Genomic DNA, 56,651 nt, shown 5'->3' on the forward strand with positions numbered 1-56,651 from the left:
CCTCGGCGGTAACCCACCGACCAGCCGAGTACGACCAACCTCCTGACCGGGTACAGCTAGAACCGCTCCGCGAGCAGCGTCGCGAGGTGCTTGCCCTCGCGCCCGGCGAGCTGATCGGCCTGCGTGCGGCAGGAGAACCCGTCCGCGAGGAAGATCGAGTCCTCCCCCGCCTGCCGCAGCGCCGGCAGCAGCGAGTTCTCGGCCACGGCGACCGAGGTCTCGTAGTGCCCCTTCTCGAGGCCGAAGTTGCCCGCGAGCCCGCAGCAGCCCGAGAGCTGCGTGAGCTGGGCGCCGAGGCGCTGCAGCAGCGCCCGGTCGGGGCCGAAGCCGATGACCGAGTGCTGGTGGCAGTGCGGCTGCACGACGATCTCGAGCCCGTCGAGCCGCGGCAGTTCGACGGAGCCCTCGGGCTTCACCGGCGCGAGGCCGCTCAGCACCTCCGAGAGCGTGAACGTCGAATCCGCGATGAGGCGGGCGCGCGGGTCGTCCGGGAAGAGCTCGAGCAGGTCGCTGCGCAGCACGGCCGTGCAGCTCGGCTCGACGCCGACGATCGGGATGCCCGCCTCGACGGCCGGCGCGAACTCGTCCATGAGCTTCGACAGGCGCGCGCGGGCGCCGTCGAGCTGTCCGGTGGAGATCCAGGTGAGGCCGCAGCAGACCGGGCTGCCCGGGGTCACGACTTCGAGGCCGACGTGCTCGAGCACGCGCACCACGTCGTGATCGATCTCCGGGGTGAAGCCGTTGCTGAACGAGTCCGCCCAGACCATGACGCGGCCCTTTCCGGTGCGGGGCGCGGACGCGGCGAGCGCCGAGCCCGATCGCTCCGCCCTCGCGCGCTCCTTGGCGAAGGTGCGCCCCGAGATCGGGGGGATCGTCCGGCGCTTGTCGACGCCCGCGAGCGGCAGCATGAGCCTGCGCAGCCAGCCGATGCGGAACATGCCGTTCACGATCGGCGCGAACGCCGACATGAGCTTCTCCCAGCGGGGCAGCTGCCCGAGCACGTAGTGGTTCATCGGCCGCAGCCGGCCCTTGTACTTGCGGTAGAGTGTCTCCGACTTGTAGGCGGCCACGTCGACTCCGGCCGGGCAGTCGCTCGCGCACGCCTTGCACGAGAGACAGAGGTCGAGCGATTCCGCCACCTCCGCCGACTTCCAGCCGTCCTTGACGAGCCCGCCGTTCGTCATCTCCTGCAGCACGCGCGCGCGGCCGCGGGTCGAGTGGGTCTCGTCCTTCGTGGCCATGTAGCTGGGGCACATGAAGCCGCCCGCGCCGCGGTTGTCGGCACGGCATTTGCCCATGCCCACGCAGCGGTGCACGGCCTTCGTGAAGTCCCCCGCGTCCTCGGCCCACGCGAACCCGCCGCGCACGCGCGGAGTCGGCAGCGCCTGGGGCCGGCGCAGGTCCGCGTCGAGCGGCGCCGGGTCGACGAGGATCTCCGGATTGAGGAGGTTGCGGGGGTCGAAGAGCTCCTTGAGCCGGCGGAACGCTCCCAGCGCCTCCTCGGAGTACATGAGCGGCAGGAGTTCGCCGCGGGCCCGGCCGTCGCCGTGCTCCCCCGACATCGAGCCGCCGTATTCGGCGACGAGCCGGCCCGCGTCGAGCATGAAGGCGCGCATGGCGGCGCCGTCGCGCTCGAGCGGGATCGAGAGCCGCACGTGGATGCAGCCGTCGCCGAAGTGCCCGTAGGGCATGCCCTCGATGCCGTGCTGCTCCGTGAGCCTGTCGAAATCGCGGAGGTACTCGCCGAGCCGCTCGGGCGGCACCGCGGCGTCCTCGAAGCCGGGCCAGCACTGCTCGTCCGACTGCGTGCGGCTCGCGAGGCCCACGCCGTCCTCGCGCACGCGCCAGAGCGGCCGCGCCGCCGCGGCGTCGGGGATGATGGTGCTCGAGATCGCTGCGGAGGCGGCCACGAGCCTGTGGGCGCGATCGAGCGCATCCACCTCGTCCTCGCCGGGCATCTCGATGAGCAGCCAGCCGGCGCCCTCGGGCAGGGCCGCGACGGCCTCCGCGCCGTGGTGGCGGCGGACCGCGTCGACGAGGCGCGCGTCCAGCCCCTCGATCGCGCCCGGGCGCTGGTCGAGCAGCGCCGGCACGTCGTCGGCCGCGGCGACCATGGAGGGGTAGCCGAGCGCGATCGTCACGGGCGAGGAGGGGATGTCCACGAGGTCGACCGTGGCGCCGAGCACGATGCCGAGGGTGCCCTCCGAGCCGACGATCGTCTTGGCGAGCGAGTGGCCGTTCTCCGGCAGCAGCGCCTCGAGCGCGTACCCCGACACCTGCCGGCCGAAGCGGCCGAACTCGAGGCGGATGGTCGCGAGCTGCTCCATCGTGAACTCCTGCAGCCCCGGCACCACCGAGAGGTCGTCGGATGCCGTGTACCGCCGCCCGAGGCCGTCGATCACGTCGAGGTCGACGATGTTGTCCGCCGTGCGCCCGAAGCGCAGCGAGTGGGAGCCGCACGCGTTGTTGCCGATCATGCCGCCGATCGTGCACCGGGTCCACGTCGAGGGGTCGGGGCCGAAGCGGAGCCCGTGGGGTCTGGCGGCGTTCTGGAGCTGCGCGACGATGACGCCCGGGTCGACCTTGGCGGTCTTCGCCTCGGGATCGATCGAGTGGATGCGGTTGAGGTGGCGGGAGGTGTCGACGACGATGCCGCGGCCGATGGCGTTGCCGGCGATCGAGGTGCCCGCGCCGCGCATGTGCAGGGGCGTGCCGGTGGCCCTGGAGACGTCCGCGATCGCGATGAGGTCCTCGGCGGACTTGGGGAAGGCCACGACCTCCGGCACGATCCGGTAGTTCGACGCGTCGGAGGCGTACTCCGCCCGGCGCAGCGAGGAGGTGGCGACCTCGCCGTCGATGCGCTCGCGGATCATGGAGGCGATCTCGCGCTCGTCCTTCGACAGCGGTCCGCCCGGTCTCGTCTGCGCCTCGCTGATCGTCATGCCCGAGACGTCCTTTCCCAGCTTCTGGATACGGTGGTCGAGTAGGCGTGGAGCCCACCGGACAACTGTACGCGGATCGGCCGGACGGGGGACGCGGCGCGTCCGCGGGCCGGCTCACCCGGACGGCGGCGCGGGGATCTCGACGACGCTCCGCCCGCCGGTGAGATCGATGAGCTCCAGCGTCGTCGCCGAGGCCACCGGGCCCGCCGCGGTCGCCTCCGTGCCGAGCCCGCCGCGCGCGTCCCGCCAGGCGCCGAGCAGGCGCCGCCCTCCCAGCCACAGGTGCCAGCCCGCGAGCGTCCCGAGCCCGGAGCCCTCCCGGATGCTCGCCGCCGCCGCGGCGTCCTCGCCCCGGGCCGGGCCGAGGGGTGCGCGGTCGGGCAGCGCGACCCCGACGCCGCGGAGCGAGAACCGCCGCCCGTCCCAGTCGTAGTCGGCGGCGCCCTCCGCGGCCGGCCCCTGCGCGAGGCAGCGGTACTCCGCGCCGGCGGCGTCGAGCCGCGAGCGCGCGACCGCCTGGGCGCGATCGCCCACATCCACGCTCGCCCAGCGGCGGCGCAGCCGGTCCGCTACGACCGCGGTGGTGCCCGACCCGCCGAAGGGGTCGACCACGAGGTCGCCGGCCGCGGTGGTCCAGCGCAGGACGACCTCGAGCAGCCCCTCGGGCTTCTGCGTGGCGTAGCCGGTGCGCTCGGCGGAGAGGTTGAGCACGGGGCGCACGCCGAGCTCCCGCACCGCGTCGCCGTCGACGAGCGTGAGCCCGCCCTCGAGCACGTCGCGGAGGATCGTGTCGACGACGTGCCGGCCCTGGCCGTCCGTCCTCGACCCCATGAACGGCTTGTCGAGGTACTGCCGCTCGTAGAGCGGATTGACGCGGAACCGCTCGGACCGCCGGTAGAGCAGCAGGTCGTCGTGCTTGCGGGGCACCGAGGTCGTGCGCGAGGCCCCGCCGCTGCGATAGCTCCAGACCAGGCAGTTCACGAAGTGCTCGCGGCCGAAGACCTCGTCGAGCACGACGCGCACCCAGTGCGAGCTGTGCCAGTCGACGTGCACGCAGATGGCGCCGTCGGCCGCGAGCAGCTCGCGCGCGAGCACCAGCCGGGGCACTAGCATCCGCAGGTATCGCGCCGTGCCGCCCGCCCAGCGGTCGCTGTACGCGTGCAGCTCGAGGGCTCGGCGCCGCCCCGCGTCGTCCTGCGTGAGGATGCGGCTGCGGTAGTCGGCCTTCGAGTCGAAGGGCGGGTCGAGGTACACGAGCTTCGCGCGGCCCCGCCCATCCCCCGCCTCCGCCTCCGCCTCGACCACGAGGCGCGCGAGGGCCTCGAAGTTGTCGCCGTGGATGAGGCGGCCCCGCGGCGCCTCCTCGAGCGGGGCGGCCGCTGCCCGCGCACCGTCGAGGGCTGCCCGCGCCTGCAGCCTCCCCTCGGCGAGGATGCCCGGCAGCTCGTGCAGCAGGGTCCCGCTCACGCGGCCCGTCGGTTCTGCTCGCTCATGCGACCAATGTATCCGACCCCGCGGCGCGCCGTGGCGGCGGGCCGGAGCGGCGCCGCCCGACGCGAGGATGGAGGGGATCCGATCGGCGACGAGGACGGAGGAGGCCATGCGAATCGAGGTCGAGCTCTCGGCCTGGCAGTTCGACTGCTGCGGCACGATCCCCGAGATCGGCGAGGAGGTGCGCTGGACGATCTACGCGAACGACCCCGCCGCGCGGAGCGCGAGCCGCCTCCCCTCCTACTCGGAGGACCACCACGACACCCCGCCCGCGGGCGCCCCGACCCGGGCCGTCGAGGGTCTCGTCGTCGGCAGGCGCGCCGTGCGCTTCCCCGTGGTGCCCGTCATCGGCAACCCGATCGGCTCCACCGTCGACCACGCGCATCCGCGCTTCGGCGAGATCGAGGAGTTCGAGCGGGAGGGGCTCGGGTACGAGTACGTCATCGAGCTCGAGGTGCCGGACGATGCGGAGCTGCCGCCCTACGAGCGGCCGCCGAGGCGCGAGGACCGGACGGATGCCGATTCGGTGGACATGACGGACGCCGTGGGCACGGCGCTGGTCGGGCTCCTCGCCCGCCTCCGGACCGCGTACGGCGAATGCGCTCGCATCGACGTCGCCGATGGCGGCCGCGCCGTCTCGGTGCGGCCGTACGAGGAGGAGGCCACGGGCGTGCACTGGGGCCGCTTCGGCGGCGATGACCCGCGGCTGATGGCCTATGCGGGCAGGGGCCGGTGGCGGCTCCCCGACGCCGTGGAATCGGTGCGCACCATAGAGCGCCTCGCCGCCGCGGCCGCGCGGGGCGACGTCGCCGAGGTCGCCGGGCCCGATGAACCCGCGAGCATGGCGACGCTCACCCGGGCCGATCTGCACGGCGAGGAGCCGATGGTCTTCCGCCATCCCGACACGCGGCGCCGGCTCGGGACCTCGAAGGAGAACGGCGCCGTGGTGATGATGGGAAGGATGCTGCCGGCCCGCCGGTACTCCGCCTGGTCCTGAACGGCGACTGCGGCGCCCCCCGGTCGTCGCCTAGGACGAGGACACGTTGACGATCTTCGGCGCGCCCTCCTCCATCACGATGTCGCCGCGCACCTGGAAGGTCTGCGAGTGCTTCGAGGAGCTCGAGTTGCCGACCACCGTGATCTTCGCGTCGGAGGAGGTGAAGGAGGTCGCCGAGACCGAATCGAGCCCGCTCGCCTGGCTCGAGACCGTGAGCGACTTGAGATCGGTGTCCCTCGTGATGGACGGGCACTCGCCGTCCATGTTGTCCGGCACCTGCACGCAGCGGTCGATGCGGTCTCGCACCTGCGAGAGCACGGCGTCCTCGAACTTGCTGTTCGGCTTGGCGTCGAAGGAGACCGAGGCGGCGCTCCCCGAGGGGCTCGCGACCTCGACCGTCTCGGGATCGCCCTCCACGGTGAAGTACTCCCCCGCCTCCGCGCCGATGGTGTAGATGCCGGGGTACAGGTAGAGCCGCGAGGCCGAGTCGGGCAGCGCCACGGTCTGGCCGCCGATCGACAGCCCGGGGAGCCCCTTCGCGTCGATGTCCACCGCGGTGACGAGCGGCCGATCGATGGTCCACGTCTTCTCGGATCCGTCGCCCTCCGCGGTGAGCGAGAGCGTGTGCTCGAACTCCTCGCCCTCGAGCGAGAGCGTCACGAGCACGCTCGCCGTCTCGGCGGTCTGCTCGACGCGCTCGACCCCGATCACCTCGACGCGCGAGTCGGCGTGCGCGAGCGCCTCCGCGGCGACGACGTCGTCCTCGCCGAGCCCGGTCGCGGGGTCGACGAGGTCGTTCGCGGCCGAGAACTCGCCCTCGGCGATGTGCCCGACGTACTGGTCGACCGTCTCGACGGGCGCGTCGAAGCCGAAGACGTCGAGGCCGCCGCCCGTCTCGGTGGCCTTCGGGCCGCGCTCGCCGTCGGCGGTGGCCTCCTCGAGCGAGGCGTTGTCCGAGTTGAGCCACCAGAAGCCCACGGCCACGATGAGCACGAGGACGACCACCATCGCCGTGACGAGCCACGCGGCGCCGCGCCGACGCGGCGCCGAGGGCTCCTCCTCCGCCTGCGGCTCCGGCTCGGCCCCCGGGGCGAGCAGCCCGTCGAAGAGATCGGGACCGGTCTCCGTCGGAACGGGTTCCGCCTGCGGCGGCGTCCCGAGCGGCGGCAGCTCGGGCCACTCCTGCCCGTACGCCTGCGTCGGCTCCTGGTCCGGGGAGCCCGCGCCCTGCGGGAGCCGGTTCGGGGACTGGTCGGGATCGTCGTGGCCGGGATGGTTCATGGAGGTCCAGTTTCTGGGTCGTCTCGCTGCGGGAACCCATCGATCCTAGCCAAGGGGCCCGAGGGAGGGGAATGCCGCGGGCCTACTCCGCCTTCGTGCGCCGACGTTCGAGCTCGAAGATGCCCCATCCGGCCAGCACGAGCACGACGGCGAGGCCGAAGACCGCGAAGGGGAGGTCGCCGCCGGTCACGGCGATGTCGCCGCCCGCGTCGGCCGGCTCGGCATCCTGGCCGGGAGTCCGTTCCGGCACGGCGGCCTCCTGCGTGGCGGACGTCTCCTCCGGTCCGGCACCGCCCTCGGATTCCTCGGCGGGCGACGCGCCGGGAGCGGTCTCGGCCGTCTCGCCGGGCTCGTCGGCGGGCGCGTTCGACGACGCCGTCGGCGAGGGGTCGCCGACGAATTCGAAGGTCCAGAACGACGCCTCGGGGTCGCCCTCGCTCCAGTCGAAGCGGATGCGCTCCTGCGCCGGGTCGGTCACCACGATCTGCAGCCCCTCGGCCGGGATCTCGACGGCGCCGGAGACCTCGCCCAGCGAGTGCTCGATCGGCGTGCCGTTGTCGAGGTAGAAGCCGACGAAGGTGCTCGACTGCCAGCGCGGCTCGACCGCGGTCCCGTTCTCCGTCAGCGGGGCCGCGAAGTAGAGCAGCCCCTCGTCGTCGGGCACCTCGACCGTGTTCGCCTCGGCGCCCTCCGCGGGAGCCTGCGGAGCGGTCTGGCACCGGGCCGCGAGCGCGCCGTCGTTGAATCCGTCGCCGACGACGCCGACGCTCAGCCCGCGCTCGTCGATCGGGATCTCCAGCGCGGTCCAGGTGCCGGGCTCGAGCGACGCGTCGCCCTCCCAGAGCACCGCCCCGCCCGATTCGCCGACGGCCGTCGCGGCGACCTCGATCTCGCCGTCGCCCTCATAGCCTTCCGACACGCTCAGGATGAGCTCGGCGGTGCCGGAATCGCCGGTGCCGCAGTCGACGTGCGGCGGCATCCCCGCCCAGGCGTCGTCGCCGTAGGCGTGCGGATCGAAGGGCAGGTCTAGCGGACCGGCCTGCTCGGCGAGCGCGATCGCCCCGCCGCCGGCTGTGAGCACCGCGCCTGCCGAGGCTGCCAGCATCCATCGTGTGAATCGACGCACCCGTCCCCTTTCGAACAAGGGCCACAGCATACCCGCCGAGGCTCCCCGTCTCCGCACAGCGATTCCCCAGGACCGGAGGACGAGGCGCGGCCGGGCCTCGACGGACCCGGCCGCGCCTGCGACGCCCCCGCTACTTCGCGAAGCGGAAGAGCTTCTTGTTCGCGAACTCGAGCATGCCGACGCGGCCGAGCTCGCGCCCGTAGCCGGAGCGCTTCACGCCGCCGAAGGGCACATCCGCGCCCTCGAGACCCGCGCCGCCGATGAAGACCATGCCCACGTCGAGCTGCGAGCCCACCCGCTCCGCCCGCTCGAGGTCGTCGCAGATGACGATGGACCCGAGGCCGTAGGGCGAGGAGTTCGCGAGCGCGATGGCCTCCTCGTCGTTCGAGACGCGGTAGAGCTGCGCGACCGGGCCGAAGAGCTCTTCGCCGTACACGTCCATGTCGGGCGTGATGCCCCCGATGACCGTCGGCGGGTAGACGTTCCCCTCGGCCTCGGTGCCGCCCACGAGCACCTCCGCGCCCTGGTCCACGGCGCCCCGCACCTGCTCGACGAGCCGCTCGGTGGCCGCCGCGGAGGAGAGCGGGCCGAAGTCGCCCTGCTCGTAGGACTGCCCGCCGATGGCCGCCTTGAACTTCTCGGCGAACTCGTCGAAGTACTCGTCCGCGACGACGATGCGCTTCGAGCCGTTGCACGCCTGGCCGCTGTTCTCCATGCGGCCCGCCACGGCGTGCTGGACCGCCTCGTCCAGATCGTCGGTGTCGAGCACCAGGAAGACATCGGAGCCGCCGAGCTCGAGCACGCACTTCTTCAGCGCGCGCCCGGCCTGCTCGGCGACGATGGCGCCCGCGCGCTCCGAACCGGTGAGGGAGACGCCCTGCACGCGGTCGTCCGCGATGATGTCGGAGATCTGCTCGTGCGTGGCGAACACGTTGACGTACGCGCCCTCGGGGAAGCCGGCGTCGCGGAACAGCTGTGCGAGCGCGAGCGCGGACTCGGGGCACTGCTCGGCGTGCTTGAGCACGACCGTGTTGCCCAGGAGGAGGTTCGGCACCGCGAAGCGGGCGACCTGGTAGTAGGGGAAGTTCCAGGGCATGATGCCGAGGATCACGCCGATGCCCTGGTAGCGGAAGAACGTTCGCAGGCCGTCCTCGACCTCGATGGGCTCGTCGGCGAGCCACTCTTCCGCCTTCTCGGCGAACTTCCCGGTGATCTGGCCGGAGAACTCCGCCTCGCCGATCGACTGGTCGAGCGGCTTGCCCATCTCTCGCTGGATGATGGCGCCGAGCTCGTCCTTGCGCTCCTCGAACAGCTCGGCTGCCCGCTTCGCGAGGGCGGCGCGCTCCGCCACCGTGGTGGTGCGCGACCACTCCCGATAGGTGCGGTGCGCCGAGTCGAGGGCCGCCTCGATCTCCTCGGCGGTGGCGACGGGGTACTCGGCGACGGTCTCGCCATTGGCGGGATTGATGACGGCGAAATTAGCCATGGGTATCGAACTCCAGCTCTTGGTTCTTCGTTGAATGTGGTGAGGGTGGTCGATGGGCCGGACGCGCGCTTCGGCGCCCGCGTCTCGTTCATCGGGATCGAGACGCCCGAACGCATTCGAGCATACCCGGTAAATTACTCTCATTCATTTATTTTTCCTGAGCCCTCGCCCCCGATCGTCTCCGGCCCGAACGCGAAGTAGAGGGGGTAGTGCAGGCTGCAGCGCTCGTTGAAGCGGGCCCCGCAGCCGGGGCACGCGGAGACCGCCATGTACTCGAGCACCGGCAGCTCCCGCCGGCATCGGCCGCACAGCACCGCGGGCTCGAGCGCCTCCCGCTCGGGCCACTGCCGCGCCGGATGACCGGCGGCCTCCTCGTGGCAGCGGTGGCACGGGTAGTACTCGTCGCAGCACTTGAACTTGATCGCGATGACATCGGTGGGCCCGTGGTAGTGGACGCACCGGGTCTCGTCGTCGATCGTCGGCCCCAGGACGCGGGGCGGCCTCCGTGCTCGCTCGTTCATCGCCCCCATTGTGCCCGCGCGGGTTCCGCTTCATCTCGGAGGCCTCCAAAACGCGAGGCCTGCCACGCGAGGGTTCGCCCAATTGTCAGCACAACGGCGGCGCTCTGGAACACTGGTGTGGTTGGCCGCGGCCGGAATCGCTCGTCCGCCGCGGCCCGTCGTCCGTACACATGCAAGGAGCCTCGATGCCCAACCCCACCGCACCGCACAAGCCGAACGTCCCGGCCGAGATCTCGCGCTCGTGGCTGCTGCTCTCGGCGCGCGCCGAGGACCGATTCGACTCGGCGCTCGCCTCGAGGGCGGATCAGCTCATCCTCGACAACGAGGACGGCGTGGACCCCGCCCACAAGGACGAGGCCCGGCAGAGCATCCTCGACTGGTTCTCCGGCGGCGGCCGCGGGTGGGTGCGCATCAACGTGCACGGCACCTCGTTCTGGGAGGAGGACATCGACGCGCTCAAGGGGAACCCCCAGCTGCGCGGCGTGATGCTGCCCAAGGCCGAGACCCCCGAGCAGGTCGCGGAGACCTACGAGCGGTTCGGCGGCGACACCCCCGTCATCGCGCTGATCGAGACGGCCCTCGGCATCGAGAACGCCGTGGCCACCGCGCAGGCGCCGGGCGTCTTCCGCCTGGGCTTCGGCAGCGGCGACTACCGCCGCGACACCGGCACCGCGGCGGACGACCTGGCGATGGCCTACCCCCGCTCCCGCCTCGTCATCGCGAGCACGATCGCCGGGCTCACCGGACCGATCGACGGGCCGACCGTGAGCAAGAGCCATCCTGTGCTCCGCAGCCAGTCCGAGACCGCGGTGAGCCTCGGCCTCACGGGCAAGCTCTGCCTCGACGTCGAGCAGCTGCCCGTGATCAACGAGTGCTTCAGCCCGCCCGCCTCGGACGTCGGCTGGGCCCGCGACTTCCTCGACGACTTCAACGCCCGGGGTCGCGTGATCCGCGACGGCAGCGATCTGCCCCGCCTGCATCGCGCCGAGCGGATCGACTCGCTCGCGCGGGCGTTCGGCGTCGGACCCATCGCTTAGGGCCGAGCCCGTGCTTCGCGAGGCCCCCGACTCGATCCGGCTGGAGCCGGATCCTGCTCGGGGCGCCTCGATGAACGGCGTCGTCCGCATCGCCGGCATCGTCGCGGCCGTGATCTCGATCTGGGGGCTGCTCTGGTTCACCGGCACGATCGTCTTCGCGGATCGGTTCGCGGCGTTCCTCGGCGAGGACGCCGACCGCGGCGGCGTGATCCTCATCGGGATCGTGGGCATCGTCGCGTGCCTGCTCGCCGGCGCCTTCGCCATCCTCTGCCGCAGGAGCCTTCGCGCCTCGCGGCGGATCGCCGCGCAGCCGCTGCTCATGGAGGTGCGCCACGACGGCGTGCGCACCGCGGACCGGAGCCTCGCGCTCGCCGAGCTGCGCGCGATCCGCGTTCGCTGGCACGGACCCCGGTCCGCGCCCGTCATGAGCGCGGGCGATCATCTGGGACGGGCCGCGGTCGACGCGTACGAGGGGCGCACCGGCGCCGGCAGCACCAGGACGCTGCACTTCGACCTGCGCGACGGCGGGGTCGAATCGGTGTTCGTGGCGAACTACGCCGACGACCGGGAGTTCGGCCGCATCGTCTGGGCCCTCGAGCGGACCTTCCCGCCGCAGGGCGTCCCGGTCTCGGTCGAGGGTCAGGCGCGCTTCGACGGCCGGGCGCGCTTCGACGGATAGGATGCGCGCATGTATTTCATCGTCGTCAAGTACCGGGTGAAGCCCGAGTTCGCCGAGTCCTTCATCGAGCGCACCGCCGAGTTCACCGCCGCCACCCGGGCCGAGCCGGGCAACCTGTGGTTCGACTGGTCGCGGAGCGTGGAGGATCCGGAGGAGTTCGTGCTCGTCGAGGCGTTCGCGGATGACGACGCCGCGGCCGCGCACGTCGGGTCCGAGCATTTCGCCAGGGGGCTCGACACGATCCGGCCGCTGATCGTCAGCACGCCCAGGATCGTCTCGCGCAAGGTCGAGGGCTCGGGCTGGGATGCGATGGGCGAGCTGCGGATCGACGAGGACTGAGCCTCAGGGGCGGCTCCAAGCCGGATGCGCGACCCTATCGGGATCCCCGCCGATCATTCGAGGAGCACATCATGGCCGCGCAACTCGCCCCCTACATCGCCCTGCCCGGCACCGCCGCCGAGGCCTTCCGCCACTGGCACGAGGTCCTCGGCGGCGAGGTCGCCATCATGACCTACGGCGACGCCCCGCTCGAGGGGATGCCGTTCGAGCCCGACCCGGATCTGGTGGCCCACGCGACGCTCGAGACGCCGGGCGGCACCATCGCCGGCGGCGACGCCATGGGCGACGACCGCGAGTACCCGATCCGCGATACCGCCTACTCGCTGCTCTACACCGTCGACACGGAGGCGGAGGCACGCGAGCTCTTCCAGCGCTTCCTCGACGGCGGGGGCTCCCAGAACATGCCGCTCGAACGGGCGCCCTGGGGCGACTGGTACGGCCAGGTCTTCGACCGGTTCGGCGTCATGTGGGCGATCAACGCCCCCGGCGCCTGACCGCGACGCGAGGACGACGGAGCCGCGGACCGCGAAGGGCCCGCTCGGTACGCCGAGCGGGCCCTCGCCTCGTCGCGGCCGACGGGCCGCCGGTCGACCGCTAGTAGACCGTGTCGCAGGTCATGCGGATCTCGAACTCGAGCGGGTTGCTGTACTCGTAATCGCTCATGTCGAAGGCGGTTCCCGAGGCCTGGAACGTGCCGTTGTCGAAGGTCATCGTGACGTCGCCCTCGCCCGAGGTCGAGCTCCAGAACAGGTAGGGCTCGCTGCCGGAGACATCGCCCGTGGAGAGCATGAGCGAGTCGGGCTCGCCCTGCTCGTCGGTGGACGCCATCAGCGTGGGGCCGGTCTCCTCGGCGTCGTAGGCGATGTCGCCGTCGCTCGCGATGATGTACGCGTCGGTGCTGCCCGAGCTGCACATGGACTCCCAGTTCACGTCCGAGAGGTCGATGTCGCCGTAGACGACCACATCTCCGGAGCCGCCGCCCGAGCCACCGGAACCGCCGGAGCCCGAGCCGCCCGAACCCGCATCGCCGTTCGCGCCGGACCCGTCCGCCCCCGCGTTCGAGCTCTCCTCGCCGCCCGCCTGCGCGTCGCCGTTCTGCTCGGCGGCGCCCGGGAACGGGAAGGGCAGCCCGCCGCCGTCCCCGCCCGAGCCGGTCTCCCCCGCGCCGCCGTCCTGGGTGGCGGCCGGCTCCCGATCGCGGCTCTCGCTCTCGGAGTCGCCGTCGCCGCTGCAGGCGGTGAGGCCGATCAGCGAGAGGGGCAGGATCGCGGACAGTGCAAGAGTCTTGCGGAGCGGGCGCAGGGTACGCATGATACGGCTCGATTCAGTTCACGGGCGGTCAAGGCTGACCTCAATGGTACCGAGTCGCCTCGCCTGGCAGCACCGTCGAGCAGCGTACCTGCGCATGCTTCCTGAGGCTGATTCGGCGCGGTCAGCCGGCGCAGCGGAACTCCACCGAATAGACGGTGTCGGCCTCCTCCGCGACGTCGGCGCCGTCGTAGCTGACGCCTCGGCCCGTCGAGCTCACGACGAGGCCGTCGAGGATGATCGATCCGTTCCCGTGCTTGCTGCCCGGATTCACGTTGAGCCCCGAACGGTCCCGGGAGCTCTCCCCCGGCGCCGTCTCGGTGTAGGAGAAGGACGCGAGCGAGTCCGTTCCCGCGCCGACCAGGACGATGACGTGGTCGACGCCCTCCTCGTCCTCGGCGGAGGCGATGACGGTGGGGCTCGTGTCGAGTCCGCTGCAGCTGATCCGCCAGTCGAGGCTCGTGAGATCCTCCTCGCCGATGCGGACCTCCTGCGCCGTGGCGACATCGGGCTGGACGCCGGCGTCGCCGCCGTCCGAGGCATCGCCGCCCTCGGTCTGGCCGGGGAGCAGGCCGTCCGTGCCGGGGGTCTCCCCGGCGGTGGTCTCCGGGCCGCTCGTGGGCGCGTCGGTCGACAGCGGAATGGGTTCGCCGGAGCAGCCCGAAAGCGCGACCGTCGCGAGTGCGAGCAGCCCCAGCCCCCACAGTCCTATCCGCACGCGTCGTGCCACGTCTTCCCTTCCGCACCGCGGCAGTCGCTACGGCGTCTCACGACCGCCTAGCCTACCGGGCGCTCCCGTGGCCGAGGATCACGATTTCGACGCGATCGGCGGCTCAGGCGGATTTCTCGTTCCGGATCGGCTTCGGCTCCTTCGGCACGATGCTCGGCGCCGCGTTCTCACGCACGACCTCGGCCGTGATCTCGACCCGCTCGACGTCGTCGCGCGAGGGGATGTCGAACATGATCGGTCCGAGCACCTCCTCGAGGATCGCCCGCAGCCCGCGCGCGCCCGTCTTGCGCTCCACCGCGAGCTGCGCGATCGCGCGGAGCGCATCGTCCTCGAAGTGGAGCTCGACCTCGTCGAGCTCGAACATCTTCTTGTACTGACTCACGAGCGCGTTCCGCGGCTCGACCAGGATGCGCACGAGGGCGTCCTCGTCGAGGGGCTCTACCGTCGTGATGACCGGCAGGCGGCCGATGAACTCGGGGATGAGCCCGAACTTGTGGAGGTCCTCGGGCTGCACGTCCGCGAACACGTCGTCGGTCACGCCCGGCGTGTTCAGCGGCGAGCCGAACCCGATGCCCTTCTTCCCCGCCCGGGAGGCGATGATCTCCTCGAGCCCCGCGAATGCGCCCGCGCAGATGAACAGCACGTTGGTCGTGTCGATCTCGATGAACTCCTGCTGCGGGTGCTTGCGCCCGCCCTGCGGGGGGACCGACGCGGTCGTGCCCTCGAGGATCTTCAACAGCGCCTGCTGCACGCCCTCGCCGGAGACGTCGCGGGTGATCGAGGGGTTCTCGGCCTTGCGCGCGATCTTGTCGATCTCGTCGATGTAGATGATGCCGGTCTCGGCCCGCTGCACGTCGTACTCCGCCGCCTGCAGCAGCTTGAGCAGGATGTTCTCGACGTCCTCGCCGACATAGCCGGCCTCGGTGAGCGAGGTGGCGTCCGCCACCGCGAAGGGCACGTTGAGCCTTCGGGCGAGCGACTGCGCGAGATAGGTCTTCCCCGTGCCGGTGGGGCCGATGAGGAGGATGTTCGACTTCGCGATCTCCACCGCGTCCTCGTCGGGCTCGCGCTCCTCGTCCACCGCGGCGAGCTCGCCGCGCGCCTTGATGCGCTTGTAGTGGTTGTAGACCGCCACGGAGAGCGCGCGCTTCGCGTCCTCCTGGCCGACCACGTACTGCTGGAGGAACTCGAAGATGTCGCGGGGCTTCGGCAGGTCGAGGCCCAGCACCTCCTCGGGCGCCTGCTCGTCCATGCGCTCGCGGATGATCTCGTTGCAGAGCTCGACGCATTCGTCGCAGATGTAGACGCCAGGACCAGCGATGAGCTGCTTGACCTGCTTCTGACTCTTTCCGCAGAACGAGCACTTCAACAGATCGCCGCTTTCACCGATGCGTGCCATGGGTTCTCCTCCTTACACGGGTGCTGCCCACACTACAGCGGGCATCCGACACCGCGTTCAAGGCGCACGTATTATGACGAGTTCGGCATCGCCTCCGGTTCGCCTCGACGCGCATCAGACGTAGGCGCTCGGGTCGAGTCCGAGCCTTCGCCGCATGAACAGGGCGCCGGCCCAGTTCAACCCGGCGACGCCGAGCAGCGCCGAGCCGCCGCTGATGAGCATGGCCGGCGTGATCTCGAAGCTGAACTCCGTATCGGCCGCGAGCCCCGCGGCCTCCTCGAGCAGCGCCTCCCCCTGGGCGGCGAGCGCGTCGCCGCCGTTCGCCGCCTCGGGCGCGTCGCCGGGGGCCGCGTTCGCGTTCAACGGGTTCTGCTGCGGCGACTGCTGCTGGTTCAGCGTGGGCGTCCCCTGGCCGTCGTAGCCGCCCGCGGTCGGCGCGAACGAGTCCGCGAACGATACCGTCATCGGCAGCGCGGGCTTGTACGGATCGCGTGCGCCGCCGGAGGTGAACCAGTACGAGAACTGCCCGGTCTCGTTCTGGAAGTCGACGAAGTCGCTCGGGAACGATCCCCAGTGGTCCTGATTCTCCGCGCTGCGCGGCGCCTGCCCCGTCGCGGTCTCGCCGCCGCCGCCGGGCACGCCCTGGCTCTCGCCGGTGCCGGTGTACTCCACCCCGAGGTAGTCCGGCGTATGGACGAATCCGCCGTTCGAGTCGATCGACGCGAGGTCGACCCCCGAGAGATCGGCGAGTGTGATCGTACGGGCGTCGAGCGGCTCCCACACGGAGGCGTCGTGCATCGACGCCCCGTAGCCCGAACCGGTGGCGGTGAGCTTGCCGTTGCCGTTGGCGTCGAGTTCGAGGACGAGATCCGAGGCCGACCAGTAGGTGAGGCCGCCGTAGAAGACGACCGAGAAGCCGCCCTCCCACTCGACCCTGACCCCGCTCGAGTCGTTCTTCACGACCTCGCCCTCGGTCAGCCGCACCTGCGACTCGGTGTACGAGTCCTTGCCGGTCACGCTGACCGTCGAGCCGTTCCGGTCGAGGCATTTCGTGTCCCACGTGATGGGCTGGAACTGGCCGGAGGCATCCGGCTTCACGATCGTCACATTGCCCGAGGCGGCCGAGAAGTCATCGGCCGTCCAGAGCCGGGAGGAACCCGTGTCGGCGGCGACGCCCGCCGCCAGGAAGTTGCACACGCCGAAGTACGCGCCGCCGGTGGCCTCCATGCTGAGTCCCCAGTAGAGCGTCACGCCGTCGGCGGAGCCGTCGTCGCCGCCCCCTCCGCCGTTGTTGTTGCCGCCGCCCCCGCCACCGGGCGGCGGGGTGGAGCTCGGCGCGGCCGAGGTGGTGAAGGTCTGCGTGGAGGTGGCGCCGGTGGTGGTCGCGAGCTTCGGCGTCACCGCGACGGTATAGGCGGTCTCGGGCTGCAGCGTGCCGATCCGCATCTCGGTGCCCGTCACCGAGTCGGTCTGGACGGGATCGCCCGAGGCGCTGCTGCCCTGGTAGAGGGCGAACTCGTATTCCTCGGGGGTGTTCGGCTCGGCCTTCGGCCAGCTCCACGTCGCGACCGCCGAGGAGTGGGTCACCCCGTCGACGCTGATCGCGGCCGTCGTATCGCCGAGCGGCTCCACGACGAAGAGCGCCGCTTCGAGCGCTCCCGCGCTCCCCCCGTCGAGTGCTTGTCCCTGCGCGCAGTCGTCGAGGAAGAACTGGAGCCTATAGGGCTCCGCGCGCCGTTGCAGCCCCGAGACGTCCCAGGTGCCCGACGCCCCGCCGTTCGCGATGGTCGGCTCGGAGGTCCCCTCCTGCAGCGGCAGGGGCTCCCCCTCCAGGCACGCGGCGACGGTGCCGCCGTCCTCGGTGAGGCGTCGGAAGTCGATGCCGAGTCCCTCGTCGTACCCTTCGGGCACCTTGTCGTAGGCGGGATCCGCGATCGGCTCGGTCGAGAGCTCGTAGGAGACCTCGAACGGCTCGGCGGGCTTCTTCGGGTCGGCTGCGCCGCCCGAGGAGTACCAGTAGGCGGCCTGCCCGGTCAGGACGTTGAAGTCGACGAAGGACTGCGGGAAGGAGCCCCAGGTATCCCCGGACCTGATCTGCGGGTTCGACGGCCCGTCGGGCTCGATGTCGATCTCGACGCCCAGATAGTCGGGCTGCACGACGATCCCGGACTGCGTCACGTCGACGCCCGAGAACGTGGCGAGGTCGATCTTCGTCTCCGGCAGCTCGACCCACTTGGTCGGATCGAACATGTCGGCGCCGAACCCGAAGGCGGTGCCGGTCAGCGCGCCCTTGCCGTCCTTCACCTCGAGCTGCACGTCCTTGACGGACCAATAGGTCATGCCCCCGTAGAACACGATCGTGAACGTGCCGTCCCAGCCGATCGAGGCGTGATCCGCCTCGGGATCGACCGTGCCGGAGCCGTTGGCGAGATTCACCTGATTGTCGGTCGTCGATCCTGCCGAGGTGTTCACGGGGCTCCCCGCCGCGTTCTGGCACTTGGTCGACCAGGTGGGCTGCACCTGATCGCCGGAGGAATCGGGCTTCGTGATGGTCACGTTGCCCGCCTGCGTCTCGTAGAAGCCATCGCCCTCCTGCCACAGCCGGGACGACCCCGCGTCGCCGGCCGGGCCCGCGACGAGGAAGTTGCAGCCGCCGAAGTAGGCGCCGCCGCCGACCTCGTCGTTGATCGTCCAGGCGAAGTCCACCCCGTCGACGGTCTCCTGGGCGGCCTGCGCCGAGTCGGCGACCACGAGGCCGCCGCCCACGAGCAGCAGCGCCGCTCCGATCGTGGCCGTGATCCGGGTGATCCAGGTTCCTGCTCCCGCGGTCATGATCGCGTCCCTCCGTTCCGGGGTCCCGTCGAGTTGCCCGTGTTCGCGCCCGCCGCGGTGAGCACCTCGGTGGGCGCATCCCCCTCGGCGTGACGCGGCGCCCCCGTGGCGCCGTCGCCCGGCGCCACGGCCGGCGGCGCGAAGAGCCGCTCGTCCGAGGACGCCGCGCCGTCCTTGCCGTTCTTGAAGAATCCGAGCCACTGGTCGACGGATTCGACGCCTTCGCTCTTGGGCGGGCCGCCCTGGTGCCGCATCTCGGCCCGGGCGACCATCGCCGAGTCCTTCTCGGCCGCCCGGGCGGACGCGAGCTCCTGCTTGCGCTCCAGCGCTCTGGTCTTCCTCCGCTGCTTCTCGCGTTGCCGGACCGCGGCGCGCTCGCGCTGTCCGCGGACCTTCTCGAGCGCCTCCGGGTTCACGCCGAGCAGCAGGCCCTTCGCCGCGAGATAGCCGCCGAAGCCCGCGGCGAGGATGACGAGCGAGAGGCCGAGCAGCAGGATCGCCGGCAGCAGCACCGGCATCCAGCCCAGCAGGGTGAGCCCGCTGACGGCCGCCTCGGTGCCGGAGGTGTCCTGCTCCGCCGGAGCCGTCACCTGCTGCTGTCCCTGCGCCGGAGCCGCTTCCTGGCCGCCCTGCTGCTCGGCGGTGGGGGCCGCCGCCTCATCGGGGCTCTCGGTCTCGGGCGTGGCCGCGGCCCCGCCGCCGGCGCCGCCCGCGAACGTCACCGGCGTGAAGGTCTCGTTGTTCGGGTTCTTCACGCCGTGGGCGCCGATCGTGATGATGCCGCACGTCACCTCGGTGCAGTCGACCGTGGTCTCGTTGAGCTGCCGGTCGAAGGTCTGGAACACCGCGCCGGGAATCTTCATGGTGCCCGACCAGGTGCCGTCGGCCGCGACCTCGCCGCCGTTCGCCGCCGAGGCCGTCGAGCTGCCGGGGAAGGTCACGAACAGCTGGAACCCCGCGGGGTTGCTCTCGTCGTCGTAGACGTACCGGTAATCGGTGCCCGTGGCGCCGCCGTTGCTCGGCTTCCAGGACCCGCCGGAGGGGTCGTCCACCCAGCCGAACAGCACGTAGATGCCGCCGAAGCCGCCCTGGACGGATTGGAAGCCGCTGCCCGAGACCGTGATCTCGGACTGGCCGTTCGGATCCGGCTCCCCGGAGATCGTCACCTGGGCGGCGGCCTGCGCGGGCTGCGCGAGGGCGGGTAGGACCATGAAGGCGAGGGCCAGTGCGGCGAGGGCTGCTCCGATCGCACGGACTCGGCTGCCGATGCGGGTCATGCGCGGCTCCTTTCGGACGGGGTGCGGACTTGACGCGCGGGCACCACGATGGGGGCGCCCGTGCGGGGGTCGTTGAGGATGTGGACGGGGTAGTCGTAGACCTCCGAGACGCGCTCGGCCGTGAGCACCTCCGCGGGCGGGCCGTCGGCGACGATGCGCCCGTCGGAGAGGAGCGCGATGCGGTCGGCGTAGGCCGCCGCGAGGTCCAGGTTGTGCACGATCACGACCACGGCGCAGCCGGTCGCGGCGTAGCTGCGCACGAGTTCGAGCACGTGCTCCTGGTGCTTGATGTCCATGGCCGCCGTGGGCTCGTCGAGCAGCATCACGGAGGAGGTCTGCGCGAGGACGCGCGCCAGCGCCGCCCGCGCGCGCTCGCCGCCCGAGAGGGAGGGGTACTGCCGCTCGGCGAAGCGCTGCGTGTCGGTGCGCTCGAGCGCGCCGGCCGTGATGAGCTCGTCCGCCTTGGCCTGCGGGGTGCCCTGCCACGGGGCCCGGCCCATGTCCACGACCTCCGATACCGTGAACGAGAACGCGATGTCGATCTGCTGCAGCAGCACCGCGCGGCGCATCGCGAGTTCGCGGTTGGTCCAGGCATGGGTGGGATAGCCGTCGAGCGTGACCTCGCCCGAGAGCACCTCGACATCCGCGGTGATCGTGTTGATGAGCGTGGACTTGCCGGCGCCGTTCGGGCCGACGAGCGCCAGCACCTCCCCCGCCCTGATGTCGAGGTTGATGCCGTCGAGCACCCGGTTGTCGTCGAAGGCCACGACCACGTCGCGGACCGACAGCACCACGTCGCCCATCGCTACGGGCTCCGGCCGGCGCGCATGATTGATTCCGAGCATCGTCATTTCCAACCGCCTCCCGACTTCCGGCTCGCGCGGATGAGGTAGAAGAAGAACGGCCCGCCCACGAGCGAGGTGAGCATGCCGATCGGCAGATCGGCGAACTCGACGAGGGTGCGCGCGGCCAGATCGGCGATCGTGAGCAGCAGCGCGCCGCCCAGGACCGAGGCGATGAGCAGCGCCCGGTGCGCCGGGCCGATGATCATCCGGATGATGTGCGGCACGACGAGGCCGACGAAGGCGATGATGCCCGCGAACGCCACCGCCGAGGACACGAGCAGCGCGACGTAGACCATCACGAGGACGCGCAGCCGCTCCACGTTGACGCCCACGTGCCGTGCCGCCTTCTCGCCGAGCGAGAGGAGGTCGAGCTGACGGGCGAGCAGGACGGACAGGACGATGCCGATGATGATCAGCGGGCCGACCAGCATCACCTGCTCCCAGCGCGAGCCGTTGAGGCTGCCCATCTGCCAGAAGACGATCTGCTCGCGGGCCTGGGTCGGGGCCCGGAAGGTGATGAAGGCGATCAGCGCGCCGCAGACGGCGTTGACCGCGACGCCCGTGAGGATCAGCGTGATCACCTCGGTGCGGCCGCCCGTGCGCGAGAGCATGTAGACGAGGAAGGTCGTGATGAGGCCCGCCGCGAAGGCGAACGCCGGCGTAGTGAACGGGCCGAGGAACGTGAAGCCGAACAGGATCGAGAAGCTCGCGCCGACCGCCGCGCCCGAGGAGACGCCTACGGAGCCCGGCTCGGCGAGCGGATTGCCGAAGATGCCCTGCATCAGCACGCCGCCCACCGCGAGCGCGGCGCCCACGAACACCGTGAGCACGAGTCGGGGGAATCGCACCTCCGCGAGCGCGGCCGCGCCGAATTCGTGGCTCGGCCCGTCGATCCAGTGGATGCCGATCGAGTTCAGGAAGAAGCCGAGCACCTCCTGGGGCGGGATGAAGAGCTGTCCGATCATGCCCGACGCGAGGCACGCCGCGATGAGCGCGACGGCGAGGACGGTCATGAGGATCGCCGAGCGGGCGCGCTTCGGGCGCGAGGGCGCGACCTCCGGCGCCTTCAGCGGCTCCTGCTTGGCCGTCCTGATCCTGCCCGGCGCCCCGCGCTCCGGCCGTTCGGTGAGTGTGGTCACGTGATCGCCGCTCATTCCTGCTCTGACATCTCTTCGTTGATCTCCTCGAGCCGCTCCTCGACGGCCTCGGGGCCGTGCTCCGGCTGGTAGCTGAGCTCGGGCGCATAGATGGCCATGCCGAGCGCCGCGATGACCCATGCGGTGCGCGGCCCGAAGCTCATGACCTCGTAGTCGCTCATGTCGACGATCCGCTGGTTCTGACCGGCCGGGGTCTGCTTGATGCCGGGCAGCTCCAGCGCCGCGTCGAGCCCTCCGACCGAGGCGAGCCCGAGAGTCATCACGATGATCACGTCGGGCTCGGCCTTGATCAGCGCCTCCGAGTTGGTCGGCGCCATGCCCTCGAAGCCGACCTCGGTGGCGACGTCGCGGGCGCTGATCGACTGGATGATCGAGTCGGCGCCGGAGCCGATGCCGAACCAGTAGTAGATGTTGCCGCGGAGGTAGAGGAACACCACCCGGGGCTTCTCCTCGGGATCCGTCGGCGCGATGCGTCCGAGCTGCTGGATCGTGGAGGCGATCTCGGCGTTCGTGCGTTCGACCAGCGACTCCCCGAGGAGGCCCACGCCGAGGGCGTCCGCGACGAACTGGATCTGCTCGCCCACGCTGTTCACGCCCGCCTCGTACGGCGTCGGGACCATGACGACGGGGATGCCCGCCTCGCGCAGCTGGAGCTGCACGTCGTAGGGGCCGACCGAGCCGTCGGAGATGACGACCGTGGGCGCAAGGTTGAGGATCGCCTCGGCTGCGAGCTCGTGGCCGTTCTGGGTGACCAGCGGCAGGTTCTCGTTCCCCGGCATGAGGGTGGGGATGTCCGTGGCCGTGTCGCGGCCGATGAGGTTGCAGCCGAGCCCCAGCCCGATCACGGCCGCCGCGAGACCGCCGTTCTGGTTCAGCGCGAGGATGCGCGTGGTGTCGGTCACGGTCGTGCTGACGCCGTCCGCGCTCATCACCGTGGCGGGCAGCTGCTGCACCGCGCCCGCCGCATCGGTGATCGGCGGGATCGCGGAGGACTCGGTGTACGCCGTGGTGGGTCCGGTGATCTCCCGCGGAGAGGCGAGGTCGGCGGAGGTCACCTCCGGCAGCACCGGCGGAGCCGGCTCCGTCTGGGGCGGCGTGCTGACGCAGTCCGCGTTCTCCGCCAGCGACACGGTGCCCACGTTGTGGAAGCCGTTGATGCCGAGCCCGACGACGAGGGCGACGATCACCGCCGACCAGGTGGTCTTCCGGACGGTGCTCGGCTTGAAGCGCCGGAGGAATCGTGGCATCGCCATGAACGAGAACCCCAATCAGAACGATCGAATCCGCCGAGGAGCGGCGGAGGAATGCCTATGCGTTGTCGCGGCGGGCGAACATGAGCGCCGCGCCGGCGGTGAGCGCCACGGCGCCGACCAGGCCGACGATGCCGAACTCGACGACGCCCGTCTTCGCGAGCTCGTCGGAGCCCGCGCCGTCGCCGTCGCCGCTCGAGGCGCCCCCTCCGGTCGAGGCGCCTCCGCCGGTCGAGGCCGAGCCCGAGGCGTCGGCACCGCTTCCGGCGGCATCGGCGCCCGAGGCATCGGCGCCGGCCTCCGAGCCGCCCGAGTCCGCACCGCCGGCGTCCGAGGCGCCATCGCTGCCATCCGAGGCGCCCTGCGTGGAGTCGGGGATCGTGACGTTGATGTCCGGGCCCTCGGCATCCGCGATCGCGACCTGGCCGCCGAGCGCGTGCGCACCGGCCGCCCCGAGGCCGAGCGCCAGCCCGAGGCCGATCGAGAGACTCGCGAGCAGGCGCCGCGCACGGCCTCCCGTCGCTCCGCCTCGTGCTCGTATCTCACTCATGTTCCACCTCAGAATTCGCTTAGAACTAAGGATAGGCTCACCTTAGTAAATTGTCGATATGGAAGGATCGGGAAGTTCGGATCGGCCGCGAGAGCCCTCAGCCCTCGCCGCGGGACGCGGGCAGCCCGTTCCCCGCCTCGGAACGGGATGTCCCATCGGCCTCCGAGGGGCCGTCGGCATCGGTCCGCGCGTCGGCGCCGTCCCGCGCACCGGCGCGGCCCGCGGCATCCTCTTCGGTCAGAGTGCCGCCCTCGCCCGCCGCTTCCTTGCGCCGGGAATAGGCGAGCCACTGCGCCATCCGCCGACGCCGGATCCAGATCACGACGACGACCGCGACGGCGGCGAGGACGAGCAGGATGAGCGCGATGAGCGCCCAGGGCAGGGCGAAGACGGAGACCTCGCTCTGCAACTGCTCGGGGGCGGGGACCGCGTCGTCGAGCGGCGTGTTCACGATCGTGAGCTCGCCGCTCACCGGCCCGATCGCCGCGGTCGGCACCTCGCGCACCACCTGCACCGAGGAGCCCGGCAGCAGATCGGTCACATCGGTGCCGATCACCGCCCCGGGGAACATGCCCAGCAGGCCGGAGACGCGCAGGTCGTCCAGCACGTTGACCCGGGTGTTGCCGTTGTTGGTCAGCTGATAGGTGACCTGCACGCGGCCCGGGTCGAACGGGTTCCAGGTGGCCGCGTAGGCGGCGTCGACCGCCTCCAGCGCGACGTCGGCGGTCATCTCGCCCGGCACCCGGATGCTGATCCGCAGCCCGAGACGGCGCTCGACCTGCACCTGGCTGCCGTCCTGCTCCTCGAGCAGGGAGGCGACGATGGCCGCGGAGTGATCGCCCGGGAGCGCCCCGTCGGGCACCGCGATCGTGAACGGCACCTCTTCGCTCTCGCCGGGCGCGATCTCGATGAACTCGGTCGCCGGCTCGGTCCACAGCCCGGCGTCGAGCGAGGGCTCGCCGGCCTTGAGGATGTCGATCGCGCCGCTCGAGGTCGTGAACGCGTCGGCGGCGTAGATCCGGAGCCGCAGCGGCTCGGTCCCGGTGTTCTTGACGAGCATCGCGTCGGTCACGGTCTCGCCGGGGCCCAGCGCGTACTCGAAATTCGGGCGCCCCTCCCCCAGCTCGCCGTCCACGGTCGAGACCGACCACGCCTCGCCCTGCTGCGCGGCCCAGGCCGGCGAGGCGGGCGGGAGCATCGCGAGGCTCGCCACGGCCAGCGCGACGAGCAGCAGGAGAGTCGGCAGCGCCCGAAGAGGGCGGGGGATCACGAGAGCGCCGAGGCGTCCTGACGCGTTGTGCATGTGGGGTTTCCTAGGGTGGGGAGGATGCGGCTCGCGAGGAGGCTCCTGCGAGAAGAACGATGATTGCGGCGGAGGCCGCCGAGGGGATCAGGTGAGCGCGGTAACCGTGAGGGTGGCGGAGTAGTTCCCCGCCGGGGTGTCGTCGGGCACGACGAGCTCGAGGTCGGCGCCGACCGTCGCGCTCGCGGCCGCGTCGGACTTCGCGAGCTGCTGAGCCGTCGCCAGGCCCTCGCCGCCCTTCGCCGCGGACTCGACCGCCTCACCGGCGGTCACGACCTCGGTGTCGCCGTTCACGAGCTTCGGCACCCAGCCCAGGTTGCCGCCCGAGAACGACTCGCTGCCCGAGGTGAAGTCGTCCACCTGGCCGGAGAGCGTCCAGGTGTAGTCCTCTTCGCCGCCGTCGCGGGTGTCCGTGACGATCACGTTGTTCAGCTGCCCCGAGGCGACGAACTGGTCGCCCTCCTGAGCGGCCGCGCCGAGGTCGACGGTCTCCTCGGAGGCCCACTGCCAGCCGAACTCGCCGGTGGGCTCACCGGGCTCCTCCGGCTCCGTCGGGTCCTCGGTCTCGGGGATGGTGACGTCGATGTCGCCGCCCTCGCCCTCACCGGGAGCGGGCTCCTCACCGCCGTCGTCCTCGAGTGCGTAGGAGACGCTGAAGGGCTTCGCCGGCTTCTTCGGGTCGGCCGCGCCGCCCGAGGAGTACCAGTAGGCCGCCTGCCCGGTCGCGACGTTGAAGTCGATCAGCGACTGCGGGAACGAGCCCCAGTTGTCGCCGGTGCGGGACTGCTCGCCCGAGGGGCCGCCGGCCTCGACCTCGATCTCGACGCCGAGGTAGTCGGGCTGCACCTCGAGGCCCGTCTCGGTCACGTCGACGCCCGAGAACGTCGCGAGATCGATCGGCGTCTCCGGCAGCTCGACCCACTTCGAGGGGTCGTACATGTCCGCGCCGTAGCCGAAGCCGGTGCCCGAGAGCGTGCCCACCCCGTCCACGACCTCGAGCTGCACGTCCTTGACCGACCAGTAGGTCATGCCGCCGTAGAACACGATCGTGAACGTGCCGTCCCACGAGATCGTCGCGGACTCGGCGTCGGGGTCGACCGTGCCGGAGCCGTTCGCGAGGTTCACCTGGTTCGCGGTGGTCGAACCGGCCTGGGTGTTGACCGCGGTGCCGGCCGAGTTCTGGCACTTGGTGCCCCAGGTGGGCTGCACCTGCTGGCCGGACGCGTCGGGCTTCGTGATGGTCACGTTGCCGTCCTGCGTCTTGTAGAACCCGTCGCCCTCGGTCCAGAGGCGCGAGGAGCCCGCGTCGCCGGCCGGGCCCGCGACGAGGAAGTTGCAGCCGCCGAAGTAGGCGCCGCCGCCGGCCTCGTCGTTGATCGTCCAGGCGAAGTCCACGCCCGTGACCTGCGCTTCCGCCGCCGAGGCGGAAGTCGCGCCGAGCCCCGCGCCGAGCGCGAGGACGCTCGCGGTGAGGCCGACCCCGCCGCGCTTGAGCCAGGACGCCCGCGGCGCCCTGTTCTGCCGTTCCGTCATGTGTTCTCCATTCGAATGCCCGGTCGCATCCCCGGGAACAGGGCGCGCCGATCCGATTACTCTGAACCCTCACCGGGAAGTTAGTTAGGATTGCCTTAACTAAGTAAGGGTGGCCTAAGCTTATAGCCGGGAGCCGAAGCTGACAACTCCCTCAATGCGAGCTGGGAGCCGCCGCACCGGCCTCCGTCGAACCCGGCGACTCCCGGGCACCCAGTGGAGACCCAAGGTGCCTCCCTAGGCTCGCCACACCCGATCGCCGCCAACCGAACATCCCGCCGACACCGGAGAGTGCCTCCGGACCGACGGGTGCAGCGCACACCGCCAGAGAACGAAAGGGACCAGGAATGACCCAGTCATCCCCCGCCACCGTGAGCGAGCGGCTCCGCACGCTCACCGCGCAGTCGCACGAGGACGCCGAGAACTCGCCGTTCCTCGCCGAGCTCCTCCAGGGCCGCCTCGACATCAACGCGTGGTACCACCTGCTCGAGCAGTATCGATACATCTACTCGGCGCTCGAGGAGACCGCGGGCAAGATGCGGGACAACGACCCCTGCTTCGAGCTGCTCTTCGTCGAGCTCAACCGCCTCGAGGCCATCGAACGGGATCTGCACGCCCTCGAATCGAGGATCACCGTCGAGCCCGTCGGCATGCTCGCCTCCACCCGCGCCTACGTGGAGCGGATCCTCTCGACCGAGTTCGAGGGGCCCCGCTATCTCGCGCACCACTACGTGCGCTATCTCGGCGACCTGTCGGGCGGGCAGGTGATGAAGGTCTGGCTGACGCGCCACTACGACCTGACCGAGGAGGAGACCTCGTTCTTCCGCTTCGAGGACATCCCCAAGCCCGTGCCCTTCAAGAAGCGGTACCGCGAGCTGCTCGACGGGCTCGACCTCGACGAGGCCGAGCAGCGGCGGATGTGCGACGAGGCCATCGAGAGCTTCGAGGCCAATCGGCAGATCTTCGCCGAGCTGCACGAGATCACGAAGGGCGTTCCCGCGGCCGCCTAGCCGTGCGCACCGCGGCGACCCCGGAAACGAGAGCGCGGGCCGGATGCCCTTGGCATCCGGCCCGCGCTCTTCTCGTCGCCGCGAGGACTAGTCGACGATCACCGGCGTCGCGCCCTTGCGGCTCGACAGCACCTGGTCGATGAGCCCGTACTCGAGCGCCTCGGCGGCCGAGAGGATCTTGTCGCGCTCGATGTCCTGCGAGATCTCCTCCGCGGTCTTGCCGGAGTGGCCCGCCAGGGCCTCCTCGAGCCATTCGCGCATGCGCAGCACCTCGCGCGCGTGGATCTCGATGTCCGAGGCCTGGCCCTGCTGGCCGCCGGCGGCGGGCTGGTGGATGAGCACGCGCGCGTTCGGCAGCGCGAGGCGCTTGCCCGGCTGGCCGGCGGCGAGCAGCACCGCCGCGGCCGAGGCGGCCTGGCCGAGGCACACGGTCTGGACCTCGGGACGGATGTACTGCATCGTGTCGTAGATCGCCGTCATGGCCGTGAACGAGCCGCCGGGCGAGTTGATGTACATCGTGATGTCGCGGTCCGGGTCCTGCGACTCGAGCACGAGCAGCTGCGCCATCACGTCGTCGGCCGACGCGTCGTCGATCTGCACGCCGAGGAAGACGATGCGGTCCTCGAAGAGCTTCGCGTACGGGTCCTGGCGCTTGAAGCCGTAGGCCGTGCGCTCCTCGAACGACGGGAGGATGTAGCGCGACTCGGGAGCCGGACCGGTCGCGATGCCGGATGCTGGGTAGTTGAGCATGTGTGAAAGTCCTTCGTTCCTCGTCGCCGACTACTTGTCCGAGTCCTTCGAGGCCGAGGCCTCGTCGGGGTCGTTGGAGATGCGACGGTCGGTGCCGCCGCCGCCCACCACGCTGCTGGCCGACTCGGAGATGTGGTCGACGAATCCGTATTCGAGCGCCTCCTCCGCCGTGAACCAGCGGTCGCGGTCGCCGTCCTTGTGGATCTGCTCGATCGACTTGCCCGTGCGCGCCGCGGTGATCTCCGCGAGGCGCTGCTTCATGTCGATGATGAGCTGGGCCTGACGCTGGATGTCCGACTGGGTGCCGCCGAAGCCGCCCAGGGGCTGGTGCATGAGCACGCGCGCGTTGGGGGTGAGGTAGCGCTTGCCGGGGGCGCCCGAGGTCAGCAGGAGCTGCCCCATCGAGGCGGCCATGCCGAGGCCGACGGTCACGACGTCGTTCGGCACGAGCTGCATCGTGTCGTAGATCGCCATGCCCGCGGTGACCGAGCCGCCGGGCGAGTTGATGTAGAGGTAGATGTCGCTCTCGGGGTCCTCGGCCGAGAGCAGCAGCATCTTCGCGCAGATCTCGTTCGAGTTGTCGTCCCGGACGTCCTCCCCGAGCCAGATGATGCGGTCTTTGAGAAGACGGTCGAAGACGCTGTTCGGCGTTTGCTGTTCAGCCACGGATAATTCTCCTTCGTCAGGTGTCGAGACGAATCTATCGGAGTGCCGACCGGGTTCGCCGCACTGTTCGCCCTCGGCGTGCGCTGCGCCTGCGCTGATCGCGCCGCGCGAACGCCGAAGGGGCCGGGCCCGGACGCGCATGCATCCGGGCCCGGCCCCTTCGAGGCGGAGAACCTACTCGGCGTCGGCCTCCTCGGCCTCTTCCTCGCCCTCGGCAGCCTTCTCGCGGGCCTGCTTGACGACCGCGGTGAACTCGGAGATGTCGACGGGCTCGCCATTGGTGTCGACCACCTCGGCGTCCTCGAGCACGTAGAGCACGGCCTTGGAGCGGGCGACCTCGCCGATCATCTGCGGCATCTGGTTGTTCTGCTGCATGACCTCGACGAACTGCTGCGGCGAGATGCCATACTGCTGCGCCTGCTGGAACAGGAACTCGGTGAACTCGTTCTGCTCGACCTGGACGTTCTCGGCCTTGATGATCTCGTCGAGGATCACCTGCTGGCGGAAGGAGTTCTGCGCGTTCTCGCGCACCTCCTCGGCGTGCGGGTCGTCGAGCTCCTTGCCCTCCTGCTCGAGGTGGCGCTTGACCTCGTCCTCGACGAGCTGCTCGGGGACCGGCACCTCGTGACGCTCGATGAGCACCTCGACGGCCTTGCCGCGGGCCTCGTCGACCTGCGAGAACGCCTTGCGCTTCGCCGCCTGGGTGCGGAGGTCCTCGCGGAGCTCCTCGACCGTGTCGAACTCGCTGGCGAGCTGGGCGAAGTCGTCGTCCACCTCGGGGAGCTCGCGCTCCTTGACCGACTGCACGGTGATGGTGATCTCGGCCTCTTCGCCGGCGTGGTCGCCGCCGAGGAGGGTCGAGCCGAAGGTGGTCTCCTCGCCCGCGGTGAGCGTGAGGAGCGCGTCGTCGGTGCCCTCGAGCAGCTCGCCCGAGCCGACCTCGTGCGAGAGGCCGTTGGCCTCGTCGACGACCTCGCCGTCGATCTTGGCGACGAGGTCGATGGTCGCGAAGTCGCCGTTCTCGATGGGGCGGTCGACCGTGGTGAGCGTGCCGAAGCGCGCGCGGAGCTGCTCGAGCTCCTCCTCGATGTCCTCGTCGGTGACCTCTGCGGCCTCGACCTCGATCTTGAGGCCCTTGTAGTCGTTCACCTCGACCTCGGGGCGGATGTCGACCTCGATCACGACGACGACGTCGCCGGAGAAGTCCTTGACGTCCGGCGTCTCGGCGACATCGGCCTCGGGCCGGCCGAGGGGCTGGAGGTCGTTCTCGCCGAGCGCCTGCTGGTAGAACCCGTCGAGGCCGTCGGAGATGGCCTGATCGAGCACGACCTCGCGGCCCACGCGCTGGTCGATGAGCTGGTTCGGGATCTTGCCCTTGCGGAAACCGGGGATCTGCACCTGGTTGGCGATGGTGCGGTAGGCGCCGTCGATGTGGGGCTTGAGGTCTTCAGGCGCCACGTTGATGGTGATCTTGGCGTGGGTCGGGGTGATCTTTTCGACCGAAGTCTTCACGTGCGGGTACTCCTGCGGGGTTTGGATGGCGCCACCTCGGGCGGCCGGACGATCTCGGTTGCGAGCAGCATGGCACGACGGGATACGTCGAAATTGCACGCAAACAGTCTCTAACCATACGCCCCAAGCTTCGAGAGTCCCTAATTCCGCGCGGAACGAGTCGGGTCGGGCCCGCTACCCGGTCAGTCCGTCGACGTACTCCTCGTGCTCCGCCGCCCACTCCTGCACCGCCTGCCCCACGTCCGCCGCGCCGCCGTCCGCGTTGAAGGCCGCGTTCTGCAGGGAGTGCAGCAGTTCGGGGTCCATCTCGAATTCGAGCAGCCACTCCGTCAGCGCGGGATGCGTCAGGTCGAGGTCGGCACGGGCGAAGCCGTTGATCGTCTCGACCTGGCCGAAGGCGCCCTGCGGGTCCTCGAGCGGGCGGATGGGGTACTCGTCGAGCGCCCAGTGCGGGGTCCACAGCCCCGCCACGATGTCCTCGCCCGCCGCCGCGGCCGCCTCGAGCTCGGCGAGCAGTGCCGGCGTCGACGACGGGACGAGCTCCATGCCCTCGAGCCCGTACTCCGGGATCACGGAGTCCTCGATCGCCGAGTTCAGCCCGGAGCCGGGTTCGATGCCGTGGATCGAGCCGCCGAAGTCCGAGGCGTGCTCCGCGAGCTCGTCGATCGAGTCGACGGGCGCGTCCTCGTTCACCACGAGCATGAGCCGGGCGCCCGAATACCAGGCGCCGAGGTCCACGAGCTCGTCCTGCCGCTGATCGACGTAGGCGCCGTGGGTGTCGGGCATCCAGGTGTCGAGGGCGATGTCGAAATCGCCGGCGGCGAGCCCCTCGAACACGACCCCGGCATCCACGTACTCGATCGTCACGGAGTACCCCTCGTCCTCGAGCACGTATCGCCACAGCTCGCTGACGGCCTCGCCCTCCTCCCAGCCCTGCGGCGCGGCGAGCACGACCTCCTGCTCGTCGCCGTTCTCGACGAGCGGCTCGTCCCCGCCGTCGCCGTCGGGGTCCGCGGACCCGCCGAAGACCTGCTCCGCGTAGTCCGCGATCGGGCTCGGCGTCCGGTCGCCCGGCGGGCGATCCGGCGGCCCGGCGGCGGCGCAGCCCGTGAGCACGAGGGCGGCGACGCCGAGTGCCGCGAGCACGGGGCGGGGACGAGGCGACATCGATTCGTTCCTTCCGTCGACGGCGAGCATCCGGGTCATCGGCCCGGATGCGCGAAGGCGGTGCCGGCTCCCGGCACCGCCTTCGCGCGCGGAATCGCCCTCCAGCCTACTCGGCGGTCAGCGAGTCCACATAGTCGCGGTGCTCCTCGACCCAGGCCTCCACGATCGGGCCGTAGTCGTCGCCGCTGTACTCGTTGAACATCTCGTTCGCCAGGCCGTTGAAGAGCTCGTCCTCGAACTCGAACTCGCCGAGCCATTCGGCGACCTGGGGATGGGTCTCCTCGAAGTCGGAGGTGCCCATGATGTGGATCTCCTCCTGGCCGCCGAGCATGCCCTGCGGATCCTCGAGATCGCGGATCGGGTACTCGTCGTAGGCCCAGTGCGGGCGCCACAGCGTCACGACGATGTTGTCGCCGTTGGCGATCGCGTCGTCGAGGGAGGTGAGCATGCCGGGCGTCGACGAGAGGACGTACTCCATGCCCTCGAGCCCGTAGGCCGGGATGACGTCGTTCTGCGTGATCTCGGTCTGTCCTGCACCGGGCTCGATGCCGATGATCTGGTTGTCGAACTCGTCCGCGTGGTCGGCCAGCTCCTCGAGCGAGGTGATCGGCGCGTCCTCGTTCACCGACAGGGTGATGGCGCCGTTCTCGTTCCAGACGCCGAGGTCGACGAGGTCCTCGCCGTACTCGTCCATGTAGTTCTTGTGGGTGTTGGGCAGCCAGACGTTGGTCGTGAAGTCGTAGTCGCCGCTCTGCACTCCCGTGAAGATCGGGGCCGGGTCGGCGCGCTCGATCGTCACGTCGTAGCCCTGCTCCTCGAGGACGGCCTTCCAGAGCTCGCTCGGCACCTCGCTCTCGGGCCAGCCGGTGAACACGCCGATCGTGACCTGCTTCTCGTCGCCGTTCTCGTGCAGCTCGCCCTCCTGCGAGCAGCCCGTCAGCGCGAGCCCGGCGACTCCCGCCGTGGCGATGACCTTGGTGAGCGTGTTCGTGCGCATTGCTTCCTTCGTGTAGTGATCGTTTCGTTCGGCGGTGACGATTCCGGCGGGCTCCCGCCGGGCTCCGGGAACGGCGCTCGTCACCGGACGCCGCTCCGGACGCGAAGAGGCGGGGCCCAGTTTCGGCTGTGCCCCGCCTCTTCATGCGGTAGTGCGCGGAGCGCTAGTCGGTGAGACCGTCCACGTACTCCTGGTTCTCGGCCGCCCACTGCTCGATGATCGGGCCGTAGTCGTCCGTGCCCTCGTTCTCGTTGAACATGAGGTTCTCGAGCTCGTACAGCATCTCGGAGTCCATCGCGAACTCCGAGATCCAGCCGGCCGCGGTCGGGTGGGTCTCCTCGAAGTCGGTGCTCGAGATCGCGTTGAGCGTCTCGGTGCCGCCCAGTGCGCCCTCGGGGTCCTCGAGGTCGCGGATCGGGTAGGCGTCGTAGGCCCAGTGCGGGCGCCACAGCGTCACGACCACGTTCTCGCCCTTGTTGATCGCATCCTCGAGCGAGGTGAGCATGCCCGGGGTCGAGGAGATGGAGTACTCCATGCCCTCGAGGCCGTAGGTCGGGATGACCTCCTCCTGCGTCACCTGCGTGAGGCCGGCGCCGGGGTCGATGCCATAGATCGTGTTGCCGAACTCGTCCGCGTGGTCCGCGAGCTCGTCGAGCGAGGTGATCGGGGCGTCCTCGTTCACCGCGAAGGTGAGGTAGGAGTCCTCGTTCCAGGCGCCGAGGTTCACGAGCTGGTCGCCGTACTCCTCCATGTAGTCGCCGTGGGTCACGGGCAGCCAGCCGTCGAGCGTGACGTCGTAGTCGCCGCCCGCGAGGCCCGTGTAGACGGGAGCCGCGTCCGCGTACTCCAGCGAGACGCTGTAGCCCTGCTCCTCGAGCACGTGCTTCCAGAGCTCGCTGACCGCGATGCCCTCCTCCCAGCCGCTGAACACGGCGATGGTGAGCTCGGACTGGTCGCCGTTCTCGAGGGTCGCCCCCTCGCCCCCGGCGCAGCCGGCGAGCGCGAGGCCCGCGACGCCCGCGGTGGCGAGGGCTTTGACGAACGTTCCCTTACGCATATGTACCTTCTCCTTCGTTTCGGTTGTTGAGTCGTTCGAGCCGCGATGCCGTCCGGTCGGTCAGACCGCGGCCTCCGCGGTCTCGGCCTCGGTCGTGTCGGCGGCCTTCGCGGCGGCCTTGCGCTTCTTGCGCGAGCCGATCCCGCCCGTGAGCCGGTCGAGGATCATCGCCAGGATCACGACGGACATGCCCGCCTCGAATCCGACCACGAGGTCGATGCGCTGGAGGCTCTGGGTCACCTGCTGGCCGAGGCCCGCGGCGCCGACCATGCCGGCGATCACGACCATCGACAGCGAGAGCATGATGACCTGGTTCACGCCCGCCATGATCGAGGGCATGGCCAGGGGCAGCTCGATCTGCCGCAGTATGCGACCAGGGGTCGAGCCGAAGGCGCGTCCGGCCTCGACGACCTCCTGGTCCACGCCGCGGATGCCGAGCTCGGTCATGCGGACGCCCGGGGGCAGCGAGAAGATCACGGTGGCGAAGATGCCGGGCACCACGCCGACGCCGAACAGCAGCAGCGCCGGGATGAGGTAGACCATGGCGGGCATCGTCTGGAAGAAGTCGAGGATCGGCCGGACCACGCGCGAGACGCGCGCCGACTTGGCGGCCCAGATGCCCACGGGGATGGCGATGATGAGCGCCAGGATGCTCGCCACGAGGACGAGCGACAGCGTGCGCATCGCGTTGTCCCACTGGTCCACCGAGACGATGAACAGCAGGCCGATGGCGCTGCCGATGCCGAGCACGATGCCCCTCGCGCCGCGCAGGAGGACCGGCAGCACCGCGAAGATGATGACGAGGACCCAGTTCGGCGGGAGCGTGAAGAGCCAGTAGAGGGCGTCGTACGGCGCCTCGAGGATGACCGAGACGACGTCGAAGAAGACTTCGAAGGTCGCGACGATCCAGCGGATGAAGGTGTCGACCCAGCTGCCGAACGGGATGGTGAATTCGAGATCGATCATGAGTTGTCGTCCTTCCCCTCGCTTGCGACGGCATCGACGGCGGGCTCCCCGCTCACGGGCTGCTCGCCGGTCGTGACGGGCACCTGCGGGTCGTATTCGCCTGCGGATTCGGGCAGTTCGAGGATGCCCGTGCTCGTGGTCATGGACGAGAGCAGCGCGACGCGCGGCACGACGCCGAGCAGCCGCTCCTGGTCGTCGACGACGGCGAGGGGCATCGAGCTGTCGATGGCGGGCTCGAAGAGGTCGCCGAGCACCGTGTCGGGACCGACCGTGGGGATGTCGCGGTCCATGACGTCCTCCAGCCTGCGGTTGCCGTGGCGGCGCGCGCGGCCGATCTGCACCTCGTTCACGGAGCCCACGAGCTTGCCGCGGTCGAGCAGGAACACGCCCGCGACCTGCAGCTCGCGCATGAGCTTCTCCGCTCCGGCGATGCCGACGCTGGTGGGCACGACCGCGCGGGCGGGCTGCATCACCGCGGAGGCGGTGAGCACGCGCGAACGGTCGACGTCCTGCACGAACTGCTCCACGTACTCGTTGGCGGGATCCGTCAGGATCTCCTCGGGCGAGCCGATCTGGACGATGCGGCCGTCGCGCATGACCGCGATGCGGTCGCCGAGGAACATCGCCTCGTTGAGGTCGTGGGTGATGAAGACGATGGTCTTGCCGAGCTTCTGCTGCATCTCGACGAGCTCTTCCTGCATCTCGCGGCGGATGAGCGGGTCGAGCGCGCTGAAGGCCTCGTCCATGAGCAGGATCTCGGTCTCGGCGCAGAGCGCGCGGGCGATGCCGACGCGCTGCTGCATGCCGCCCGAGAGCTCGTCCGGGTAGTGGTCCGCCCAGCCGTCGAGCCCCACGGTCCGGAGCGTCTCCATCGCGGCGTGCTCGCGGTCGGCGCGGCCGATGCCCTGGATCTCCAGGCCGTAGGCGACGTTCTCGAGCACGGTGCGGTGCGGCAGCAGCGCGAAGTGCTGGAACACCATCGACACGTGGCTGCGGCGCACCTCGCGCACCTTCGACGGCGAGGCGTTGAAGATCTCCGTGCCCTGCACCTTCACCGAGCCGTCGGTGGGCTCGAGCAGGCCGTTGAGCATGCGGATGAGGGTGGACTTGCCCGAGCCGGACAGGCCCATGACGACGAAGATCTCGCCCGGCTCGACGTCGAACGACGCGTCCACCACCGCGGCGGTGGCGGCGGGCGCGAGATCGTCGCGGGTGGCGCCGTTCTTCAGGCGCTTCACCGCGTCCCGCGGGTTCTTGCCGAACACCTTGTAGAGGTGCTCGACGGAAATGGCAATATCGGTCAAAGGATGCTCCTTCGATATCTCGATCTCTCGAGTGGATCTCGTGAAAATTTCTGTTCGGGCCACTCGCTAAACGAGCGTTGCGCTCTCGGTCGCCGGACCGGCGCTATCGACCTGTGGCCGAGCAATGCAATTCAGGGGGCCGCTTCTCACTTCGGAATTTCGTCCTTTCTGGCGGGCTCGGAAGTCGCCCAGCAAGGGAAGATCCCAGAGGTCTAGCCTAGCGTCCGACCTCCGGGGCCTCGGCTCGGATCGGCGGATTCCCGCGCCGAAAGTCCCGTTCCGTCGGCGCCGCGACCCCGCTCGATCCGCATAGGCATAGGCGAGTCCGCGTAATCGAATCCATCGTTACGGTTTTGTTATTTTATGCCGCGAAAACCGTCCGGCGCCGCCCCGAACGTTCACGATTCACCCGGCCCGGCGATACGGCGTTAGGCCTCGACCGCCGTCCGGGCGATAGGGTGCGGCACCGCTCCACCACCGGTGCGGATGACGACGGCGCGAATGACGATGGCGGTTAATTCGGCCGAGATGCGGAATAGACCGCGGTACCGTTTGTTGCACTCCATATGGGCGAAGACGGGATCGACAGGAGGCCGGAGGCGCCGCGCGGGGCCAGCGTCGTGGGCGACCTCGGCGCGGAGCTGGCCGCGGCCGCCGCGGACTCGGGCGGGGCGATCTGGACCCTCGCCGAGGATCCGCGCGATCTCGACGCGAACGTCATCCGCCTGCCCGCAGGAGATCGCATCGAGCCCTTCGACGGGCCGGACCTCGACGTGCTGGTCGTCGTGCTCTCCGGCGACGGAGTCCTCCGCACGGATGCGGAGGTGGTGACGCTCTCCGAGGGGAGCGCGGTGTGGCTCCCCCGGTGCGCGCGACGCGGATTCGCCGCCGGCGATCGGGGGCTGGCCTATCTGACCGTGCACCGGCGGCGCGAGCCCGAACCGCTGATGCCGAGGCTCCGCGAGCGCTAGCCGAGGCTCCGGAAGCTCGGCTCCTCGAGCGAGCCGACCGGCTCGACGTCCCCGAGCATCCGCCACACCGTGCGGCTGAGCTGCGGGTATCGGCGCGCGATGCCCCGGTAGAGGCCGGCGTCGATGCCGTCGGCGAGCCGGCCGAGCGTCTCCGCGTTCGGCTGCCTCGTCTGCTGCGCCATCCGCGCGAGCGTGTACTCCGCCATCTGGCCGCGCGCCTCGAGCTCGTCGTCGCGCAGCATGAGCACGAGCAGCTCCTCGGTCTCGGGCAGCTCGGCGTAGACCTCCGCCGGGTCCGCCCCCTCGCGGACCCGCCGCTCGATCATCGAGTCGCGCTCGAACTGCGCGAGTTCGCGAAGCTCGGCGAGGTGATTCGACATCTTGACTCCATCCGCGGTCGGCGGCACACGTGCGGGGTGTCACCGAGGCGGCGGCACTCGTCGGCGGCGCCGGGGCCGCCGCGCTCGCCGTGGCGAGCGGCCTCCACACTAATGCACGACCCGGAGAGACGCACGGGCCCGGCGGCGCCGGGCGGGGCTGCGATACTTGGTCGGATGAAAGCGCACGAGACCGTACTGCAGTGGGTCACGGGTGAGCTCGCGGCCGGGCGCCTCCACGTTGGCGACCGGCTACCGGGCGAGCGCGTGCTCTCGCAGGAGCTCGCCATCTCGCGCAGCGCGGTGCGGGAGGCCCTTCGCGTGCTGGAGGTGCTCGGCACGATCCGGAGTGCCACGGGGTCCGGGCCGAACGCGGGCACGATCATCACCGCGACGCCGGAGCAGGGCCTGAGCACGGCGCTCGGCCTCCAGCTCGCGAGCCGCCAGGTGAGCGCGGAGGACCTCATGCAGCTGCGCGTCCTGCTCGAGACCTGGTGCGCGCGCAGCGCGGACCCCGACGGCGCGGACTGGGAGGAGGCCGAGCGCCTGCTCGACCGCATGGACGACCCCGGGCTCGACCGCGCCGCCTTCCTCCGGCTCGACGCCGAGTTCCACGCCGTGTGCGCATCGGCGGCCCGCAATCCGCTCGTGTCGACCCTGATGGACGCCCTGCGGCTCACGATCGCCGAGCAGACGCGCGCTCGCGCCGAGCGGATCGAGGGCTGGGCGGGGCTCGCGGAGCGGCTGCAGGCGGAGCACCGCGCCGTGCTCCGCCGCCTGCGCGAGGGCGAGGGCGCCGAGGCCGCGACCCTGCTCGAACGGCACATCCGCGGCTACCACGAGCGTACCGAGCGCGGCTGAGCCCGGCGCCCTGATTGACGCCGCGCTCATCGCGGCAGTACATTCGGATGCTGTGGTCCGACCACAGATCGGGCCCGTCCAGGGGCGACGAGGGGGCCGCCCGACGCCGTGCGATCACTGGAGGAAGCCATGGTTCAGCGCCAACTGCCCAAGCCCAAGGAGCTCTTCGAGCTCATGCGGTTCAAGAAGCCCGAACTCGATGCGAAGAAGCGGCGGCTCGCCGCCGCTCTCACGATCGAGGACCTCCGCCGCATCGCGAAGCGCCGCACGCCGAAGGCCGCGTTCGACTACACCGACGGCGCCGCCGAGGGCGAGCTGTCGATCGCGCGGGCGCGGCGGGCCTTCCGCGACATCGAGTTCCACCCGTCGATCCTCCGGGACGTCTCGCGGGTGGACACGAGCACGGAGATCTTCGGCGGGCCTTCCGCGCTGCCCTTCGGCATCGCGCCCACCGGCTTCACCCGGCTCATGCAGACCGAGGGCGAGATCGCCGGCGCCGGAGCCGCGCGGGCCGCGGGCATCCCGTTCAGCCTCTCCACCCTCGGCACCTCCTCGATCGAGCAGGTGCGGGCCGCGAACCCCGCCGGCCGGAACTGGTTCCAGCTCTACGTGATGCGCGATCGGGAGATCTCCTACGGTCTCGTGGAGCGCGCGGCGAAGGCCGGCTTCGACACGCTCTTCTTCACGGTCGACACCCCGGTGGCGGGAGCGCGCCTGCGCGACACCCGCAACGGCTTCTCGATCCCGCCGCAGCTGACGCTCCGCACCGTCCTCGACGCGATCCCCCGGCCCTGGTGGTGGTTCGACTTCCTCACCACTCCCCCGCTGGAGTTCGCGTCCCTGACCTCCACGGGCGGCACCGTGGGCGAGATGCTCGACGCCGCGATGGACCCGACGATCTCCTTCGACGACCTGCGCATCATCCGCGAGCTGTTCCCCGGCCGGATCGTGATCAAGGGCGTGCAGAACGTCGAGGACTCGCGACGCCTCGTCGACCTCGGCGTGGACGGGCTCGTGCTGTCGAACCACGGCGGACGCCAGCTCGACCGCGCACCGGTGCCGTTCCACCTGCTCCCCGAGGTCGTCCGGGAGGTGGGGGCGGATACCGAGATCGCCATCGACACGGGCATCATGAACGGTGCCGACGTCGTCGCCTCGCTCGCGATGGGCGCCGACTTCACGCTGATCGGCCGCGCCTACCTCTACGGGCTCATGGCGGGCGGCCGGGCGGGCGTGGACCGGGCCATCGCGATCCTCGCCGACCAGATCGAGCGGACCATGAAGCTCGTCCAGGTCTCGAGCGTCGAGGAGCTCGAGCCGAGGCACGTCACCCAGCTCGTCCGCATGGTGCCGCGGCGCGCGGAGGATGCGGATCTCGCAGGAGCCGCGCGGCGCATCGAACGGCAGCGGGACGCCTGACCGCCCGGGCGGACGGCGCGTCCGAGCAGACGACGAGGGCCCGCCCGGCGATCCGGACGAGCCCTCGACATCGCAGGCGACGCGGGCGGGTCAGCGCCCGGCGTCCTCCTCCTGGTCGGCGGGACGGCGGACGAACCACGCGAGCACCACCGGCACGAGCGAGACGATCGCGCCGACGAGGAACGCGGTGCGGGCGCCGGGGGCCCCGGCCAGCGACGCGTCGAGCCCCTGCAGCTCGCCCCGGTGCAGGTATCCCGAGTAGATCGCGATGAGCACGGCCACGCCCACGGCACCGCCGACCTGCTGCATCGTGTTCAGCGACGCCGAGCCGTGCGAGTACAGGCGCTGCGGCAGCGAGCCCAGCGAGGCCGAGAAGAGCGGCGTGAAGGACATCGCGAGCCCCACCGAGATGACGGTCTGCACGATGACGAGCTCGAGCCAGTGGGTGTCGACGCCCACGGTCGAGTACACGAACAGCGAGGCGCTCACCAGGATGGTGCCAGGCACGAGCAGCGCCCGCGGCCCCTTCGCGTCGTAGATGCGGCCCATGAACGGCGCCAGGATGCCCATGAGCACCGAGCCGGGCATCAGTACCAGCCCGGTCTGGAGGGCGTCGAGCCCCATCACGTTCTGCAGGAACTGCGGCAGCAGCGTGAGCGTGCCGAACATCGCGCAGGCGAGGATGGTCATGGTCACCACGGCGATCGTGAAGTTCCGCGACGCGAAGGTCCGCAGGTCGAGCAGCGCCTTGTCCTCGCGCTGCAGCGCGAGCTGCCGCCAGACGAACAGCGCGAGCATCACGGCGCCCGCCCCCACGCAGATGCCGCCGAGCGCCTGCGGCGAGAGCCCGGTCTCGGCCGCCTCGCCGCCGAACTGGCTGAGGCCGAAGACGATGCCGCCGAAGGCGAGCGCGGAGAGCACGACCGAGAGCACGTCGAAGGGCGCGCCGCTCGTGTCGCCGAGGTTGGTGAGCCACTTCGCGCCGATCGCGAGCGCGACAACGGCGATGGGCAGGATGATGCCGAAGAGCCAGCGCCAGCCGAGCGTGTCGAGCACGGCGCCGGAGGCGGTGGGGCCGAGGGCGGGGGCGAGCGAGATGACCATGCCGACCATGCCCATCCAGCGGCCGCGCTGCTTGGGCGGCACGACCGTCATCACGGTGGTCATGAGCAGCGGCATCATCACGCCGGTCCCCGCGGCCTGGATGACCCGGCCGAGGAGCAGCACGGTGAAGCCCGGGGCCACGAAGCACACCGCGGTGCCGATCGCGAACGCGAGCATCGCCGCCACGAAGACCTGGCGGGTGGTGAAGCGCTGCAGGATGTAGCCCGTGGTCGGGATGACCACGGCCATGGTGAGCATGAACGCGCTCGTGAACCACTGGCCGAGCTCGGGCGGGATGCCGAGATCGCGGTTGAGGTGCGGGATGGCGTTGGCCATCGTCGTCTCGTTGAGGATCGCGACGAAGGCGGCCACGATGAGCAGCCAGATCACCCGGCCGGCCCCGGGCGGCAGCCGGTCGGCGTCGCCGGCGCCGTCCGCGGCGGCGTTCGCGTTCCCGGCACGGATCGACGCGGTATTCAACGGTCCGGTATTGGTGGACGTCATGAGACTCCTGAAGAACGAAGCGGCGACAGCGAAGAAATGCTGTGAATCTCGCAGAGGCGAGCACGTCAGCCTACACGTAGTCATGGCGCGCGGTAAAGGGCGCGCGGAATCTTCTCCGGCGGCGAACAACGGGATCCGACCGTAGGCTCCCGGCGCCCGGCGCGTTACGCTCGTCGAGGACGCCGGCCCGAGGGGCGCGGCGAGCGGATGAAGGAGGATGTCGAGTGCCGGTAACCGGGAAGATCCTCGAGGTCGCCGAGGCCGACCCCGACCGGCTCGCCATCGTCGGCGATTCCGGCCGGCTCTCCTACGGCGGGCTCGTCGCCGACGGGCGGCGGGTCCGCGCGGCGGTGGAGCGCCTCCACACCGCGCAGGCCGGGAGTGCGCCGACGCCGGCCCCGGAGGCGCAGGGCATCCCCATCACCGCGGTGAGCATCGCCGACGCCTACCACGCCGGGCGCATCCTCGCCGGGCTCGCCGGCTTCCGCGCCGTCTCGGCCACGATCGATCCGCGCTGGCCCCTCGAGCACCGCGTGGGAGTCATCACGGCCGTCGGCATCGGACTCGTGATCTCCGACTCCGCCGAGCTGCGGGAGGCGCTCGCCGCCGCGGGATGGGCCGGCACGATCCTGCCCCTCGAGGAGTTCCTCGCCCTCGAGCGGGAGACGGAGCCCGCCGCCCCGGCCTCGGTGCGCCCCGCCGAGGAGCCGTTCCTGCTGCTCTTCTCCTCCGGCACGACGAGCGCGCCCAAGGCCTTCATCCGCACGCGCGGCGAGTACCGGTACAACGCCGGCGTCTCGAGCCGGTACCTGGAGGCGGAGGCGGGCGTCGCGACGCTCGCCCCGGGGCCGCTCTCCTACAGCCTCACGCTCTTCGCGCTGGTCGAGTGCCTGTTCTCGGGCGGCACCTGCCATCTCGCCGACCGCTTCGACCCGCTCGACGCCTCCCGCCGCATCGCGGCCGAGCGGATCTCCCGCATCGTCGCCGTCCCTGCCGTGCTGCCGGCGCTCGCCGAGGCGGCGAAGCGCGACCCCGAGCGGTTCGAGCCCCTCGAGCTGGTCGTCACGGGCGGCGCGAACCTCTCCGGCGGCATCCGCGCGAACTTCACCGCGGTGCTCCCCCGCGTGCGGCTGATCAACTACTACGGTGCGGCCGAGATCGGGTTCATCGGCGACAGCCGCGACGGCGACGGCACGCGCATCGCCCTCTACGAGGGCGTCGAGGCGGAGATCCGGGACGCATCGGGGCGGCGCCTGCCGGAGGGCGAGGTCGGATCGCTGTGGATCCGCGTGGCCTCGACCGCGAGCGGCTACGTCGCGGCCACCACCGATGTCGAGCTCCGCGACGCCGACGGCTGGGCCTCGGTGCACGACCAGGGCCGGCTCGTGGGCGGCGGGCTCGACCTCGTCGGGCGCGCGGGCGACATCCTCGTGACCGGCGGGCACAAGGTGTTCCTGCCCGACGTCGAGCGCGCCTTCTCCTTCCTCGGCGGTGCCGAATCCTGCTGCGCGGTCGGCGTGCCGCACGAGCGCCTCGGCAGCCTCGTGGCGCTCGTGATAGAGGGGGCCGGCCACCCGGACAAGTCGGCGCTCCTGGCCCATGCCCGGGCGCACCTGCCGCCGCAGGCCGTGCCCCGCCGCTGGTACCGGATCGACGCGCTGCCGAGAACCGTGGGCGGCAAGATCCGCCGGGCCGAGACCGCGGAGCTCGTGCGCGACGGCGCGGCGCCGCTGGTGCGTCTGTGAGCGGGCGCCGGGTCGTCGTCACCGGGCTCGGCGCGGTGACGCCCTCCGGGCTCGACGCCGGGCGCACCTGGGATGCCGTGCGCCGCGGCCGGAGCGGCATCGGCCTGCTCGAGGGCCCGGAGTTCGCGGATATCGCCGTCCGCATCGGCGGGCAGGTCCGGGGCTTCGACCCGGATCTGGTGCTCGAGCGGCGCGAGTCGAGGCGGCTCAGCCGCGTGCTCTGGTACGCGATCGCCGCGGCGGACGAGGCGATGGGCGGACGTGGGGCAGCCGAGGCGGCGGTCTCCGCCATCGGCCCCGAGCGCGTGGACATCCTCGTGGGCACCGGCTCGGGCCCCGTGCAGGCCATGCAGGAGGCCGCGCGCACGCTGGCCGAGCGCGGCCCGCGAGCCGTGCCGCCGACGCTCTCGATGCACGGCGCGCCGGACGCCGCCGCGGCGCTGCTGAGCCAGCGCCACGGGGCGCTCGGCGCGGCCGGGGGCGTCTCCGCCACCTGCGCCAGCGGCGCATTCGCGCTCGGCGAGGGGCTGCGCGGCATCCGCCACGGATACGCCGACGCAGTGCTCGTGGTCGGGATGGAGGACTGTATCAACCCGGTGAACTACTCGTCGAACGCGAACATGCGCGCCCTCGCCGCCGGCGCCGAGTCGGCGCCCGCCGCCGCATCGCGGCCCTTCGACAGGGGCCGCGGCGGGTTCGTGATGTCCTCCGGCGCCGCCGCGCTCCTCCTCGAATCGGAGCAGTGCGCGCTCGCCCGCGGCGCCGCGCCGCTCGCCGAGCTGGCCGGCTTCGGCGCGGCGAGCGACGCCCACCATCCCACCGCCCCGCATCCGCGCGGCGCGGGCGCGGCCTCGGCCATGCGGCGCTGCCTCGCCGACGCCGGGATCGCCGCGGACGAGGTCGACCACGTCAACGCGCACGGCACGGGCACGCGCGCCGGCGACGCCGCCGAGGTGCTCGCACTCGACGCGGTGCTCGGCGAGCGGGCCGGCGGCGTGCCGATCAGCGCGACCAAGTCCTCGACCGGTCACCTGCTCGGGGCGAGCGGCGCGCTCGAGGCGCTGCTCGCCGTGCGCACCATCCTCGACGGCGTGCTGCCGCCGACCATCAACCTCGATGATCCGGAGTACCCGGACCACGACATCGTGACCGAGGCACGGAGCGCGCCAGTGCGCACCGTGCTGTCGAACTCCTTCGGGTTCGGCGGCCACAACGGCGCGGTGCTGCTGCGCCGATACGAATGATCCACCGACCCCAGGAGGTTCCAGTGACCGATCGCGAGACCCGCTTCGCCGAGCTGCAGGCCGAGTACCTGCCGGACGACCTGCTCCGGCGCATCCACGGGCGAGCGGCCGAATACGACCGCGAGAACCGGTTCTTCGCCGAGGACTTCGAGGAGCTCCGCGAGCGCGGCTATCTCCGGCTGTTCGTGCCGGAGGACCTCGGCGGGCCGGGCCTCGGCATGTACGAGGTCTCGCGCCTTCAGCAGGTACTCGCGAAGGCCGCTCCCGCCACGGCCCTCGGCATCAACATGCATCTGGTCTGGACGGGCGTCGCCCGCGCCCTCCTCGAGCGGGGGGACGACTCCCATCGCTTCGTGCTCGAGGAGGCCGCGGCCGGCGAGGTCTTCGCGTTCGGCGTCAGCGAGCCGGGCAACGACCTCGTGCTGTACGGCTCCAACAGCATCGCCGAGCCGGACGAGGACGGCTACCTCGTGAGCGGCACGAAGATCTTCACCTCGCTCTCCCCCGTCTGGACCCGGCTCGGCGTGCACGCCCTGGACTCGAGCGATCCCGATGACCCCCGCATCGTCTACGGGTTCATCGACCGCGATTCCGAGGGCATCGCGGTCTCCGATCACTGGGACCCGATGGGCATGCGCGCCACGCAGTCGCGCGCGACGATCCTCGACCGCGCCCGCATGCGCGCGGATCGGGCGACGCGGCGCATCGAGACCGGCATGACGCCCGATCCGCTCACCTTCGCGATCAACGCGAACTTCCAGCTGCTCATCGCCTCGGTCTACACGGGGCTCGCGGCCCGCGCGCTCGAGCTCGCCGCCGAGCAGCTGCGCCGGCGCACCTCCCTCAAGCTCGACCGTCCCTACTCCGAGCTGCCCGAGTTCCGGGACCGCATCGCGGACGCCGCCATCGACTACGAGGCGATCCCGCCGCAGCTGGCCGCCTATACAAGCGACTTCGACGCCCTCGTGGACCACGGCGCCGGCTGGCCGCGCCGCTTCGTCGGCGCGAAGCTGCACGCCACGGAGATGGCGCGCCGCGTGGTCGAGGCGGCCTTCCGCTGCGCGGGCGGCGGCGGCTTCGACAACGCCGCCGAGATCAACCGCCTGTACCGCGACGCCCTGGCCGGGATGTTCCACCCCAGCGGGTGGGACGGGGCGCGGCCTCTCTTCGCGGGCGCCTACCTCGACGACTGACCGGGCGGCGTCGACGGCGGGCGCCACCGCGCCCGCACGAGGTTCCCATACGATGGCATGAGACCGGTACCGATGATGAAGGAGTCGAGAACGCGCATATGAGCACCGCACGGGACGTCCAGACCGATACGGCCGAACTGATCGCACGGCGGTACGGCGCCCCGCTCGAGGGGGCTCCTGCCGAAGGCACGCCGGTGGTCGATCTGCAGCTGCGCCACCGCTCCGTGCGGAGGTATCTGCCGGGCGAGGTCTCGGACGCGCAGCTGGAGCTGCTCATCGCCGCGGCGCAGTCGGGGTCCCAGTCCTCCAACCTGCAGGTGTGGAGCGTGGTCGCCGTCCGGGACCAGGACCGCAAGGACCGCATCTCGACCGCGATCGGCGGCCGCCGGTACGTCGAGGAGTGCGAGGTCTTCCTCGTGTGGGTCGTCGACTTCCACCGGGCGACGCAGGTTGTCGAGCGCACGGGCACCGCCGTCGAGACGAACGCGTACCTCGAGAACACGCTCGTCGGCTTCGTGGACTCGGGGATCAGCGCGCAGAACGCGCTGCTGGCCGCCGAGTCGCTGGGGCTCGGCGGCGTGTTCGTCGGTTCCGTGCGCAACAACCCGCTCGCCGTGGCCGAGGAGCTCGGGCTGCCGGAATACGCGTTCCCCGCGTTCGGGCTCGCGATCGGGCACCCGGACCCCGCCGAGGAGGCGGACACGAAGCCGCGGCTGCCGCAGCGGGCCGTGCTCCACCACGAGCAGTACGACGACGCGGCGTGGGAGTCCGGCGCGGAGGAGTACGAGGAGCGCCTGCGTGAGTACTACGCGCGGTACGGCAAGCCCGACTACTCGTGGGCGCGGACGCTGGGCGGGAGGGTCGGCCCGGCCGAGGGGCTGCACGGCCGCCAGCAGATGCGCGAGTGGCTCTCCTCGAAGGGGCTCCTCTCCGGCTGATGCGCGCCGGCGCGGCGCATCCCCCGCCGCGCCCGGCTAGTTGTGTTGTCCAGCTAGTCGGAGGACTCGTGACCGCTCGCGGCGGGCGGCGGGCTCGCCTGCGCCTTGCGCGCCTCGCGATCGTACTTCTCGTGCAGGAAGATGAGATGGGCGCGCGAATCGAGCTGCGCGTCCTCGATCACCGCGTCCTCGAGCTCGTCCACGCCGACGCGCATCAGCTCGATCACGTTCTCGAGATCCTCGACGAGCTCGTAGGCCGCGAACTGGGCCTCGGTGGTGCCGAGCGCGGCGACGCTCGAGACCCGCGCGGAGAGCTGGTGGTACTCGGTGATCCGGTCGACCTGCAGCGTGACGAACTTGGGGTAGAGCATGTGCGAGGAGTCGATCTCGCCGGTGCGGCGGATCGCCTCGAGCCGTTCCTCGAGCAGGGCCATCCGGTGGTCGGGCTCCGCGGTGACCGAGTCGTCCGCAGGCTGCTTGGCGCCCCCGGCGGCGGGGATGGACTTGGCGAGCTGATTGAACCAGCCGATCTCCTTGGTCGGCTCCACGGGCTCGATGCGGACGGTGTGCCCGTCGACGGGGTCGATGCGGAACTCGTGGTAGCCGTCGAGCGAGAGGACGTTGGCCCGCTGCGTCTGCCCCGTGCGCAGCGCCGCCATGAGCTTCTGCGAGAAGGATTTCGCCTTGGCGGCGCGGTACTCGCTGCCGAGCCCGGTGGTGATGGCGCGGTCGATGCGGTTCTCGGCCGAGATGCGGGAGCGCACCTGCCGCTGCTTGCGGCGGCCCTGGAAGTAGCCGATCACGCCCGCGACGGGCCCGGATGCCGCGCAGACCAGCAGCGCGACGCCCCAGGGCATGAACGAGATGTCGGTCACGAGCGAGGAGAGGAACCAGCCGGTGCTGACGGTCGCGGTGGTCGCGAATCCGGCGATGCCCCAGCCGATGGCGCGCATCGCGGGGATCGCGCTCGGCGAGAACACGTTGCGGCGCCACAGCTTGCCGCCCACCTGCTCGTCGAAGTTCAGCTCGATTGCGTTGCCCCGCCGCCGCCAGCGCACGCCTGGCACCGCGAGGTCGCCGTGCGAGCCGCCCATGCCGTCGGTCGAAGTCCAGCCGTGTCCGTTCATCCGAGCCATTATCGCGCAGCAACCCGCGAATCGGATCGGCGCGGCGGCTGCGGAGCTGGTGAATACCCGCGAGAGTCGATCGCCCGGAACCGCCCCGCCGGGGCGGCGGACATCGAGGTATCGAACCGGCGCCCCGCCCTCTGCAGCCGGCCGCGGACGCGGACATGCGCCCAGCCCGGACGAATCCGAGCGGGGCGCATGCGCTCCTATTCCGTGCGCTCCGGCACTCCGCCGCGGTGACGCGCATAGGACGCCGCCGCCGCGACGAGCGCGGCGGTGAGCGATCCGATCCCCGCGATCGCGAATGCGATCGCCTGCTGCTGCAGATCGCCCCACGTCGTCACCTGCCCGAAGGGCACCGCGAACGCGGCGCTCCCCGCGAGCGACTGCCAGAACGTGGCCTTCGCCCGCTCGAGTGCAGCCTTGCGGGTCCTCCCCTCGTCGGCGGACGGCTCCGCGCGCATTTCCCGCTTCTCCGTCATGTGCTCTCCTTCCCGACCGCTCCCCGGTTCGGGCCTCTCCCGCTGCCGCGATCGGCCGGGCCGTACGATCCCGACGACATGCATCGGACGCTCATGCGGCACCGAGCCCCCTACGTCGTAGCAGTCCCCGGCGTCCCCGATGTATCGCGGGAGAACGCCGACAGTGGCGGCCGACGCCTGCAGGGTCAGATCTCCTTGAACAGTGCGTCCCACGTACCCCGGTCGACTCTCCCGGATCGAGACATGCCCTGGCGCTCCTGGAAGTCCGCGACCGCGCTCCTGGACGCCGAGCCGTAATCGCCATCCACCACGAGCCGTGCACCGCGCACGTTGAGGCGGTTCTGCACCTGCAGCACGGCGAGCCCCTTGGAGCCGAGGTCGAGGTACTCCCACGTGAGAGGAGCGTGCTTCACCGTGAGACGCACTCCCAGGCCGACAGGCCAGTGCGTGAACCCCTTCTCCGGGGCGTTGTTCATCCGGATCAGCAGTGCTTCGGAGATTCCGTGGGCACGTGCGACGCCGTTGACCGTATCGCCTCCCTTGAGGAAATAGATCACATCCCCCGGCCATGTCTTCACCGTGTAAGTACCGGCCGTGCCCTTGCCATAGGGCTCGACGTACTTCACCGTCACCCACAGCTTCTGCCCGACCTTGATCACATCGGAGGTGAGCCCGTTCTGGCTTCGAAGCCATGCCGTGGAGACCCGGTATTTCGTGCCGATGGAAACGAGCGTCTGGCCTTCCTTCACCGTATGCTGGCGCATCGTGCTCGAGACGCCGCCCGGCTCCTTGCTGCCGCCTCCTCGGTACTCGATGTGCCACGGCTCCTTCTGCGGCCAGCTCGCCTGGCCGCCGTCCCAGAACCCGTAGTCGCCCATGTTCGACCGCATCCACCCCGACTCGGTGGAGCCGTGCAGGTTCAGCGGCGAGCCGAGGTCGATCGCCAGGCCCCAGCCGTGGACCGAGGTGCCGGGCCTGGCGGCGAGGTTGCCCTGCCCGGACTGATACAGGTCCCACAGCCGCTGCTGCTCGGCGAGCGAGCGATGCGTCTCCAGGATCGGCAGCGTGTAGGCGAACCGGGATCGGAACACCGACGCCAGCGCCTCCAGCGCGCGTGCGGCCTCCGGCCGGAGCCGCCATCCCTTCCCTCCGATGTTCGCGGTTCCCGCGGCGTTGCGCATATCCCCGTTGGGGAATCCGATGTCTTTTTGCACCATAATTTGCCTCCTTCAGGCAGTGGGCCGCCCTGGTGGGGCGGCATAGTTGAGGCGGGGGTTCCCGCCCGTGGGTGTTTCCGGAACGCATCCGCGATGCGTTCCGGAGGCCCGGAAGCGATCCCCGTCGCCGGTTCTCGGCGACCGCAGTCGTCCTCGCGGACCCGTTTCGCCCTGCTCTCCGCAGGGCCTCCGGCGTACGCCGGATCGGCTGCCACCCTCCTCGCGGGGCGCGGCCCGGCAGCGCACGAGCGCGGTGACGCTCGCGGCCGCCCCGCACCACCGGTGGGCGCGGATCGCCGGTCGCACGGACGCGGGCCGGCCATCCGTCGTCGAGGGGCGACGGCGCCCTTCCGCCTCACTCCGCGCGGGATGACGGATCGGACGGCCTCTGCGCCGCCTCTTCACGCGCGGCCTCCCGCTTGGCGGTCTCGTGGGCGTCGGCCAGGTCGTGGATCGAATCCACGAAGCCGTAGGCGTCTTCGTATGCGATCGGGCCGATGAGGAAGCGCTTCCGCCCCTTCCGCCTCTCGAGCATGATCACCGGGGTGACCTCTCCCGCACCGTGCCTCCACTGATACGCCCGCGCCCGAATCGCCGGGAATCCCTCTCGTTCCGTCATCGCTCCTCCTTGGGGTTCTCCGGGCTCCCGACGCGGATGATCGCGTCCGGCCCCGACTGCTCCTGCATCCCGCGACCGCCCGGAGCCCTGTCCTGCGCGATCGGCGCATCCGTCTTCCCGGTCCTCGTCGCCGCGAGTCGTCGCGGTGCGGGGAGAGCGCCGTCGACGGAATCCGCCGGTTCGAAGCCCTGCGCTCCGTCGGGCGTTCCGACCTCCTCACCGGGGAAGGCCTCGAACAGCGCCCCGATCTCGACCTCGAGCGCGAGCGCCGCAGCGGCGACGAACTCGCCGGAGGGCTCGGCTCCGTCGCGGATTCGCCGCAGCGTGAATCGGTCGACGCCGATCATGCGGGCCAACGCTCCGTCATCGGGAATCCCCCGCGTCTCCTTCAGACGCTCGAGGGCCCGAGCCCGAAGCCTGAGTCGTGCCATGCCATCTCCCTTCCGTATCAAGCGATGCTCTTTCGCATCACTAAATTCATTCTTGCATCATGCGATGCAAACTCGCAAGACGCGACGCGTTATTGCATGAACAGTCGGGATGCGTCACGATGGACGGGTGACTTACCTCAACTGGCTCTCCGCCCGCACGGACGGCGCTTCGCTTCGAGACATCGCGGCTCGCGCAGGGGTGACGCAGAGCACGCTCAGCAGGCAGATCTCGGGAGCATCGACGCTCGATGCAGGCCTCGTCATCAAGGTCGCGCGCGCCTACGGCCTGAACGTGCTGGAGGCGCTCGTCGCCTCGGGCTTCGTCACGGAGGAGGAAGCCGGCGCCCCCGGCGTCGCCTCGGCGCTCGAACGGGCGACCGATACGGAGCTCGCGAGAGAGATCCTGCGCCGAGCCGAGGAATCCGAGCGGATGCGAGAGCCCGTGAGCACGCTCGCCGACGGCCCCGAGGGCGAGGTCATCGAGGCCGACGAGCGCTTCTCGTCGACGAGCCGGGCGCTGCCCGAGCTCGGCTACGTCGCCGGCACCGACGACTCCGAGGAGGAGCTCGACCGCGAGTGATGTCGGAGGGCCGTGGCAGCCTCTCCCCCATGTGGTCACCCGATTTCTACGCCGCCGAGCACGGCATCGAGGTCGTCGAGGACGATATCCCCGAGACCGGCCGGTATTACCACGCGCACCGGCTGATCGCCCTCAGAACGGGCATGACCGCGCTCTCGAGACGCTGCGCGCTCGCCCACGAGCTCGCGCACCACCACTACGGCGATACGTGCACGAGCCCCCGCATCGAGGCTCGCGCCGACCGGTGGGCGGCGAATCGGCTCATCCGGGTCTCCGATGTCGTGCGCTGCGCCGTCGAGCGGCCCGAGCACCCGGAGCACTGGTGCGATGAGCTGATGGTCACCCCGCACATGCTCCGGACGTGGATCTCCAATCCGAACAACCACCGCCGCGCGGAACAGCTGTGGCGCCTCGTCGCCTAGGCACGGGCGCGCGTCCGGCCGAAGGACGGATGGCCCCGGATCGTCCGCGACCGCCTCGACGAGGTGATCGCTGTACTCGCCGAGCAACGGCACCGCGCGCTGGTAGGTCCAGTGCCAAGACGACCGGAAGACGACCGTGGCCTACACCTGGCCTAACCCGGAAACGGAAGTGGCCCCGACTCCCGCATCAGAGTGCGGGAGTCCGGGCCTTCGCGGTCGGGACTACAGGATTTGAACCTGCGACTTCTCGCTCCCAAAGCGAGCGCTCTACCAAGCTGAGCTAAGTCCCGGCGCCGCGGATCGCGGCCCGTGCAAGTGTAGCCCGGATTCGGCGGCGGCCGTCCGTCGAGCCGTTCGGAGCGGAAGCACACCGCCGCCGCCTAGCGTGAGCGGCATGACCGCCGTGCCGATCATCCCCGAGGACGACCTCGCACTCGCCGCGGCCTGGCGCGCCCGGCCGACCGACCCTGAGCAGCTCGCTCGGCGCCTCTCCGAATTCCTCACGGGCCTCCGCGGACTCGCGCCCGCGGCGCGAACCTGGCGGCGCCGCCCCGCGAAGACCGTGATCGAGGCGGACGACGTCGAGGGCCTCGCCAAGGTGATCCGCCTGCGCATCGCGAAGGATTCTCGCGGCGCTCCCATCCCCGCCATGGGGTACCTGCTCGACCTCACCTCCGAGGAGGTGCCCGGGCTGCATGTGCACCTTCACGCCGGTCAGACGGAGGAGACCGTGGAGAGCTCCTGCGCGCTGCACCTGGAATCCTCGTGCACCGCCCTCCGCACCCCGCCCGAAGCGCGATCCCTGATGGAGGCGATCGTCAGGGCGTTCGACCCCGATTGGGCGGTATGGACCTCCGGGCTCCTCGGCGGCGCCGAGCATCTCACCGACGAACGACGCTCGCTCGGCTACCTCAATTACGGCTGGCGCGATGCGATGCTCGCACTCGATCCCCGCGCGGAGCGCTTCCACCGGGGCGCGATCGCCCGCCTCGGCGACGACCCCGAGCTCCGAGACCCCGCGCCGATGCTCGACCTCCTGGACCGCCTCTGGCGATCGGCCGCCCGCGATCCGGTTCCCGCCGATCCGACTCGCGTTCCCGAGCTCCACCGGATCGGCTGGGATCTCGGGTTCGCCCTCGTGGACGGCGGCAGTGTCTGGCGCATCGTGGATCGCGGGCACGTCATCATCGAGATGAGCCGCGAGGAGTACGTCGTGTGGACCTCGGCCGCGGGACGCCCGGCGACCGTCGACGGCAGCTGGACCCTCGCAGACGCGAACGAGCGGGCGCAGTCGCTCGCGGTGCCCCGCCCCGAGCCGATCCTCCGGGCGCTGCTGAACCACGGGCTCATCGCCGAGGTCCCGGCGCTCGGCGGCTCCGTCAGGGACTTCTGCAGAACGCACCGCATCGAGACGCTGATGCCGGTGCTCGGCGCCGCGGACTGGCCGATCGGCGCCGCCCTGATCGGCCCGAGGGAGGGCGACGGCATCGCCGTCGGGGGCACGACGGCGAACGTGTACACGATCGGCCCCGCGTACCCCGACCTCTGGAGCGCCTGCGAGACCGTGGCCTCGACCGATCCATCAGGGGCGAGCACGCCGTGGTTCGTCGCCGAGCAGTTCCTCCGCGAATCGCAGCGGCTCGTCGCGCGCGGCGCGCTGAGCCTGCAGACCGTCGACGCCCCGAGCGGAGGAACGGCATGATGCTCCCGACACTCGCGCTGCCGATCGGGTTCCCGGCCGGCAAGCACTTCGTGGATGGCGGCGCGCACCGGATCGTCCGCAACGGCCGCGAGATCCACGAGCTCGACAGCGTCGAGGCGGCGCTGTGGCGCGCCGCCCGGGACTGCGAATCCTCGCTCGCCGAGCTTCCCGGCCACGCGGGACTCGATCCCGGCGACGCCGCGGACGGCCTCGGCCGGCTCGAGCGGGAGGGGCTCCTCGTCGACCTCCCCCTCGACGCCCTGACTCCGACGGGGCGACGACGGCGGATCGAGTTCGGCGCCCGGCATCGGTACCGGCCGATGATGCTCGACGTGGGCCCCGCGGACGAGCCCTTCCACTGGCTCCTCGCGGAGGGCGCGATCAACAGTGAGCCGTACAACACCACCGTCGTTCCCGAGACCACGGAGATCGTCCGGCTCGCCCTCGCCTTCGCCCTTACCATCTCCGAGGTCGCCGAGAGCTTTGCCGGCGAGGACTCGGTCGAGGCGGTCGACGAGGCGTATCGGTCCACCATCATCCCCGAGCTCCGACGGCTCCTCGCCCCCGGTCTCGGCTATCTCGACGAACTCCCCGACGAGCGCTCGGTCCCGGCCTACGTCCGGCTGAACCGGCCCGACGAGTGGAAGGGCTACTGGCAGCAGCCGGGCTAGCCGGGGCCGGACCTCAGTCGCCGACCCGGTCGCCCGCGGCGGGACCGCCCTGCCACACCCAGTCCCGCACCTCGGGCAGGTCCTCCCCGTGCTCGCGGATGTACTCGTGGTGCCGGACGAGCTCGTTCTCCAGCGCATCCCGCGCATGCGCGCCGATGCCGCGCAGACGCGGCACCCGGTCGATGACGTCGATCGCGAGGTGGAAGCGGTCGATGCGGTTGAGCACGCACATGTCGAAGGGCGTGGTCGTCGTCCCCTCCTCGCGATAGCCGTGCACGTGCAGCTGCTCGTGGCCCGACCGCTTGTAGGTGAGCCGGTGCACGAGCGCCGGGTAGCCGTGGAACGCGAAGATCACGGGCGTGTCCGTCGTGAACAGCGCGTCGTACTCGCGGTCCGGCATGCCGTGCGGATGCGAGCCCTCGTCCTGCAGCCGCATGAGGTCGACCACGTTGACCACCCGGATGCGCAGGTCCGGGAAGTGCTCGCGCAGGATGCCGACCGCCGCGAGCGTCTCCTGCGTGGGCACGTCGCCCGCGCAGGCCATGACGACATCGGGCTCGGCGCCCTCGTCGCTGCTCGCCCAGCGCCAGATCCCCGCGCCCCTGCGGCAGTGCGCGATCGCCTCGTCGATGTCGAGGTACTGCGGCTCCGGCTGCTTGCCCGCCACGATCACGTTGACCCGCTGCCGGCTGCGCAGGCAGTGATCGGCGGTCGCCAGCAGCGTGTTCGCGTCCGGCGGCAGGTACACGCGCACGACCTCGGGCTTCTTGTTCATGACGTGGTCGATGAATCCGGGATCCTGGTGCGAGAAGCCGTTGTGGTCCTGACGCCACACGTGCGAGGTCAGCAGATAGTTGAGCGAGGCGATGGGCCTGCGCCACGGGATGCGATCGGTCGTCCCGAGCCATTTCGCGTGCTGGTTGAACATCGAGTCGACGATGTGGATGAACGCCTCATAGCTCGTGAAGAGCCCATGCCGTCCGGTGAGGAGGTAGCCCTCGAGCCAGCCCTGGAGGGTCGTCTCGGAGAGGATCTCCATGACCCGCCCGTCCGGGGCGAGCCGGTCGTCGCCGTCGAGGATCGCGGCGTTCCAGGTGCGGTCGGTGGCCTCGAGCACCGCGTCGAGCCGATTCGAGTTGTTCTCGTCCGGGGCGAAGACGCGGAAGCTCGTGCCGTTCCGCCGCATCACGTCGCGGAGCAGGACGCCCAGCACCTTCGTTGCCTCGGCGGTCTCCCGGCCGTGCTCCCGCACCTCCACCGCGTAGTCGCGGTAGTCGGGCAGCCGCAGATCGCGCAGCAGCCGGCCGCCGTTGCTGTGGGGGTTCGCGCTCATCCGGCGCTCTCCCGCCGGATGCAGCTCGGCGACCTCCGGCCTGGGGGCTCCCGCCTCGTCGAAGAGCTCTTCGGGGCGGTAGCCGCGCAGCCACTCCTCGAGGATGCGCCGGTGCCCCTCGTCCTCGCGCGCCGCGTCCACGGGGATCTGATGCGAGCGCCAGGTGCCCTCGACCGGCTCGCCGTCGACCGTCTCCGGCCCGGTCCATCCCTTCGGGGAGCGGAGCACGATCATCGGCCAGGCAGGGCGCTCGGAGTCGCCCGCGAGCGCGCGCCGCTTGATCTCGGCGATCTCGTCGAGGCAGGCGTCGAGCGCCCGGGCGAAGTCGCGGTGCATGGTCTCCGGGTCGTCGCCCTCGACGAAGTAGGGCGAGTGCCCGTAGCCGCGCAGCAGCTGCTCGAGCTCCTGCGGCGCGATGCGCGCGAGCACCGTGGGGTTCGCGATCTTGTAGCCGTTGAGGTGGAGGATGGGCAGCACCGTGCCGTCGCGGCGCGGATCGACGAACTTGTTCGAGTGCCAGCTCGCGGCGAGCGGGCCGGTCTCCGCCTCGCCGTCGCCGACGATGGCCGCGACGACCAGGTCCCGGTTGTCGAAGGCCGCGCCGTACGCGTGGGCGAGCGAGTAGCCGAGCTCCCCGCCCTCGTGGATCGAGCCCGGCACCTCGGGCGCGACGTGCGAGGGGATGCCGCCCGGGAAGGAGAACTGGCGGAAGAGCCGGCGCATGCCCTCCTCGTCGCGGCTCACCTCCGAGTAGGCCTCGGACCAGCTGCCCTCGAGCCAGGCCGCGGCCACCGGGCCGGGCCCGCCGTGCCCCGGTCCCATCACGTACATCATGTCGAGGTCGCGCGCGATGATGGCGCGGTTGAGATGGGCGTAGATGAAGTTGAGGCCCGGCGTCGTGCCCCAGTGCCCGAGCAGGCGGGGCTTGATGTGCTCGGGCCGGAGGGGCTCCCGCAGCAGCGGGTTGTCCATGAGGTAGATCTGCCCGGCGGAGAGGTAGTTGGCGGCCCGCCACCAGGTGTCGAGACGGCGGAGCTCCTCGTCGCCGAGCGGCTGCTGCGCGGGCGGGATCGGTGCGTGCTGGTCGGATTCGATGGTCATCGCGTCCTCGCTTCCACGATCCGCACGGCTCGCGCGGGTGCCTGGCGTGGTGGATGGGCGCGGCCGCCGGATGCGTGGAGTCACGCTATCGGGGGCGCCCGACCGCGAGCGAAGCGTCAGGTGGGCAAGCGCTCAGAAGATCGCGGCCGCGCGGGGGATGGAGGGGATGACGGGAATCGAACCCGCACTATCAGTTTGGAAGACTGAGGCTCTACCATTGAGCTACATCCCCGGGCCTGTGCGAAACAGGACGTTGCAAGTGTAGCGGACGTTCGAGATCCGCGCGCAACCTGCCGGGTCGCTGACCGCCGCTTCGGGAGTGCACCGTTGCTTCACGACCGGATGCCGCGGAGAGGCGCCGTGCCGCGCACGGCGACGAACCGCTGCCCGGACGACGAAGACGGGCGCTGCCCCTCGAGTGCCTCCGCGCCGCCGGCCGCCCGCGGTCATGCTGCGGTCGCATCTTTGTGGAGAACTCGTCCCGAGCGGGGCGTTTCTGACTACCGTGAATGCACAGCCGCCGCGGAGCGCCGCACCGCACCGCGAGAGAGGGATGGGCGATGACAGAGGGCGATCGGCGTTCCGAGGAGCACCGCACGGCACGCTTCCCCGAGAGCGTCGAGGATCTGCGCACGACGTCGCTCTGCCCGATGTGCCTCGAGCCGACCGCCGGATCGCCGACGTGCCGCGAATGCGGACTCGACCTCACCCGGGGCGAGCTGGCCGAGGTCTTCTCGCTCTCCACGACCGCCGCCGATGCCCTGACCCGCCGCGGCCTGCTGCTGCAGGATGCGTGGCGCGCCTCGCAGCGAACCGTTCGGGAACCGGAAGCGGCCTCCGAGACGCCCGCCGCGCCGGCCCGGCAGCGGGATGAGACGCCCCCGCGAGTCGAAGCGACCGGCTCCGTCGACGCCGAGCTGCCGCCCCTGCCCCCGCTGAGCGCCGACGCCGCCCTCGCCGCCCCCGGAGCCGGCTGGGGCACGACGCCCAATGCCGCGCCCTCGTCGCCGCCCCTTCGGCCCTCCGCGCAGGATGCCCCGCCGCCGGCGAGCGCCCCGCCGCAGCAGAGCGCCCCTTCGATGATCGGCACGCCGTCGACTC

51 protein-coding genes and 2 tRNA genes (1 of these 53 running past the window's edge) are annotated in these 56,651 nt (G+C 70.9%); 18 read left to right on the forward strand and 35 right to left on the reverse strand.

Annotated features, from left to right (window positions below; all coding sequences use genetic code 11):
* Positions 1–56 precede the first annotated feature (56 nt).
* A complete protein-coding gene (locus FM112_RS01430; RefSeq protein ID WP_087002508.1) occupies positions 57–2,942 on the reverse strand; it encodes an FAD-binding and (Fe-S)-binding domain-containing protein in 2,886 nt (961 codons plus the stop codon).
* Between the two features lie 114 nt (positions 2,943–3,056).
* On the reverse strand, positions 3,057–4,409 hold the full coding sequence (locus FM112_RS01435) for a DNA methyltransferase (protein ID WP_176386616.1): 1,353 nt from the start codon (positions 4,407–4,409) through the stop codon (positions 3,057–3,059).
* 133 nt (positions 4,410–4,542) lie between these two features.
* Here FM112_RS01435 and FM112_RS01440 point away from each other — a divergent pair, with 133 nt between their 5' ends.
* Entirely contained in the window at positions 4,543–5,430 is an 888-nt protein-coding gene (locus FM112_RS01440; protein ID WP_140400529.1) for a DUF6578 domain-containing protein, read from the forward strand.
* Between the two features lie 30 nt (positions 5,431–5,460).
* On the opposite strand, the gene FM112_RS01445 is transcribed toward FM112_RS01440, so the two are convergent.
* The 4 genes from FM112_RS01445 to FM112_RS01460 form a co-directional block, all read right to left on the reverse strand.
* Positions 5,461–6,711: a hypothetical protein gene (locus tag FM112_RS01445; protein ID WP_087002514.1), complete on the reverse strand. Its 1,251-nt coding sequence runs from the start codon at positions 6,709–6,711 to the stop codon at positions 5,461–5,463.
* Positions 6,712–6,793: 82 nt separating this feature from the next.
* The gene (locus FM112_RS01450; RefSeq protein ID WP_087002516.1) at positions 6,794–7,816 is read right to left on the reverse strand and encodes a hypothetical protein; all 1,023 of its coding nucleotides are present in this window, start codon (positions 7,814–7,816) and stop codon (positions 6,794–6,796) included.
* 151 nt (positions 7,817–7,967) lie between these two features.
* Positions 7,968–9,323 carry an NAD-dependent succinate-semialdehyde dehydrogenase gene (locus FM112_RS01455; protein WP_087002518.1) on the reverse strand — a complete coding sequence of 452 codons (1,356 nt, stop codon included), beginning with the start codon at positions 9,321–9,323 and terminating at the stop codon, positions 7,968–7,970.
* 140 nt (positions 9,324–9,463) lie between these two features.
* On the reverse strand, positions 9,464–9,844 hold the full coding sequence (locus tag FM112_RS01460) for a CHY zinc finger protein (protein ID WP_087002914.1): 381 nt from the start codon (positions 9,842–9,844) through the stop codon (positions 9,464–9,466).
* A 185-nt stretch (positions 9,845–10,029) separates the two neighbouring features.
* Here FM112_RS01460 and FM112_RS01465 point away from each other — a divergent pair, with 185 nt between their 5' ends.
* From FM112_RS01465 to FM112_RS01480, 4 genes are all read left to right on the forward strand, one after another.
* Positions 10,030–10,881: a CoA ester lyase gene (locus FM112_RS01465; RefSeq protein ID WP_087002520.1), complete on the forward strand. Its 852-nt coding sequence runs from the start codon at positions 10,030–10,032 to the stop codon at positions 10,879–10,881.
* 70 nt (positions 10,882–10,951) lie between these two features.
* Complete coding sequence (locus FM112_RS01470) at positions 10,952–11,560, forward strand: hypothetical protein (protein WP_140400530.1); 609 nt, start codon at positions 10,952–10,954, stop codon at positions 11,558–11,560.
* A 9-nt stretch (positions 11,561–11,569) separates the two neighbouring features.
* Positions 11,570–11,899, forward strand: coding sequence for a putative quinol monooxygenase (locus FM112_RS01475; protein ID WP_087002524.1), 330 nt, complete (start codon positions 11,570–11,572; stop codon positions 11,897–11,899).
* 71 nt (positions 11,900–11,970) lie between these two features.
* Positions 11,971–12,393, forward strand: a complete 423-nt coding sequence (locus FM112_RS01480; protein ID WP_087002526.1) for a VOC family protein — start codon at positions 11,971–11,973, stop codon at positions 12,391–12,393.
* A gap of 100 nt (positions 12,394–12,493) precedes the next feature.
* Here the strand turns inward: FM112_RS01480 and FM112_RS01485 are convergent, their stop codons facing one another.
* The 11 genes from FM112_RS01485 to FM112_RS01535 form a co-directional block, all read right to left on the reverse strand.
* Complete coding sequence (locus tag FM112_RS01485) at positions 12,494–13,210, reverse strand: hypothetical protein (RefSeq protein ID WP_087002528.1); 717 nt, start codon at positions 13,208–13,210, stop codon at positions 12,494–12,496.
* A 121-nt stretch (positions 13,211–13,331) separates the two neighbouring features.
* Positions 13,332–13,937, reverse strand: a complete 606-nt coding sequence (locus tag FM112_RS01490) for a hypothetical protein (protein WP_140400531.1) — start codon at positions 13,935–13,937, stop codon at positions 13,332–13,334.
* Positions 13,938–14,040: 103 nt separating this feature from the next.
* Complete coding sequence (gene clpX / locus FM112_RS01495; RefSeq protein ID WP_087002532.1) at positions 14,041–15,336, reverse strand: ATP-dependent Clp protease ATP-binding subunit ClpX; 1,296 nt, start codon at positions 15,334–15,336, stop codon at positions 14,041–14,043.
* Between the two features lie 114 nt (positions 15,337–15,450).
* Complete coding sequence (locus FM112_RS01500; protein WP_087002534.1) at positions 15,451–18,168, reverse strand: hypothetical protein; 2,718 nt, start codon at positions 18,166–18,168, stop codon at positions 15,451–15,453.
* Positions 18,165–19,445: a hypothetical protein gene (locus tag FM112_RS01505; protein ID WP_087002536.1), complete on the reverse strand. Its 1,281-nt coding sequence runs from the start codon at positions 19,443–19,445 to the stop codon at positions 18,165–18,167. Before FM112_RS01505 ends, FM112_RS01500 begins: the two co-directional genes overlap by 4 nt.
* Positions 19,442–20,296 carry a heme ABC transporter ATP-binding protein gene (locus FM112_RS01510; RefSeq protein ID WP_087002538.1) on the reverse strand — a complete coding sequence of 285 codons (855 nt, stop codon included), beginning with the start codon at positions 20,294–20,296 and terminating at the stop codon, positions 19,442–19,444. The genes FM112_RS01505 and FM112_RS01510 overlap by 4 nt, the downstream gene beginning before the upstream one ends.
* A complete protein-coding gene (locus FM112_RS01515) occupies positions 20,293–21,303 on the reverse strand; it encodes an iron ABC transporter permease (protein ID WP_087002917.1) in 1,011 nt (336 codons plus the stop codon). The genes FM112_RS01510 and FM112_RS01515 overlap by 4 nt, the downstream gene beginning before the upstream one ends.
* Before the next feature lie 137 nt (positions 21,304–21,440).
* Positions 21,441–22,700, reverse strand: coding sequence for a hemin ABC transporter substrate-binding protein (locus tag FM112_RS01520; RefSeq protein ID WP_176386618.1), 1,260 nt, complete (start codon positions 22,698–22,700; stop codon positions 21,441–21,443).
* Positions 22,701–22,755: 55 nt separating this feature from the next.
* A complete protein-coding gene (locus tag FM112_RS01525; protein ID WP_087002540.1) occupies positions 22,756–23,247 on the reverse strand; it encodes a hypothetical protein in 492 nt (163 codons plus the stop codon).
* 97 nt (positions 23,248–23,344) lie between these two features.
* Entirely contained in the window at positions 23,345–24,550 is a 1,206-nt protein-coding gene (locus tag FM112_RS01530) for a DUF916 domain-containing protein (protein ID WP_087002542.1), read from the reverse strand.
* Positions 24,551–24,637: 87 nt separating this feature from the next.
* The gene (locus FM112_RS01535; RefSeq protein ID WP_087002544.1) at positions 24,638–26,083 is read right to left on the reverse strand and encodes a hypothetical protein; all 1,446 of its coding nucleotides are present in this window, start codon (positions 26,081–26,083) and stop codon (positions 24,638–24,640) included.
* 344 nt (positions 26,084–26,427) lie between these two features.
* On the opposite strand from FM112_RS01535, the gene FM112_RS01540 reads away from it, so the two are divergent.
* Entirely contained in the window at positions 26,428–27,090 is a 663-nt protein-coding gene (locus tag FM112_RS01540) for a heme oxygenase (biliverdin-producing) (RefSeq protein ID WP_087002546.1), read from the forward strand.
* Positions 27,091–27,177: 87 nt separating this feature from the next.
* On the opposite strand, the gene FM112_RS01545 is transcribed toward FM112_RS01540, so the two are convergent.
* From FM112_RS01545 to FM112_RS01580, 8 genes are all read right to left on the reverse strand, one after another.
* Positions 27,178–27,840, reverse strand: a complete 663-nt coding sequence (locus FM112_RS01545) for an ATP-dependent Clp protease proteolytic subunit (protein WP_087002548.1) — start codon at positions 27,838–27,840, stop codon at positions 27,178–27,180.
* Positions 27,841–27,870: 30 nt separating this feature from the next.
* On the reverse strand, positions 27,871–28,506 hold the full coding sequence (locus FM112_RS01550) for an ATP-dependent Clp protease proteolytic subunit (RefSeq protein ID WP_087002550.1): 636 nt from the start codon (positions 28,504–28,506) through the stop codon (positions 27,871–27,873).
* A gap of 174 nt (positions 28,507–28,680) precedes the next feature.
* Complete coding sequence (gene tig / locus FM112_RS01555) at positions 28,681–30,018, reverse strand: trigger factor (RefSeq protein ID WP_087002552.1); 1,338 nt, start codon at positions 30,016–30,018, stop codon at positions 28,681–28,683.
* A 174-nt stretch (positions 30,019–30,192) separates the two neighbouring features.
* Positions 30,193–31,185, reverse strand: coding sequence for a glycine betaine ABC transporter substrate-binding protein (locus tag FM112_RS01560; RefSeq protein WP_176386619.1), 993 nt, complete (start codon positions 31,183–31,185; stop codon positions 30,193–30,195).
* Between the two features lie 106 nt (positions 31,186–31,291).
* Positions 31,292–32,182 (reverse strand): glycine betaine ABC transporter substrate-binding protein, encoded by an 891-nt coding sequence (locus tag FM112_RS01565; protein WP_087002556.1) that lies wholly within the window; start codon positions 32,180–32,182, stop codon positions 31,292–31,294.
* A 163-nt stretch (positions 32,183–32,345) separates the two neighbouring features.
* Complete coding sequence (locus tag FM112_RS01570) at positions 32,346–33,239, reverse strand: glycine betaine ABC transporter substrate-binding protein (RefSeq protein ID WP_087002559.1); 894 nt, start codon at positions 33,237–33,239, stop codon at positions 32,346–32,348.
* A 60-nt stretch (positions 33,240–33,299) separates the two neighbouring features.
* Entirely contained in the window at positions 33,300–34,205 is a 906-nt protein-coding gene (locus FM112_RS01575; protein WP_087002561.1) for a proline/glycine betaine ABC transporter permease, read from the reverse strand.
* Positions 34,202–35,509: a glycine betaine/L-proline ABC transporter ATP-binding protein gene (locus FM112_RS01580; protein ID WP_087002563.1), complete on the reverse strand. Its 1,308-nt coding sequence runs from the start codon at positions 35,507–35,509 to the stop codon at positions 34,202–34,204. The genes FM112_RS01575 and FM112_RS01580 overlap by 4 nt, the downstream gene beginning before the upstream one ends.
* Positions 35,510–36,075: 566 nt before the next feature.
* On the opposite strand from FM112_RS01580, the gene FM112_RS01585 reads away from it, so the two are divergent.
* Positions 36,076–36,480 carry a cupin domain-containing protein gene (locus tag FM112_RS01585; protein ID WP_087002565.1) on the forward strand — a complete coding sequence of 135 codons (405 nt, stop codon included), beginning with the start codon at positions 36,076–36,078 and terminating at the stop codon, positions 36,478–36,480.
* Here FM112_RS01585 and FM112_RS01590 read toward each other — a convergent pair.
* Positions 36,477–36,860: a hypothetical protein gene (locus tag FM112_RS01590; protein WP_176386620.1), complete on the reverse strand. Its 384-nt coding sequence runs from the start codon at positions 36,858–36,860 to the stop codon at positions 36,477–36,479. The genes FM112_RS01585 and FM112_RS01590 overlap by 4 nt on opposite strands.
* Before the next feature lie 174 nt (positions 36,861–37,034).
* On the opposite strand from FM112_RS01590, the gene FM112_RS01595 reads away from it, so the two are divergent.
* Positions 37,035–37,718, forward strand: coding sequence for a FadR/GntR family transcriptional regulator (locus tag FM112_RS01595; protein WP_087002567.1), 684 nt, complete (start codon positions 37,035–37,037; stop codon positions 37,716–37,718).
* Between the two features lie 129 nt (positions 37,719–37,847).
* Positions 37,848–39,137: an alpha-hydroxy acid oxidase gene (locus FM112_RS01600; RefSeq protein ID WP_087002569.1), complete on the forward strand. Its 1,290-nt coding sequence runs from the start codon at positions 37,848–37,850 to the stop codon at positions 39,135–39,137.
* A 90-nt stretch (positions 39,138–39,227) separates the two neighbouring features.
* Here the strand turns inward: FM112_RS01600 and FM112_RS01605 are convergent, their stop codons facing one another.
* The gene (locus FM112_RS01605; RefSeq protein ID WP_087002571.1) at positions 39,228–40,745 is read right to left on the reverse strand and encodes an MDR family MFS transporter; all 1,518 of its coding nucleotides are present in this window, start codon (positions 40,743–40,745) and stop codon (positions 39,228–39,230) included.
* Positions 40,746–40,969: 224 nt separating this feature from the next.
* Between FM112_RS01605 and FM112_RS01610 the strand changes: the two genes are divergently transcribed.
* The 4 genes from FM112_RS01610 to FM112_RS01625 all read left to right on the forward strand — a co-directional run bounded on the left by FM112_RS01610 (position 40,970) and on the right by FM112_RS01625 (position 45,865).
* Positions 40,970–42,490, forward strand: coding sequence for a fatty acid--CoA ligase family protein (locus FM112_RS01610; protein ID WP_087002573.1), 1,521 nt, complete (start codon positions 40,970–40,972; stop codon positions 42,488–42,490).
* The gene (locus FM112_RS01615; RefSeq protein WP_087002576.1) at positions 42,487–43,734 is read left to right on the forward strand and encodes a beta-ketoacyl synthase; all 1,248 of its coding nucleotides are present in this window, start codon (positions 42,487–42,489) and stop codon (positions 43,732–43,734) included. The genes FM112_RS01610 and FM112_RS01615 overlap by 4 nt, the downstream gene beginning before the upstream one ends.
* A gap of 23 nt (positions 43,735–43,757) precedes the next feature.
* Positions 43,758–44,927, forward strand: a complete 1,170-nt coding sequence (locus FM112_RS01620) for an acyl-CoA dehydrogenase family protein (RefSeq protein ID WP_254910319.1) — start codon at positions 43,758–43,760, stop codon at positions 44,925–44,927.
* Positions 44,928–45,025: 98 nt separating this feature from the next.
* Positions 45,026–45,865, forward strand: a complete 840-nt coding sequence (locus FM112_RS01625) for an NADPH-dependent oxidoreductase (protein WP_087002581.1) — start codon at positions 45,026–45,028, stop codon at positions 45,863–45,865.
* Between the two features lie 53 nt (positions 45,866–45,918).
* Here the strand turns inward: FM112_RS01625 and FM112_RS01630 are convergent, their stop codons facing one another.
* The 5 genes from FM112_RS01630 to FM112_RS01650 form a co-directional block, all read right to left on the reverse strand.
* A complete protein-coding gene (locus tag FM112_RS01630) occupies positions 45,919–46,992 on the reverse strand; it encodes a hypothetical protein (RefSeq protein WP_140400532.1) in 1,074 nt (357 codons plus the stop codon).
* A 206-nt stretch (positions 46,993–47,198) separates the two neighbouring features.
* Positions 47,199–47,474, reverse strand: a complete 276-nt coding sequence (locus tag FM112_RS01635; protein WP_087002585.1) for a hypothetical protein — start codon at positions 47,472–47,474, stop codon at positions 47,199–47,201.
* Between the two features lie 185 nt (positions 47,475–47,659).
* Positions 47,660–48,691, reverse strand: a complete 1,032-nt coding sequence (locus tag FM112_RS01640) for a LysM peptidoglycan-binding domain-containing protein (RefSeq protein ID WP_087002587.1) — start codon at positions 48,689–48,691, stop codon at positions 47,660–47,662.
* Between the two features lie 355 nt (positions 48,692–49,046).
* The gene (locus FM112_RS01645) at positions 49,047–49,310 is read right to left on the reverse strand and encodes a hypothetical protein (protein WP_087002589.1); all 264 of its coding nucleotides are present in this window, start codon (positions 49,308–49,310) and stop codon (positions 49,047–49,049) included.
* A complete protein-coding gene (locus FM112_RS01650) occupies positions 49,307–49,657 on the reverse strand; it encodes a hypothetical protein (protein ID WP_087002591.1) in 351 nt (116 codons plus the stop codon). The genes FM112_RS01645 and FM112_RS01650 overlap by 4 nt, the downstream gene beginning before the upstream one ends.
* Before the next feature lie 211 nt (positions 49,658–49,868).
* Here FM112_RS01650 and FM112_RS01655 point away from each other — a divergent pair, with 211 nt between their 5' ends.
* A complete protein-coding gene (locus FM112_RS01655; RefSeq protein ID WP_176386621.1) occupies positions 49,869–50,321 on the forward strand; it encodes a helix-turn-helix transcriptional regulator in 453 nt (150 codons plus the stop codon).
* Positions 50,322–50,350: 29 nt separating this feature from the next.
* Entirely contained in the window at positions 50,351–50,743 is a 393-nt protein-coding gene (locus FM112_RS01660) for an ImmA/IrrE family metallo-endopeptidase (RefSeq protein WP_140400534.1), read from the forward strand.
* A 216-nt stretch (positions 50,744–50,959) separates the two neighbouring features.
* On the opposite strand, the gene FM112_RS01665 is transcribed toward FM112_RS01660, so the two are convergent.
* Positions 50,960–51,033 (reverse strand) — tRNA-Pro (locus FM112_RS01665).
* 104 nt (positions 51,034–51,137) lie between these two features.
* On the opposite strand from FM112_RS01665, the gene FM112_RS01670 reads away from it, so the two are divergent.
* Complete coding sequence (locus FM112_RS01670) at positions 51,138–52,445, forward strand: Imm52 family immunity protein (RefSeq protein ID WP_087002597.1); 1,308 nt, start codon at positions 51,138–51,140, stop codon at positions 52,443–52,445.
* Entirely contained in the window at positions 52,442–53,116 is a 675-nt protein-coding gene (locus tag FM112_RS01675) for a hypothetical protein (RefSeq protein WP_087002599.1), read from the forward strand. The genes FM112_RS01670 and FM112_RS01675 overlap by 4 nt, the downstream gene beginning before the upstream one ends.
* 13 nt (positions 53,117–53,129) lie before the next feature.
* On the opposite strand, the gene FM112_RS01680 is transcribed toward FM112_RS01675, so the two are convergent.
* Both FM112_RS01680 and FM112_RS01685 read right to left on the reverse strand, forming a co-directional pair.
* A complete protein-coding gene (locus tag FM112_RS01680; RefSeq protein ID WP_087002601.1) occupies positions 53,130–55,550 on the reverse strand; it encodes a phosphoketolase in 2,421 nt (806 codons plus the stop codon).
* 158 nt (positions 55,551–55,708) lie between these two features.
* A tRNA-Gly gene (locus FM112_RS01685) sits at positions 55,709–55,782 on the reverse strand.
* A gap of 328 nt (positions 55,783–56,110) precedes the next feature.
* On the opposite strand from FM112_RS01685, the gene FM112_RS01690 reads away from it, so the two are divergent.
* On the forward strand, positions 56,111–56,651 hold the beginning of the coding sequence (locus tag FM112_RS01690; RefSeq protein ID WP_087002602.1) for an SCO7613 C-terminal domain-containing membrane protein. Its footprint extends 4,307 nt past the window's final position; the window shows 541 of its 4,848 coding nt (coding positions 1–541); it begins with the start codon at positions 56,111–56,113; its stop codon lies beyond the right edge, outside the window.

It is taken from the genome of Gulosibacter sp. 10 (genome assembly GCF_900163695.1).
Classification (GTDB): domain Bacteria; phylum Actinomycetota; class Actinomycetes; order Actinomycetales; family Microbacteriaceae; genus Gulosibacter.

Coding starts and splice junctions, on each gene's coding strand:
- FM112_RS01430 (WP_087002508.1), bottom strand. CDS start 2,942: ATGACGATCAGCGAGGCGCAGACGAGACCGGGCGGACCGCTGTCGAAG.
- FM112_RS01440 (WP_140400529.1), top strand. CDS start 4,543: ATGCGAATCGAGGTCGAGCTCTCGGCCTGGCAGTTCGACTGCTGCGGC.
- FM112_RS01445 (WP_087002514.1), bottom strand. CDS start 6,711: ATGAACCATCCCGGCCACGACGATCCCGACCAGTCCCCGAACCGGCTC.
- FM112_RS01450 (WP_087002516.1), bottom strand. CDS start 7,816: ATGCTGGCAGCCTCGGCAGGCGCGGTGCTCACAGCCGGCGGCGGGGCG.
- FM112_RS01455 (WP_087002518.1), bottom strand. CDS start 9,323: ATGGCTAATTTCGCCGTCATCAATCCCGCCAATGGCGAGACCGTCGCC.
- FM112_RS01460 (WP_087002914.1), bottom strand. CDS start 9,844: ATGAACGAGCGAGCACGGAGGCCGCCCCGCGTCCTGGGGCCGACGATC.
- FM112_RS01465 (WP_087002520.1), top strand. CDS start 10,030: ATGCCCAACCCCACCGCACCGCACAAGCCGAACGTCCCGGCCGAGATC.
- FM112_RS01470 (WP_140400530.1), top strand. CDS start 10,952: ATGAACGGCGTCGTCCGCATCGCCGGCATCGTCGCGGCCGTGATCTCG.
- FM112_RS01475 (WP_087002524.1), top strand. CDS start 11,570: ATGTATTTCATCGTCGTCAAGTACCGGGTGAAGCCCGAGTTCGCCGAG.
- FM112_RS01480 (WP_087002526.1), top strand. CDS start 11,971: ATGGCCGCGCAACTCGCCCCCTACATCGCCCTGCCCGGCACCGCCGCC.
- FM112_RS01485 (WP_087002528.1), bottom strand. CDS start 13,210: ATGCGTACCCTGCGCCCGCTCCGCAAGACTCTTGCACTGTCCGCGATC.
- clpX (WP_087002532.1), bottom strand. CDS start 15,336: ATGGCACGCATCGGTGAAAGCGGCGATCTGTTGAAGTGCTCGTTCTGC.
- FM112_RS01500 (WP_087002534.1), bottom strand. CDS start 18,168: ATGACCGCGGGAGCAGGAACCTGGATCACCCGGATCACGGCCACGATC.
- FM112_RS01505 (WP_087002536.1), bottom strand. CDS start 19,445: ATGACCCGCATCGGCAGCCGAGTCCGTGCGATCGGAGCAGCCCTCGCC.
- FM112_RS01510 (WP_087002538.1), bottom strand. CDS start 20,296: ATGACGATGCTCGGAATCAATCATGCGCGCCGGCCGGAGCCCGTAGCG.
- FM112_RS01515 (WP_087002917.1), bottom strand. CDS start 21,303: ATGACCGTCCTCGCCGTCGCGCTCATCGCGGCGTGCCTCGCGTCGGGC.
- FM112_RS01520 (WP_176386618.1), bottom strand. CDS start 22,700: ATGGCGATGCCACGATTCCTCCGGCGCTTCAAGCCGAGCACCGTCCGG.
- FM112_RS01525 (WP_087002540.1), bottom strand. CDS start 23,247: ATGAGTGAGATACGAGCACGAGGCGGAGCGACGGGAGGCCGTGCGCGG.
- FM112_RS01530 (WP_087002542.1), bottom strand. CDS start 24,550: ATGCACAACGCGTCAGGACGCCTCGGCGCTCTCGTGATCCCCCGCCCT.
- FM112_RS01535 (WP_087002544.1), bottom strand. CDS start 26,083: ATGACGGAACGGCAGAACAGGGCGCCGCGGGCGTCCTGGCTCAAGCGC.
- FM112_RS01540 (WP_087002546.1), top strand. CDS start 26,428: ATGACCCAGTCATCCCCCGCCACCGTGAGCGAGCGGCTCCGCACGCTC.
- FM112_RS01545 (WP_087002548.1), bottom strand. CDS start 27,840: ATGCTCAACTACCCAGCATCCGGCATCGCGACCGGTCCGGCTCCCGAG.
- FM112_RS01560 (WP_176386619.1), bottom strand. CDS start 31,185: ATGTCGCCTCGTCCCCGCCCCGTGCTCGCGGCACTCGGCGTCGCCGCC.
- FM112_RS01565 (WP_087002556.1), bottom strand. CDS start 32,182: ATGCGCACGAACACGCTCACCAAGGTCATCGCCACGGCGGGAGTCGCC.
- FM112_RS01570 (WP_087002559.1), bottom strand. CDS start 33,239: ATGCGTAAGGGAACGTTCGTCAAAGCCCTCGCCACCGCGGGCGTCGCG.
- FM112_RS01575 (WP_087002561.1), bottom strand. CDS start 34,205: ATGATCGATCTCGAATTCACCATCCCGTTCGGCAGCTGGGTCGACACC.
- FM112_RS01585 (WP_087002565.1), top strand. CDS start 36,076: ATGGGCGAAGACGGGATCGACAGGAGGCCGGAGGCGCCGCGCGGGGCC.
- FM112_RS01590 (WP_176386620.1), bottom strand. CDS start 36,860: ATGTCGAATCACCTCGCCGAGCTTCGCGAACTCGCGCAGTTCGAGCGC.
- FM112_RS01595 (WP_087002567.1), top strand. CDS start 37,035: ATGAAAGCGCACGAGACCGTACTGCAGTGGGTCACGGGTGAGCTCGCG.
- FM112_RS01600 (WP_087002569.1), top strand. CDS start 37,848: ATGGTTCAGCGCCAACTGCCCAAGCCCAAGGAGCTCTTCGAGCTCATG.
- FM112_RS01605 (WP_087002571.1), bottom strand. CDS start 40,745: ATGACGTCCACCAATACCGGACCGTTGAATACCGCGTCGATCCGTGCC.
- FM112_RS01625 (WP_087002581.1), top strand. CDS start 45,026: ATGAGCACCGCACGGGACGTCCAGACCGATACGGCCGAACTGATCGCA.
- FM112_RS01630 (WP_140400532.1), bottom strand. CDS start 46,992: ATGAACGGACACGGCTGGACTTCGACCGACGGCATGGGCGGCTCGCAC.
- FM112_RS01635 (WP_087002585.1), bottom strand. CDS start 47,474: ATGACGGAGAAGCGGGAAATGCGCGCGGAGCCGTCCGCCGACGAGGGG.
- FM112_RS01640 (WP_087002587.1), bottom strand. CDS start 48,691: ATGGTGCAAAAAGACATCGGATTCCCCAACGGGGATATGCGCAACGCC.
- FM112_RS01645 (WP_087002589.1), bottom strand. CDS start 49,310: ATGACGGAACGAGAGGGATTCCCGGCGATTCGGGCGCGGGCGTATCAG.
- FM112_RS01650 (WP_087002591.1), bottom strand. CDS start 49,657: ATGATCGGCGTCGACCGATTCACGCTGCGGCGAATCCGCGACGGAGCC.
- FM112_RS01660 (WP_140400534.1), top strand. CDS start 50,351: ATGTGGTCACCCGATTTCTACGCCGCCGAGCACGGCATCGAGGTCGTC.
- FM112_RS01670 (WP_087002597.1), top strand. CDS start 51,138: ATGACCGCCGTGCCGATCATCCCCGAGGACGACCTCGCACTCGCCGCG.
- FM112_RS01675 (WP_087002599.1), top strand. CDS start 52,442: ATGATGCTCCCGACACTCGCGCTGCCGATCGGGTTCCCGGCCGGCAAG.
- FM112_RS01680 (WP_087002601.1), bottom strand. CDS start 55,550: ATGACCATCGAATCCGACCAGCACGCACCGATCCCGCCCGCGCAGCAG.